At 73.7% G+C, this 55827-nt stretch carries 50 protein-coding genes (2 of these 50 running past the window's edge); 31 read left to right on the forward strand and 19 right to left on the reverse strand.

All coding sequences use genetic code 11. The annotated features are described in order from the left end of the window. The 5 genes from ABZ937_RS06735 to ABZ937_RS06755 all read right to left on the reverse strand — a co-directional run. Positions 1–541, reverse strand: the 5' portion of a protein-coding gene (locus tag ABZ937_RS06735) for a sigma-70 family RNA polymerase sigma factor (RefSeq protein ID WP_361686514.1). The gene continues 398 nt to the left of window position 1, outside the view; only the first 541 of its 939 coding nucleotides appear in the window; its start codon is at positions 539–541; its stop codon lies beyond the left edge, outside the window. A gap of 10 nt (positions 542–551) precedes the next feature. Further along, on the reverse strand, positions 552–1742 hold the full coding sequence (locus ABZ937_RS06740) for an FAD-dependent oxidoreductase (protein WP_361686517.1): 1191 nt from the start codon (positions 1740–1742) through the stop codon (positions 552–554). 122 nt (positions 1743–1864) lie between these two features. Then, complete coding sequence (locus ABZ937_RS06745) at positions 1865–2944, reverse strand: HAMP domain-containing sensor histidine kinase (RefSeq protein WP_361686520.1); 1080 nt, start codon at positions 2942–2944, stop codon at positions 1865–1867. Continuing rightward, on the reverse strand, positions 2937–3632 hold the full coding sequence (locus ABZ937_RS06750; protein WP_361686523.1) for a response regulator transcription factor: 696 nt from the start codon (positions 3630–3632) through the stop codon (positions 2937–2939). The genes ABZ937_RS06745 and ABZ937_RS06750 overlap by 8 nt, the downstream gene beginning before the upstream one ends. A 67-nt stretch (positions 3633–3699) precedes the next feature. Continuing rightward, the gene (locus ABZ937_RS06755) at positions 3700–4404 is read right to left on the reverse strand and encodes a VanZ family protein (RefSeq protein WP_361686526.1); all 705 of its coding nucleotides are present in this window, start codon (positions 4402–4404) and stop codon (positions 3700–3702) included. 239 nt (positions 4405–4643) lie between these two features. Here ABZ937_RS06755 and ABZ937_RS06760 point away from each other — a divergent pair, with 239 nt between their 5' ends. The 8 genes from ABZ937_RS06760 (at position 4644) to ABZ937_RS06795 (ending at position 16096) form a co-directional block, all read left to right on the forward strand. Further along, positions 4644–6290 carry a hypothetical protein gene (locus ABZ937_RS06760; RefSeq protein WP_361686529.1) on the forward strand — a complete coding sequence of 549 codons (1647 nt, stop codon included), beginning with the start codon at positions 4644–4646 and terminating at the stop codon, positions 6288–6290. Between the two features lie 4 nt (positions 6291–6294). After that, positions 6295–7176 carry a hypothetical protein gene (locus ABZ937_RS06765; protein ID WP_361686532.1) on the forward strand — a complete coding sequence of 294 codons (882 nt, stop codon included), beginning with the start codon at positions 6295–6297 and terminating at the stop codon, positions 7174–7176. Positions 7177–7184: 8 nt separating this feature from the next. Beyond that, the gene (locus ABZ937_RS06770) at positions 7185–10757 is read left to right on the forward strand and encodes a CHAT domain-containing protein (protein WP_361686535.1); all 3573 of its coding nucleotides are present in this window, start codon (positions 7185–7187) and stop codon (positions 10755–10757) included. Between the two features lie 8 nt (positions 10758–10765). Beyond that, positions 10766–12109: a hypothetical protein gene (locus ABZ937_RS06775; RefSeq protein WP_361686538.1), complete on the forward strand. Its 1344-nt coding sequence runs from the start codon at positions 10766–10768 to the stop codon at positions 12107–12109. 97 nt (positions 12110–12206) lie between these two features. Continuing rightward, positions 12207–12416 carry a ferredoxin gene (locus ABZ937_RS06780; RefSeq protein ID WP_361687039.1) on the forward strand — a complete coding sequence of 70 codons (210 nt, stop codon included), beginning with the start codon at positions 12207–12209 and terminating at the stop codon, positions 12414–12416. Further along, positions 12406–13779: an FAD-dependent oxidoreductase gene (locus tag ABZ937_RS06785; protein ID WP_361686541.1), complete on the forward strand. Its 1374-nt coding sequence runs from the start codon at positions 12406–12408 to the stop codon at positions 13777–13779. The genes ABZ937_RS06780 and ABZ937_RS06785 overlap by 11 nt, the downstream gene beginning before the upstream one ends. Before the next feature lie 30 nt (positions 13780–13809). After that, positions 13810–15054: a cytochrome P450 gene (locus tag ABZ937_RS06790; protein ID WP_361686544.1), complete on the forward strand. Its 1245-nt coding sequence runs from the start codon at positions 13810–13812 to the stop codon at positions 15052–15054. A gap of 52 nt (positions 15055–15106) precedes the next feature. Continuing rightward, the gene (locus ABZ937_RS06795; RefSeq protein ID WP_361686547.1) at positions 15107–16096 is read left to right on the forward strand and encodes an NAD-dependent epimerase/dehydratase family protein; all 990 of its coding nucleotides are present in this window, start codon (positions 15107–15109) and stop codon (positions 16094–16096) included. On the opposite strand, the gene ABZ937_RS06800 is transcribed toward ABZ937_RS06795, so the two are convergent. Together ABZ937_RS06800 and ABZ937_RS06805 are read right to left on the reverse strand one after the other, a co-directional pair. Next, on the reverse strand, positions 16097–17206 hold the full coding sequence (locus ABZ937_RS06800; protein WP_361686550.1) for a HAMP domain-containing sensor histidine kinase: 1110 nt from the start codon (positions 17204–17206) through the stop codon (positions 16097–16099). 1 nt (position 17207) lies between these two features. Beyond that, complete coding sequence (locus ABZ937_RS06805; RefSeq protein WP_361686552.1) at positions 17208–17969, reverse strand: response regulator transcription factor; 762 nt, start codon at positions 17967–17969, stop codon at positions 17208–17210. 115 nt (positions 17970–18084) lie between these two features. Here ABZ937_RS06805 and ABZ937_RS06810 point away from each other — a divergent pair, with 115 nt between their 5' ends. From ABZ937_RS06810 to ABZ937_RS06820, 3 genes are read left to right on the forward strand one after another with little or no spacing between them, the layout of a single operon-like run. After that, positions 18085–18798, forward strand: a complete 714-nt coding sequence (locus ABZ937_RS06810) for a glycosyltransferase family 2 protein (RefSeq protein ID WP_361686555.1) — start codon at positions 18085–18087, stop codon at positions 18796–18798. Beyond that, the gene (locus tag ABZ937_RS06815; protein WP_361686558.1) at positions 18795–19418 is read left to right on the forward strand and encodes a DUF2064 domain-containing protein; all 624 of its coding nucleotides are present in this window, start codon (positions 18795–18797) and stop codon (positions 19416–19418) included. Before ABZ937_RS06810 ends, ABZ937_RS06815 begins: the two co-directional genes overlap by 4 nt. Continuing rightward, a complete protein-coding gene (locus ABZ937_RS06820; RefSeq protein ID WP_361686561.1) occupies positions 19415–20173 on the forward strand; it encodes a class I SAM-dependent methyltransferase in 759 nt (252 codons plus the stop codon). Before ABZ937_RS06815 ends, ABZ937_RS06820 begins: the two co-directional genes overlap by 4 nt. Positions 20174–20480: 307 nt before the next feature. Here ABZ937_RS06820 and ABZ937_RS06825 read toward each other — a convergent pair whose 3' ends face one another. Continuing rightward, complete coding sequence (locus ABZ937_RS06825; RefSeq protein WP_361686564.1) at positions 20481–21746, reverse strand: molybdopterin-dependent oxidoreductase; 1266 nt, start codon at positions 21744–21746, stop codon at positions 20481–20483. A 113-nt stretch (positions 21747–21859) separates the two neighbouring features. Between ABZ937_RS06825 and ABZ937_RS06830 the strand changes: the two genes are divergently transcribed. Continuing rightward, a complete protein-coding gene (locus tag ABZ937_RS06830; RefSeq protein ID WP_361686567.1) occupies positions 21860–23194 on the forward strand; it encodes a hypothetical protein in 1335 nt (444 codons plus the stop codon). A gap of 109 nt (positions 23195–23303) precedes the next feature. Here the strand turns inward: ABZ937_RS06830 and ABZ937_RS06835 are convergent, their stop codons facing one another. Beyond that, positions 23304–24005: a chaplin gene (locus tag ABZ937_RS06835; protein WP_361686570.1), complete on the reverse strand. Its 702-nt coding sequence runs from the start codon at positions 24003–24005 to the stop codon at positions 23304–23306. Positions 24006–24233: 228 nt separating this feature from the next. Between ABZ937_RS06835 and ABZ937_RS06840 the strand changes: the two genes are divergently transcribed. The 3 genes from ABZ937_RS06840 (at position 24234) to ABZ937_RS06850 (ending at position 25598) form a co-directional block, all read left to right on the forward strand. Continuing rightward, positions 24234–24722, forward strand: coding sequence for a MarR family transcriptional regulator (locus ABZ937_RS06840; protein ID WP_361686573.1), 489 nt, complete (start codon positions 24234–24236; stop codon positions 24720–24722). Continuing rightward, positions 24719–25171, forward strand: coding sequence for a MarR family transcriptional regulator (locus ABZ937_RS06845; protein WP_361686576.1), 453 nt, complete (start codon positions 24719–24721; stop codon positions 25169–25171). Before ABZ937_RS06840 ends, ABZ937_RS06845 begins: the two co-directional genes overlap by 4 nt. 79 nt (positions 25172–25250) lie before the next feature. Further along, the gene (locus ABZ937_RS06850; protein ID WP_361687042.1) at positions 25251–25598 is read left to right on the forward strand and encodes a tetratricopeptide repeat protein; all 348 of its coding nucleotides are present in this window, start codon (positions 25251–25253) and stop codon (positions 25596–25598) included. Between the two features lie 72 nt (positions 25599–25670). Here ABZ937_RS06850 and ABZ937_RS06855 read toward each other — a convergent pair whose 3' ends face one another. The 3 genes from ABZ937_RS06855 to ABZ937_RS06865 are packed head-to-tail and all read right to left on the reverse strand — an operon-like array spanning position 25671 to position 28467. Further along, complete coding sequence (locus tag ABZ937_RS06855) at positions 25671–26606, reverse strand: M56 family metallopeptidase (protein WP_361686579.1); 936 nt, start codon at positions 26604–26606, stop codon at positions 25671–25673. A 6-nt stretch (positions 26607–26612) separates the two neighbouring features. Continuing rightward, positions 26613–27008, reverse strand: a complete 396-nt coding sequence (locus ABZ937_RS06860) for a BlaI/MecI/CopY family transcriptional regulator (protein WP_361686582.1) — start codon at positions 27006–27008, stop codon at positions 26613–26615. A 58-nt stretch (positions 27009–27066) separates the two neighbouring features. After that, positions 27067–28467 carry a PepSY domain-containing protein gene (locus tag ABZ937_RS06865; protein WP_361686585.1) on the reverse strand — a complete coding sequence of 467 codons (1401 nt, stop codon included), beginning with the start codon at positions 28465–28467 and terminating at the stop codon, positions 27067–27069. 153 nt (positions 28468–28620) lie between these two features. On the opposite strand from ABZ937_RS06865, the gene ABZ937_RS06870 reads away from it, so the two are divergent. Continuing rightward, positions 28621–29265 carry a peptide deformylase gene (locus tag ABZ937_RS06870; RefSeq protein ID WP_361686587.1) on the forward strand — a complete coding sequence of 215 codons (645 nt, stop codon included), beginning with the start codon at positions 28621–28623 and terminating at the stop codon, positions 29263–29265. Between the two features lie 8 nt (positions 29266–29273). On the opposite strand, the gene ABZ937_RS06875 is transcribed toward ABZ937_RS06870, so the two are convergent. Next, positions 29274–30704, reverse strand: a complete 1431-nt coding sequence (locus ABZ937_RS06875) for an NAD(P)/FAD-dependent oxidoreductase (protein ID WP_361686590.1) — start codon at positions 30702–30704, stop codon at positions 29274–29276. A 151-nt stretch (positions 30705–30855) separates the two neighbouring features. On the opposite strand from ABZ937_RS06875, the gene ABZ937_RS06880 reads away from it, so the two are divergent. Next, positions 30856–31233, forward strand: coding sequence for a thioredoxin family protein (locus ABZ937_RS06880; RefSeq protein ID WP_361686593.1), 378 nt, complete (start codon positions 30856–30858; stop codon positions 31231–31233). 28 nt (positions 31234–31261) lie between these two features. Here ABZ937_RS06880 and ABZ937_RS06885 read toward each other — a convergent pair whose 3' ends face one another. After that, positions 31262–32275 carry a LacI family DNA-binding transcriptional regulator gene (locus ABZ937_RS06885; protein WP_361686596.1) on the reverse strand — a complete coding sequence of 338 codons (1014 nt, stop codon included), beginning with the start codon at positions 32273–32275 and terminating at the stop codon, positions 31262–31264. 137 nt (positions 32276–32412) lie between these two features. On the opposite strand from ABZ937_RS06885, the gene ABZ937_RS06890 reads away from it, so the two are divergent. Then, positions 32413–33090: a TetR/AcrR family transcriptional regulator gene (locus ABZ937_RS06890; protein WP_361686599.1), complete on the forward strand. Its 678-nt coding sequence runs from the start codon at positions 32413–32415 to the stop codon at positions 33088–33090. After that, complete coding sequence (locus ABZ937_RS06895; RefSeq protein ID WP_361686602.1) at positions 33087–34229, forward strand: NAD(P)/FAD-dependent oxidoreductase; 1143 nt, start codon at positions 33087–33089, stop codon at positions 34227–34229. The genes ABZ937_RS06890 and ABZ937_RS06895 overlap by 4 nt, the downstream gene beginning before the upstream one ends. 25 nt (positions 34230–34254) lie before the next feature. Here ABZ937_RS06895 and ABZ937_RS06900 read toward each other — a convergent pair whose 3' ends face one another. Beyond that, positions 34255–34935 (reverse strand): helix-turn-helix domain-containing protein, encoded by a 681-nt coding sequence (locus tag ABZ937_RS06900; RefSeq protein WP_361686605.1) that lies wholly within the window; start codon positions 34933–34935, stop codon positions 34255–34257. A 98-nt stretch (positions 34936–35033) separates the two neighbouring features. Between ABZ937_RS06900 and ABZ937_RS06905 the strand changes: the two genes are divergently transcribed. Continuing rightward, positions 35034–35591, forward strand: a complete 558-nt coding sequence (locus ABZ937_RS06905; protein ID WP_361686608.1) for an NAD(P)H-dependent oxidoreductase — start codon at positions 35034–35036, stop codon at positions 35589–35591. A 53-nt stretch (positions 35592–35644) separates the two neighbouring features. Here the strand turns inward: ABZ937_RS06905 and ABZ937_RS06910 are convergent, their stop codons facing one another. After that, entirely contained in the window at positions 35645–36622 is a 978-nt protein-coding gene (locus ABZ937_RS06910) for a MarR family transcriptional regulator (protein ID WP_361686611.1), read from the reverse strand. Between the two features lie 56 nt (positions 36623–36678). On the opposite strand from ABZ937_RS06910, the gene ABZ937_RS06915 reads away from it, so the two are divergent. From ABZ937_RS06915 to ABZ937_RS06930, 4 genes are all read left to right on the forward strand, one after another. Next, a complete protein-coding gene (locus ABZ937_RS06915; protein ID WP_361686614.1) occupies positions 36679–37953 on the forward strand; it encodes an MFS transporter in 1275 nt (424 codons plus the stop codon). 104 nt (positions 37954–38057) lie between these two features. Further along, positions 38058–39023 (forward strand): alpha/beta hydrolase, encoded by a 966-nt coding sequence (locus ABZ937_RS06920; protein WP_361686617.1) that lies wholly within the window; start codon positions 38058–38060, stop codon positions 39021–39023. Positions 39024–39254: 231 nt separating this feature from the next. Then, a complete protein-coding gene (locus ABZ937_RS06925; protein ID WP_361686620.1) occupies positions 39255–39887 on the forward strand; it encodes a lasso peptide biosynthesis B2 protein in 633 nt (210 codons plus the stop codon). Positions 39888–39948: 61 nt separating this feature from the next. After that, positions 39949–41682, forward strand: a complete 1734-nt coding sequence (locus ABZ937_RS06930; protein WP_361686623.1) for an asparagine synthase-related protein — start codon at positions 39949–39951, stop codon at positions 41680–41682. On the opposite strand, the gene ABZ937_RS06935 is transcribed toward ABZ937_RS06930, so the two are convergent. Next, complete coding sequence (locus ABZ937_RS06935; protein WP_361686626.1) at positions 41660–43048, reverse strand: hypothetical protein; 1389 nt, start codon at positions 43046–43048, stop codon at positions 41660–41662. The genes ABZ937_RS06930 and ABZ937_RS06935 overlap by 23 nt on opposite strands. 122 nt (positions 43049–43170) lie before the next feature. Between ABZ937_RS06935 and ABZ937_RS06940 the strand changes: the two genes are divergently transcribed. From ABZ937_RS06940 to fxsT, 5 genes are all read left to right on the forward strand, one after another. Then, positions 43171–44595, forward strand: coding sequence for an amidase (locus tag ABZ937_RS06940; RefSeq protein WP_361686629.1), 1425 nt, complete (start codon positions 43171–43173; stop codon positions 44593–44595). A 108-nt stretch (positions 44596–44703) separates the two neighbouring features. Next, on the forward strand, positions 44704–45666 hold the full coding sequence (locus ABZ937_RS06945) for a trypsin-like peptidase domain-containing protein (RefSeq protein ID WP_361686632.1): 963 nt from the start codon (positions 44704–44706) through the stop codon (positions 45664–45666). Further along, positions 45663–47168 carry a hypothetical protein gene (locus tag ABZ937_RS06950; protein ID WP_361686635.1) on the forward strand — a complete coding sequence of 502 codons (1506 nt, stop codon included), beginning with the start codon at positions 45663–45665 and terminating at the stop codon, positions 47166–47168. Before ABZ937_RS06945 ends, ABZ937_RS06950 begins: the two co-directional genes overlap by 4 nt. Further along, positions 47165–48247, forward strand: coding sequence for a MoxR family ATPase (locus ABZ937_RS06955; protein ID WP_361686638.1), 1083 nt, complete (start codon positions 47165–47167; stop codon positions 48245–48247). The genes ABZ937_RS06950 and ABZ937_RS06955 overlap by 4 nt, the downstream gene beginning before the upstream one ends. After that, positions 48244–52485: an FxSxx-COOH system tetratricopeptide repeat protein gene (fxsT, locus tag ABZ937_RS06960; RefSeq protein WP_361686641.1), complete on the forward strand. Its 4242-nt coding sequence runs from the start codon at positions 48244–48246 to the stop codon at positions 52483–52485. Before ABZ937_RS06955 ends, fxsT begins: the two co-directional genes overlap by 4 nt. Before the next feature lie 84 nt (positions 52486–52569). Here fxsT and ABZ937_RS06965 read toward each other — a convergent pair whose 3' ends face one another. Then, entirely contained in the window at positions 52570–53799 is a 1230-nt protein-coding gene (locus tag ABZ937_RS06965; protein ID WP_361686644.1) for an FxsB family cyclophane-forming radical SAM/SPASM peptide maturase, read from the reverse strand. Beyond that, complete coding sequence (gene fxsA / locus ABZ937_RS06970) at positions 53796–54008, reverse strand: FxSxx-COOH cyclophane-containing RiPP peptide (protein WP_361686647.1); 213 nt, start codon at positions 54006–54008, stop codon at positions 53796–53798. Before fxsA ends, ABZ937_RS06965 begins: the two co-directional genes overlap by 4 nt. 182 nt (positions 54009–54190) lie before the next feature. Here fxsA and ABZ937_RS06975 point away from each other — a divergent pair, with 182 nt between their 5' ends. Together ABZ937_RS06975 and ABZ937_RS06980 are read left to right on the forward strand one after the other, a co-directional pair. Continuing rightward, positions 54191–54409: a hypothetical protein gene (locus tag ABZ937_RS06975; RefSeq protein ID WP_361686650.1), complete on the forward strand. Its 219-nt coding sequence runs from the start codon at positions 54191–54193 to the stop codon at positions 54407–54409. Positions 54410–54542: 133 nt separating this feature from the next. Then, positions 54543–55827, forward strand: partial view of an SPFH domain-containing protein gene (locus ABZ937_RS06980; protein ID WP_361686653.1) — the 5' portion only. It continues 203 nt past the right edge of the window; 1285 of the gene's 1488 nt are visible here — the first part of the coding sequence; it begins with the start codon at positions 54543–54545; the stop codon falls past the right edge of the window.

Here is a 55827-nt window from a genome sequence, read left to right on the forward strand (position 1 = left end):
CCTCGACGATGCGGCGCGCGGACGCGGGGTCCACCTCGTGGCCGCCGCGGCGCTCTGCGGCGACCCGGCGTCGCGCCCGGTGGACATGCTGCTGGCTCGCGGCCTCGGTGATGTCGAGGATCCCGGCGATCTCGGCGTGGGGGTACGAGAAGGCCTCGCGCAGGACGTAAGCGGCCCGCTCGACCGGCGAGAGGCGCTCCATGAGGGTCAGTACGGCCAAGGACACCGATTCGCGCTGCTCGAAGGTGTCGGCGGGGCCGAGCATCGGGTCGCCCTCGAGGAGCGGCTCGGGCAGCCAGTCCCCGACAGCGCGCTCGTGCCGCGCCTGCGCCGAGCGGAGCCGGTCGAGGCTGAGGTTGGTGACGACCTTGGTCAGCCACGCTTCCGGCACCTCGATGCGTTCCCGGTCCGCCGCCTGCCAGCGCAGGAACGTGTCCTGCACGGCGTCCTCGGCGTCGGCGGCCGAGCCGAGCAGACGGTACGCGAGCGAGGCCAGCCGGCCCCGGCTGGCCTCGAATCGATCGATGGCTGCGCTGTCCATGCGGAGGAGCCTATGCGGTGACCTTCACACCGGCCGGCTCGGGCTCGGTGACCAGGCGTCGCTTGTGCTTCGGCATGCCGAAGGTCGGGTGGGCGATGCTCCATCCTGACCCCTTGAGCACGCCCGACTTGAGGCGCGCGGCGGTCCGGCCGCCCAGGTACCAGGACTTCGACCGGACGTTCCCGTCCACCATCTGGAAGATCGCGTCCCGCCGCCCGAGGCTGATGTGGTTGCCGTAGTACTTCAGCCCGGTGGTCGGGACCTGTCGGCCCGTCAGCCGCGCGATGATCGCGGCGGTCGCCTGCATGGCGGTGAAGCCGGCCGAGGCGCAGGACATCGGCAGCGGCCGGCCGTTCTCGCCGATCGCGTAGGCGCAGTCACCGGCGGCGTAGACGTCCGGGTGCGAGACCGAGCGCATGGTGCGGTCGACGACGATCTGGCCGGTCTCGGCGACCTCCAGGCCGCTGGCGGCCGCGATGGGGTGTACGGCGAACCCGGCCGTCCACACGGTCACGTCGGCCGGGACGGACGTGCCGTCGGCGGCGATGGCCCGGGTCGGCTCGACGGCTTCGATGCCGGTGTGCTCGTGGACGGTGATGCCGAGCCGGTCGAAGGCCTGGCGGAGGTGGCGGCGGGCCTTCGGGGAGAGCCAGGCGCCCAGTTCACCGCGGGCGGCGAGCGCGACCGAGAGGTCGGGCCGGGACTCGGCGAACTCGGTGGCGGTCTCGATGCCGGTCAGCCCCTCACCTACGACCAGGACGGTGCCGCCCTCGCCCAGACCGGCCAGGCGCTCACGGAGACGCAGCGCCGAGGACCGGCCGGTCACATCGAAGGCGTACTCGGCCACGCCGGGCACACCATGGTCGGCCACGGAACTGCCGAGCGCGTAGAGAAGGGTGTCGTACATGACCTCGCCGTCGCCGTCCTCGCCGGTCACGGCGACCGTCCTGCGCTCGGGGTCGACGCCGGTGACGCGCGCCAGGCGCAGCCGCACCCCGGTGCCCGCGAACACGTCGGCGAGCTTGCGGAACGCGAGGTCCTGGCCGATCGCGAGCTGGTGGAGCCGCATCCGCTCGACGAAGTCGGGCCCGGCGTTGACGACGGTGATCTCGGTGTCGGCGGGGGACAGCCGGCGGGCCAGGTTTCCGGCGGCGAAGGCCCCGGCGTATCCGGCGCCGAGGACGACGATGCGGTGCTTCATGGCAAGGCTCCTGTCTCGTTCGCGTGCCCCCTGAACGAGACGGCGCCCCGATTGCTGACAGGAGCCGGGTGTGACGTGGGCCACCCACGTCAGGACGCGTGGGCCCCGCTCGGCGACGATGCCTACGGCGTGCCGGGAAGCCGGACCGTGACGAGGAGACCGCCGGCGGGGCGGGGGACGAGGGCGAGGGTCCCGTCGTGGGCGCGGACGATGCTGTGCACGATGGCAAGTCCGAGGCCGACGCCCGCGTGCTCGTCGGTGCGGACGCGTTCCGTTCCGCGCCGGAAGGGTTCGGTGAGGGTCGGTACCAGTTCCGGTGGCACTGGATGGCCCGTGTTCTCGACCCGCAGCACGCTCGCGTCGTGCTGCGCTTCGGTGTGGACCGTCACGGTGCCGCCGGCGGGGAGGTTGTGGACGATGGCGTTCTGGACGAGGTTCGTCACCATGCGCAGCAGAAGCTCCGCCGAGCCGCTGGTCCGTGTCGCCCCGCCGGTGACGTCGAGGGTGATCCCGCGCTGTTCGGCGAGGGGAAGCAGGGTTTCGGCGGCCTCTTCGGCGACGAGGGAGAGGTCGACGCTTTGACGGGTGAAGTTCCCGCGGTCGCTGCGGCTGAGCAGCAGGAGGGCCTCGGTGAGGTCGATCGCGCGCGTGTTGACCGCCTGCAGCCGTGCGAGGAGTTCGTCTCGGTCCCGTGTGGGGTCCTTGCGGGCGACGTCGAGCAGCGTCTGCGAGATGGCCAATGGTGTGCGCAGTTCGTGGGAGGCGTTCGCGGCGAACCTCTGCTGCTCGGCGACGTGGGACTCGAGTTGTTCGAGCATGGTGTCGAACGCGTCGGCGAGTTCACGGAATTCGTCCTGGCGGCCCTCCATGCGGATCCGGTGGGACAGCGATCCCTTCCCGGCCATCCGTGCCGCGGCCGTGACCCGCGTGAGCGGTGCGAGCATCCGTCCGGCGAGGAACCATCCCCCGGCGAGGCCGAACAGGAGCAGGAAGACCATCGCCAGGGCCGCGGCGGGGACGAAGGTGCGCACGAGGAGGTAGCGATTGGGCGCGATCCCCAGAAGGCCCTTGGGAGTGTCCGGTACGTAGCGCAGCACGAACGCCCACACCACCGTCAACAGGAGAGCGCCGGCGACGGCGAGGAACCCGGCGTAGCTGAGGGTGAGTTTCAGTCGGACGCTGAGCCCTGGGCGTCTACGCATGCGTACTGCCGGGACGGATGGCGTCGGGGCCGGTGTCGATGCGGTAGCCGACACCCGGCACCGTCGCGATGATCCACGGTTCGCCGAGCCGTTTGCGCAACGCGGAGACGGTGATGCGGACGGCGTTGGTGAAGGGGTCGGCGTTCTCGTCCCAGGCCCGCTCCAGCAGCTGTTCGGAGCTGACCACTCCGCCCTCGGCGGCGACGAGGACTTCGAGCACGGCGAACTGCTTTCGGGTGAGCGCGACATAGCGTCCCTCGCGGAAGACCTCCCGGCGGAAGGGGTCGAGGCGCAGGCCCGCGATCTCACGGACCGGGGGCCGGGCGTACGCGCGCCTGCGGTCGAGCGCCCTCAGCCGCAGGACGAGCTCCCGCAGGTCGAACGGTTTGGTGAGGTAGTCGTCGGCGCCGAGCCCGAACCCGGACGCCTTGTCGTCGATCCGGTCGGCGGCGGTGAGCATGAGGATCGGGATGCCGCTGCCGGAGGCGACAATGCGCCGGGCGACCTCGTCGCCGGAGGGGCCGGGGATGTCGCGGTCCAGGACCGCGAGGTCGTAGGAGTTGACGCCGAGCAGTTCCAGGGCGGAGTCGCCGTCGCCGGCGATGTCGGCGGCGATCGCCTCCAGCCGGAGACCGTCACGGACGGCTTCTGCCAGGTAGGGCTCGTCCTCCACGATCAGTACGCGCATGTCCGAAGCCTAGGCAGCCCGCCATATCGCCGACGTATGCGATGCCGTGTGCACACCGGACCGCGGCTCAGCCCGCCGGTATCGGCGCGGGGCGAGGCCGGTCCGCCGGCGCCTCCGCCGCAGTGCGCCACCAGCGGCGCGACGCCAGCCCGGCCAGCACCGCGCCGGCGGCGTTGACCAGTACGTCGTCCACGGAGGAGACCCGGTCGAGGCGCAGGACGTACTGTGCGGTTTCGACCAGGATCGAGCAGCCCGCCCCGAGCGCCAGGATCCGCGGCACGGACGCCAGCGCCGCGCACCGTATCGGGGCGAAGAACCCCAGCGCCGCGAAGACCAGCAGGTTGCCTACGATCCCGAGCGGCCCCATGGTGACCAGGTCCCGCAGCGGTACCAGGCTCACCCGTCCGGGGACGATGCCGGCCCCGGCGCCCGGCATCATGGTCAACCACAGGAAGGGCACCGTCCCGTGGACCATGCCCACTTCGGCCAGCGACATCCGCCACGCCGATGTGACGCCGGCGGCACGGCGACGGCGCGCCAGAGCCCACACCACCAGCGCGGCCGGCGGCAGCGCGACCAGCGTCATGAGCACCACGCCGTTGAACGTGTCGAAGCAGCCGTGCCACCGCCCGGCCATGCACATCGGAGCGGACATCATGAGCGGCCCCCGCACGACGAACACGGCGCTCGCCGTGCCGAGGGTCGCCAGGCCGAGGAGCACGATCCTGCGCGTGCGGCGGGGCGGTGCCGACAGGGATGCGTTGTGGTTCATGCCCCCATTGGAGACGGCGGGCCGTTGCGGTGGCGTATGCGATTTTCGATACGCCCGCGATACACGGAATCCCCGTGGAGAGAAGGAACGTATTTCCGGAGTTCCTCAATCCGCCTTCACCGTCACCTTCGCTCCTTTCACCGCCGGAAAATCCGGCACATCAGTGGCGGCCGGAACCCGCCCATGCCATCATTCGAGTCGTAGCCACCGTCTGCCATCGGTCTCGATCCTGAGGGGCTATGGACCGCGCGATTGTGATCATCGGAGTGCAACGGACCGGCGGGCTTCCCGTGTTGCCGGCGGTGGGGGGCGCGATCAAGGCACTGCGGGAATGGGCGACCGGGCAGGGTATCCCGCCCGAGCGTGTCGCGGAGATCTCCGATACGGAACTTCGGCCGGTCACCGCGGACGCCGTGTTCGAGGCCGTCGACGCATTCGCCCAGCTGCCCACGCTGGAACAGCTCGTCATCTACTTCTGCGGACACGGAATCGTCAACAACCGGAACGAATTCTGGCTTCTGTCGGCAGCACCGAACAACCCGAACGCGGCGGTCAATGTCGCCAAGAGCGCCGAACTGGCCTCCACCGGACGGATTCCCCACGTCGTCTTCATTTCCGACGCGTGCCGTACCGCTGCGACGACCATCAACGCGCAAGGGGTCACCGGTTCGGTGATCATGCCGAACACCGGTGTCATCGGCCCCGGCCGGGCCGTGGATCTCTTCTTCCCCTGCCTGCTCGGCGAGCCGGCCTACGAGGTGCAGGATCCCGTCGAGGCCGGCAAATACCACTCCCTCTACACCGAGGTCCTGGCGGCCGGACTCCGAGGCGACTACGCCGAGGCCGTCGAGCCCATGGCCGATGCCGAGGCCGTCGGCCTCGTGCGCCCCCGTCTGCTCGCCGACGCGCTGCCGAACCGGATCGCCGACCGCGCGGCCGCCCTCAAGGCCGGACTGACCGTCAACCAGCGGCCGGACGCGCGGATCACCTCGGACTCGCGGGTGGCGTGGCTGTCGCGGATCGTGCTCCGGCCGGACGCCGCCGGGCTTGAGGTCGGCGCCTTCCCGCCGTCCCCGCCCACCGATCTCAGCGGTGTCCGCCCGCCACGGACCCGGCTCCGGGGCCAGCAGGGCCGGCCCGGAAGGCCACCGGACGGGCAGCCCAACGCCGCGGCGGAGCAGGCCGCGAGCGCGGCAGCCAGTCGGCTGATCACCCATCGCCTCGCCGGTGGCCGTCCGCCGACCGGCCTCGTCGTGCGCGGCGCGCGGATCGCCGAGGCCCACGCGGAGCCCGGCATCGCCGTCGACGCCGGCGAGCACACGGTCGGCGTCGGTATCCCCGGCTCCAGAGGCTCGGCGCGGGTTCTGGTGCGGCTGGACTCCGGGAGCTGCACCGTCGTCCCCGTGCTGCCCGGCTACGCCGCGACCCTCACGGTCGAGGACGGCCAGCTCGTCGACATCTGGTACGCACGCCCGGGTCCTCCGGGCCCCGGTGCCGCCTCGGCCTGGCGGACGCGTGCGGAGGTCGCGGCGCGCTCGCGGTTCGGGCTCCCGGCACCCCCGGACATCGCTGCGGCCCGCGGCGACGATCCCGCGCTCGCCGTGTACCGGGCCTACGCACTGGCCGACGCCGGGCGACGCGCCGACATTCCCGCCGAACAGGACGCGCTGCTGGCGGCCGTCGGTGTCACGTTCTTCGACCTCGATCTGCTGGTGCCGGGCAGACCGGCCGACGCGACGCCCGGTCATCCCCTCATGGGCCGCGGCTGGGCGCTGCTCGACGCCACGGGCCCCGTCGCCGACGCCCCACGACCGCTGTCGTCGCACTGGACGCTGTTCCCGGACACCGCATTCACCTGGCTGCGTTCCGGCCTGGAAAGGAACTGAATCGATGCGCAAGCTGGTGCTGGTCCACGGCCGCTCACAGCAGCACAAGGACGCGAAGGGGCTGAAGCAGGAGTGGCTGGATTCCTTGCACGCCGGGCTGCGCGCCGCGGGCATCACCACCGAGATCGCCGACGCCGACGTCGCCTTCCCCTACTACGGTGACACGCTCGACCAGTTGTCCGACCATCCGCAGGGGCCGGCCGTGGACGTCGTTGTCGCGGGCGTGGGTGACGCGGACGAGGCCGAGAAGGAGTTCATCGGTTCTGTCGTGGCCGAGGCGGTGGACAGGAACGGGGTGAGCGAGGCGCAGATCCGTGCCGAGGCCGGGGCGGACGTGATCGAGCGCGGCCCCCTCAACTGGCCCTGGGTCCTCGCCGCACTCCGCGCGCTGGACCGGCTGCCCGGGATCGGCGGCGCGAGCATCGCGCTGACCACCCACGACGTGTACATGTATCTCCGCAACATCGGTGTGCAGCGCGTCATCGACCAGGGGCTGCGCAGTGCCGTACAGCCAGGTGAGGAGACCGTCGTCGTCTCCCACTCCTTGGGCACCGTGGTCGCGTACAACGTGCTGGCACGTGAGGCCGCGCAGGCGGGATGGCGGGTGCCGTCGTTCGTCACGCTGGGGTCGCCCCTGGGGGTTCGTGCCATCGTCGACCGGCTGGCGCCCATCACCCATCCGGAGCGTGTCGGGCCGTGGTTCAACGCCTTCGACGTCCGGGACACCGTCGCGCTGCGTCCTCTCGACGCCGTCCACTTTCCCGTGACACCGTCGGTCGAGAACTACGGCGGCGTCCACAATCCGACCCCCAACCGGCACGGCATCTCCGGCTACCTCGGCGATCCGACGGTGGCCCGCCGCATCCACAGCGCTCTGACCGCCTAGGACCGGCCGTGCCGAGCAGCCCCCGCGTCCGCCGGCTCGCGGCCGAACGCCGGCTCCTTGTGTTGCTGTCCCGGTTCGGGTCGCGGCGCCGCGAAGCGATCCGGCTGGCAAGCGCGGGTCTGCTCAGCCTCGCGCTGTACCAGGTCAGCGGCCGGCCCGACGACCTGCTGAAGGCAGCGGCCCTCTACGACGAGGCTCTCGGGCCGGCGCGGCGTCACGGGCCGCCGGGCGCCGCGGCGGCCTACGCGTCGAACCTCCTGGCGGCTGCGGTGCTGCTGCAGGACGAACACGGCGACGGGCGGCTGTTGGGTGCCGCGGTGGACGCGGCGGGGCCGGTGGCGGCGGCCGGCCCCCGGGAACCGGCCGACACGTGGCGCTCGTTGCTCGACAACTACGGCATCGCCTGCGACCGGTTGAGGACGTCCGCGGAGTCGGCGGCTCAGGGGCGGGAGGACACCGAAGTCGGCGCCTCGGCCCATGCCTTCACCGTTGCCACCGCGCGCTTCGAGCGTCTCCTCGACGCGTACCGGGCCGACGGTGACACCGAGGTCCTCGACCGGGCCGAGCAGCTGGTGGCGGCCGCGTTCGCCACGGACCGCTCGTCGCTGGTCCCCTACGAACAGCTCCTGATCGCCGCGCACAACGGCGCCGCCGTCCAACAGGAGGTGCACCGCCGTCAGGGCCGTGCCGTGGCCCTGCGGCGCGGGGTCGAGCTGCTCCGTCCCCTGCTCGCGCTGCCGCAGCCCCTCCCCCTGGGCCGCCCCTCGGAAGACCTGAACGTCCACGATGCCGTACGGGCAACGCTCGCCCACCTCGATCTGACGCTGTACGAGGCGGCGGGCGACCCCTCCGCCCTCGACGAGTCGGTCGCACTGCTCGACGCGCGGGTGGCGGACGACCATGCGCGCCTGCTCGTCCGGGAGCGCACCGACCTCGGCGCCGCACTGCGCACCCGCTACGAGCTGACGGGGAGCGCCGATGACCTCCGGCGCTCGGCGGACGTCATGACCGGCGTGCCGCTGGCCGACGTCGCGGCGGACCTCCGGGCCGGATTCGAGGTCAACCGGGCCACGACACTGGCGGCGATCGCACGGCGGGACAGAAGTGTCCCCGGGCTGGTCGCGGCGGCGGACGGGTACCGGCGTGCGCTGGAGGCCATCGGCGGCGCGGACGACACGCTGCGGGCGACGGCCGAGGGAAACCTCGGGACGGCGCTGTCCGACCTGTACCGGCTGACCGGGGACGACCGCGTCGCCGAGCACGCGACCACGGCGATGACCAACGCGGTCTCGCTGACGCCGAGGCACGGCGGGGCACTGCCGAAGTACCTGTCGAACCTCGGCAACCACCTGATCGACGTCGCCGAGGCGCGCGGCGACGGCGGGCTGCTCGCGGCCGGCGTCGACGCGTGCCGCCGGGCCACCGAGCTGGTCTCACCGGACAATCGGTTCCGGACCCGGTACCTCGACAATGCCCTGCACGCGCTGGCGGCGCTCTACAACCGGACGCGGGAGGACTGGATCGTCGCCTACGCGTTGCGCGGCGCTCGCGAGATCGTCTCCGCCACGACCGACCGGACCCACCCCGACCTGCCGGGACACCTCCTGTCGTACGCGACCTGGCTGGCGCACGCCGCCCGCGCCGCCGCCGACGCCGACCTGCACGACGAGGCGGTCCGGGCGGCGGAGGAAGCCGTCTCGCTGCGTCGGGAGCGCGGCGAGGATGCCGCCGATGCCCTCATGTCGCTGGGCCGCATACTGTCCGGTTGGCGGCAGACGTCCGCCGAGGGTGCCGAGCCGGACGCGGGGGCGCTCGCCGCGCTGCGGGCCGGGCTCGACGCCACTCCGGCCGACGACCGCCGCTACGCCGGGCGGGCCCGGGCTCTCGCCGCGCTGCTGGCCCGGGCGGGCGACTCCGGGCCGGACGAGGCCGAACGGCTGCTGCACACCGCACATCAGGCCCGCACCGCACCGCTCGCCGACCGGATCGAGGCGGCCCGGGACCTGGCTCGCCTGCTGGAGCGCACAGGTCGCTTCGCCGACGCGCTGGATGTGTACGAGAGCGCGCTGGATCTGCTGGAACTCATGGTCGGGCCGGCCATCGCGCGCCGTGACGGGCAGGCGATCCTGGCACGCCACGGGACCCTGGGCGCGGACGCGGCGGCCTGCGCGCTTCAGCTGGACGATCCCGTCCGTGCGCTGTCCTGCGCCGAGCACGGAAAGGCGGTGCTCCTGACGCAGACGCTGGCTCTGGCGTCGGATCTCAGCCTGCTGCGGCAGGCGGCACCGGAGCTGGCCGAGCGCTTCACCCACGTCGCGGACCGCATGCGCGTCGCGGGCGTGCTGGGCTCCGCCGCGGACGCCGATCCGGCGCCGACGACGTCCGTGCCCCTGGCCGGGAGCCAGGTGCGGCTGGCCGTCGACGACTTCCGGGCGGTCGTGACCGAGATCCGCGGGCTTCCGGACCTCGGTGACTTCCTTCGTGGGCCCCGTATCGGGGAACTGCTCACGGCGGGAGCGTACGGGCCCGTCGTGGTGGCGAACGTCACCGGCTCCCGTGCGGATCTGATCGTCGTCCGCGCGTCCGGGATCGCGCACGTCCCGCTGCCGGACGCCTCCTGGGCCGACCTCGGCCGGGTCACCATCGCGGTGTCCGAGGCACTCGACGCGGACGACGGCAGCGACGCGGCACTGCAGGTGCTCGAGGACCGGGTCGCCGACTGCTCACAGTGGCTGTGGCGAGCGGTGTGCGCACCGCTGATCGACGCGCTCGGCCTGTCTCCGGGTACGGACGGCCGGTCACCGGACCTGCGCATCTGGTGGTGTGTCTCGGAGTTCCTGGCGTACCTGCCCGTGCACGCGGCGGCGCCGGACCCGTCCGGTGCCTCGATGCTGGACTACGCCGTCTCGTCGTTCGTCCCCAGCGTCGGTGCCCTGCTCGCGGGCCGGCGACGAGCCGGGCGCGCGGCGGGCGAGGTGCGCAGCGTCCTCGGGGTCGCTATGCGGACCACTCCCGGGTTCGACGAACTGACCGCCGCGGATGCGGAGATCGACGCCATCGCGCACCTGTGGCCGCATCGGACCGTGCTTCTCCATGGTGCGGAGGCGACCTCGGCCGCCGTCACCACCGCGCTGCGCTCGCATCACCTCGCGCACTTCGCCTGTCACGCGGCGATGTCCCATGACGACCCGTTCTCGGCCCGGCTCGTGCTGTCCGACGACGCGACGTCTCCTCTGACGATCTGGCGTCTGGTCGATTCGGGCGCGGCGGGTGCCGGTGAGCTGGCCTACCTGTCCGCCTGCCGGACCGCGCGCCCCAGCATCGCGCTGCCGGCGGAGTCCCTGCACATCGCCTCCGCCTTCTACGCCGCGGGCTTCAACCAGGTCATCGGCAATCTGTGGCCCGTCGAGGACGAGGTCAGCCTGCGGGGATCCCGGACCGTGTACGCACGGCTCACCGAGTCCGCCGACGCCGACAGCCTGCCTGGCGCGGAGGCGGTGAACGCGTGGGGCCGCGCCCAGCGCGGACGGGACCCGCACACGATCACACGGTACGCGTCCATGATCCACACCGGCATGTGAGGGGGCCCATGAACCAGCAGGGCGACGACGACGGACTGCCCGATCTCCTCGCGGCCCTGGACGGGCTGCGCCGCTCCGACACCGGGAAGGGCGCCGGAGCACCACCGGCGCCTGTGCGTTCGCCCCTCGGCGGTGGCGCCACAGCCCTCGACTTCACGAGCACGCTGCTGGCGACTCTCGTCGCCGAGCCCACCGGTTCGCCCACGGTACGGAGCTGGGTCGACGAGCTGGCGCCGGCCGGTGGGGACGGCGACCGTGTGACGGTGGCCGCGCGCTCCCTCCTTGAGGCGTTCCCGGAACCGGACGACCTCCTCACGACCCTCGTCGACACCCTGCTGGCGGCCGACGAGAGCGAGACACTCGCGGCCCTGCTGAGGCACACCAGCGGCACCGCCGGTCTGCACCTGCCGCATCGGACGACGCTGACGGCCCTGTTGGACGCCAGGCTGCTGCCGCTGTGCGAGCTGGCGGTGACGGCACCGGAGGGTTCGTTGCCCGCCGCCCTCACGACGGCGCTCGTCGTCGCGCCGTCGTACGCCCAGGCGATGAGAGCCATGTCGGTGCTCGACGCGGCGGGCGAGGAGCTGCTCGAACTGACCCTGGTCGTCAACTCCTGCGCGGTCACGGCCTTGGAGCGGCTCGCGGCGGCGATTCCGGAGACGGTGGAGTTCCGGGCCGGGCTCGCCGCCGAACGTGCCCGGTACGCGAGCAACCTGGCCGCTGCCGGCCGGCACAGCGAGGCGGTGAGCGAGGCCCGCCGCGCCCTCGCCGTCGTCGAGGAACTGGCGTCGGACGCCCCGGAGGAGTATCTGCCCGACCTCGTCGAAGTGCTCGCCGTCCTCGTGCACGCCCTGCTGCTGCGCGACCGGTCCGCCGAGGCGCGCGAGGTGATCGACCGCGTTGCCGCGACTGCGCACGACATGCTCGCCGAACCGGCGGAGTTCGCGTCCATCGAGGTGTGCAACGCGCTGAGCCGGCTGGCGACGCTGGCCCATGACAACGGCTGCGAGCCGGCGGCATGCCGGATCGGACTCCTCGGCCTGGACTTCCTGATGCGGCTGGAGGACCCCGTACCCGAGCAGTTGGATGCCTTCTGCCGGTCGGCGATGGTGCTGGCGGACTGGCTGCCGGCCCAAGGAGCCGTGGCCGACGCGGTGTCCGTCCTGGAGCGTGCGGCGGTGGTCGCCGAGGAGCTGGCCGGCCACGACCGCGCGTTCGCGGCGACCGAGAGCGAGGTGTTGAGGCGGCTCGTGGCGGCGCTGGCACAGGCCGGGCGCATCGCCGAGGCGGCCACCGTCGCCCGCCGCGCCCAGCGCCTGCCGGGCGCGCCGGACGCGGACGGCCGGGGCTAGCTGGAGGTGCTCTCCTCCGATTGCCTCGCGTGGCGGGCCTCCGGATCGCTGTCCATGATGGAACGGGGAGCGCCGAGACGAGGAGGGCGCCGTGGCCATGCGGATCGTCGTGGATCTCACACGCTGCCAGGGCTATGCGCAGTGCGTGTTCCTCGCGCCGGACGTGTTCCAACTGCACGGGCAGGAGGGGCTGCTGTACGTCCCGGCCGTGCCCGACGACCAGGTGCCGCGTGTCCACCAGGCCGCGGCGGCCTGTCCGGTGCAGGCCATCCTCGTCGGCGAGGAGGTGCCCGCCGGTGGCGGGTGAGCTGCGGGACGGCCGGATCGTCGTCGTCGGCGCGTCACTCGCCGGGTTGCGGGCCGCGGAGACGCTGCGCGACGAGGGCTTCACCGGTTCGCTGACCGTGGTGGGGGACGAGCCGTACCCGCCCTACGACCGGCCGCCGCTGTCCAAGCAGGTGCTGCTCGGCGATGTGCCGGCGGACACCACGGGGCTGCCGATGCGCCGGGACCCGGACGCCGACTGGCGGCTGGGAGTGGCCGCCACCGGCCTGGACCTGCTGGGCCGGCGGGTGCTGCTGGCCGACGGCGAGTCCCTGCCGTACGACCGGGTGCTGATCGCCACCGGGACGCGGGCGCGGCCCTGGCCCGTACCGGAGGAAGCCGCCCTGGACGGGGTGTTCAGCCTGCGCACCCGCGACGACGCCGCGGGACTGGCCGAGCGGCTGGCCGCCGGGCCGGGCCGGGTGCTGGTGATCGGCGCCGGGTTCACCGGCTCGGAGATCGCCTCGGCCTGCCGTGAGCGAGGGCTGGACGTCACGGTCGCCGAGCTCGGCCCCGCGCCGCTGGTGGGCGCGCTCGGCGGGACGCTGTCGCAGCTCGCGGCCCTCATGCAGCGCGAGCACGGAGTGGACCTGCGCTGCGGGGTGACGGTCACCGCGCTGCTCGGGGACGGGAACGGCCGGTTCGCCGGTGCGGAGCTGTCCGACGGCACCCGGGTCGAGGCGGACCTGTGTGTCGTGGCGCTGGGAGCGGTCCGCAACGTCGAGTGGCTGGCGGAGTCCGGGCTGGCGGCGGGTCCGCGCGGGATCGCCTGCGACGCGGGGTGCCGGGCCTTCAACATGTACGGCATCGTCACCGACGACGTCTTCGTGGCCGGTGACGTCTCCCGGTTCCCGCACCCGCTGTTCGGGTACCAGATGCTCTCCCTGGAGCACTGGGGCAACGCGGTCGCCCAGGCCGGGGTGGCGGCCCACAACATGGTCAGTCCCGGCCCCTTGCAGCGCCCGCACCTGACCGTTCCGACGTTCTGGTCGACCCAGTTCGGGCGCAACATCAAGTCGGTGGGGGTGCCCACCTACTCCGACCGTGTCGTCATCGCCCAGGGTTCGCTGGAGGCGGGCCGGCTGGCGATGGCCTACGGCTACCGGGGGCGGGTCACCGCCGCGGTCACCGTCGACATGGCCAAGTCGCTCGACTACTACCGGCAGCTGATCGAGACGGCGGCTCCCTTCCCGCCCCCGCCGGGCGCGGCGGACCGTGCGATCGCGGCCGACGTGCCGATTCCGTCGGACGTGCCGGACCCGAAGGGACTCTCCCACGAGCCCGTGGTGGCGCTCACCGGTCACCTGCCCGACCGCCGGCTGATGGTGGTGCGGCCGACCGGCTGACCCACGTCCGCCCGACCACGAGGAGCCGTCATGGCCTCCGACTCCGGCACCCTGCTGGCACGGATCACCGACTACGCGAACCGCCCCGACCCCTACCCGCTGTACGCGGAACTCCGCGAGGCCGGTCCGGTGGTGCCGCAGGAGGACGGCAGCTGTCTGGTCGGCGCCTACCATCAGATCGCCGCTCTGCTGCACGACCCGCGGATGAGCGCCGACGAGCGCTCCGTCCGCACCTGGTCGCCGTCCGAACAGCCCAGGGAGCCGTCGTTCCTGCGCCTCGACGACCCCGAGCACCACAGGCTGCGCACCCTGGCCATGCGGCCGTTCGGTCCGCCGCACAGCCCCCGCCGGGTCGATTCCCTGCGCGGGGAGATCGCCCGGATCACCGAGGAACTGCTGGCGGCGCTTCCGGCGGACCGGCCGGTCGACATCGTCGACGATTTCGCCTATCCGCTGCCCGTCACGGTGATCTGCCGCCTGCTCGGTGTGCCACGCGAGGACGAGCCGCTGTTCCGGGCCTGGTCGGACACCCTGGTCGCGGCGGCGGACGTACGGCCGGGTGCGGACACCGCCGAGGCGGGCCGGGCGGGCGAGCAGGCCGGCCGCGAGATGCGGGAGTACCTGCTGGATCTCGCCGAGCAGCGCCGCGGGCGCCCGGCCGACGACATGCTCTCCGCCTTCGTCAACGAGCCGGACCCGTCGCTGCGGCTGGCTCCCGCGGAACTCGGGGTGACCGCCACGCTGCTGTTCATCGCGGGGCACGAGACCACGGTGAACCTGATCACCAACGGGGTGCTGACCCTGCTGCGCCGGCCCGAGCAGGTGGAACGGCTGCGCGGCGAGCCCGGCCTGCTGCCGCGAGCGGTGGAGGAGCTGCTGCGCTACGAGCCGCCGGTCCACATGCGCGAGCGGGCACCCCTCGTCGACTTCGAGGTGGCGGGCACCACGATCCCCAAGGGCACCTCGGTCTTCCTGGTGCTGGCCTCGGGCAACCGCGACCCCAGGGCGTTCCGCGACCCGGACCGGTTCGACCCCGCCCGCCCGGACAACGAGCACCTCGGCTTCGGCAGCGGCATCCACCTCTGCTACGGCGCGCCGCTCGCCCGGATCGAAGCCGAGACCGCGCTGGGGGCCCTGCTCCCCCGCCTGACGGCGGCACGCCTGGTCGAGGACCCGCCGCCGTACCGGCGCAACGCCATGCTGCGCGGCCCCCGCCACCTGCCCGTCCGGCTCGGCGGCCGCCCGGATCGCGTGTCCGGTCTTACGGACTCGTGACGTACGGGCGCGGCCCCGTGGTCCGGGGCCGGGGCGGGCCTAGCGTGGGCGTATGCGGGTACTGGTCACCGGCGGTGCCGGGTTCATCGGCTCTCATGTCGTCGACGCGCTGAGGGCGCGCGGGCACGAGGCGATCGTGTTCGACGTACGGACGGATCCCGGCGCGGACGTGCGCGATCCCACGGCGGTCGCGCGGGCTGTGGCCGGCGTGGACGCCGTCTGCCACCAGGCCGCGATGGTCGGGCTCGGGACCGGGTTCGGCGACGCGGCGGAGTACGTCTCACGGAACGACCTCGGCACCGCCGTGCTGCTCGCCGCCATGGCCGAGGCGGGCGTACGGCGCCTCGTGCTGGCCGGGTCGATGGTCGTGTACGGGGAGGGTCGGTACGCGTGCCCGCGCGACGGCGTCGTACGGCCCGGGCCGCGGGCGGTCGCCGATCTGGACGCGGGCCGGTTCGAGCCGAGGTGCCCGGTGTGCGGCGCCGAACTCGCCGCCGGGCTGGTCGGCGAGGACGCGCCGGCCGATCCGCGCAACGTGTACGCCACGACCAAGCTGGCGCAGGAGCATCTGGCCGCCGCCTGGGCCCGCTCGACGGGCGGGTCCGCCGTGTCGCTGCGCTACCACAACGTGTACGGGCCCCGGATGCCGCGCGACACCCCCTACGCCGGTGTCGCCTCGTTCTTCCGGTCCGCGCTCGCCCGGGGTGAGGCGCCCCGCGTGTTCGAGGACGGGCGGCAGCGCCGGGACTTCGTGCACGTGCGGGACGTCGCCGCCGCCAATGCCGTGGCGCTGGAGGCACGGTCCGCGCCGGGGGTGCTCACGGCGTACAACACCGGCAGCGGTGAGCCGCACACCGTCGGCGAGATGGCCCGGGCGCTGGCCGACGCGCACGGCGGGCCCGCGCCCGTCGTCACCGGTGAGTACCGGCTGGGGGACGTACGGCACATCACGGCCGACTCCTCACGGCTGCGGGCCGAGCTGGGCTGGAAGCCGGAGGTCGGGTTCGCGGAGGGGATGCGGGAGTTCGCGTCCTGCGAGTGATCAGGGGGCTGCCGGCAGCGTGACCTCGAAGCGGCAGCCGCCGGGGATGTTGCGTACGGCGGCCCGCCCCTGGTGGGCCTCGACGATGCCGCGCACGATGGCGAGGCCGAGGCCCGCGCCGGCCGGCGGCGTCCGGGCGTGGGTGCCGCGCCAGCCGGTGTCGAAGACGCGGGGCAGGTCCTCTTCGGGGATGCCGCCGCAGCCGTCCGTCACGGAGAGGACCACGCCGTCGGGCGAGCGCTCGGCGGCGACGGCGACCGTGCCGTCGGCGGGCGTCCGGCGGATCGCGTTGACCAGCAGATTGCCCAGGACGCGGCTCATCTCCTTGGCGTCGACCTCGACCGGTACCGGCTCCACCCGGTCGCCGACCAGCCGTACGCCGTGGGCGCGGGCGAGCGGGTCGGCGCCCGCGAGCGCGTCGCCGACGAGGTCGTACAGCGACATCCGGCTCGGGGTCAGTGCCAGCGTCCCCGCGTGGATGCGGGAGAGTTCGAAGAGGTCGCCGACCATGTCGTTGAGGCGCTCCACCTCGGTGCGGATCTGCTTGAGGTAGCGGTCGGGGTCGCCGGCGACGCCGTCCTCCAGGGCCTCCGCCATGGCGCGCAGACCGGCGAGCGGGGTGCGCAGATCGTGGGAGATCCAGGCGACGAGTTCCCGGCGCGAGGTCTCCAGCAGGCGTTCCCGCTCCCGGGACTCGGCGAGCCTGGCGCTGGTGGCCGCCAACTCACGGCTGACCTGGGCCAGTTCGGCGGTGGCCGGGGCCTCGGGGGCGGCGAAGTCGCCGGCCTCGCCGAACGAGCGTGCCGCCATGGCGAGTTCGTGACTGCGGGCGACGACCCAGCGGCCCAGTATCAGCGCGGTCACCAGGGAGACCACGGCGGCCATCGCGACGACCGTCGTCACCACCGTCAGGTCGTGCGGGGACAGGAACATCGCCCAGGCGACCGCCAGGGTGCCCGCGAGCACACCGCCCACACCGACCGCCGCGACCACGGCGAGGGACACGGTGAGCGAGCGGCGCCGCAGCAGCCGTAGCGCGGCGGCTCCCGCCAGGCCCGTGGCGGCGGCCCCGGCGAAGGCGTACAGGGCGATGAGCAGGGTGTCGCGCATGTCAGCCCTCCTCCCCCCGGCCGCTCGCGTCGAAGCGGTAGCCGACGCCCCACACGGTCTGGATCAGGCGCGGCCGGGCCGGGTCGTCCTCGACCTTGCCGCGCAGCCGGCGGACGTGGACCGTCACGGTGGAGAGGTCGCCGAAGTCCCAACCCCACACCTCGCGCATCAGGTCCTCCCGGCTGTACGCCCGCCCCGGGTGCCGCAGGAAGAAGGCGAGGAGGTCGAACTCGCGGAGGGTGAGGGCGAGTGCGGTGCCGTTCTTGGCGGCCCGTCGGGCGGTGGGGTCGACAGTGAGACCGGCCGCGGCCAGCGGGCGGGTGTCGGCGGCGGGCCGGGTGCGGCGGAGCACCGACTGCACGCGCAGGACCAGTTCGCGGGGGCTGAACGGCTTGGTCACATAGTCGTCGGCGCCGACCTCCAGGCCCAGGATGCGGTCGTCCTCGTCGCCGCGGGCGGTGAGCATGACCACGGGGACGGCGGCCCGTGCGCGCAGCCGTCGGCAGACCTCCAGGCCGTCCATGCCGGGCAGCATCAGGTCGAGCACCACCAGGTCCGGCCAGTGGGCGGCGGCGCGGGTGAGGGCGGTGGGGCCGTCGTCCGCCCGGTCGACGACGTAGCCGGCGCGGCCGAGGTATCCGGCGACGACCTCGGCCACGGTCGCGTCGTCGTCGACGACCAGGACGCGGGCGGCACCGGAGGCGGACGGAGGAGCGGGGAGCGCGCTGTCGGGCGCGGTCAGGGGGACGTGCGGCTGCTGCATGCCCCCAGCCTCGCACCGGGCCCTCGCGGCTGTCGCACCCGAGGCCGGGCGCCGCCCCCGACGTCCGCGTTTCGTAAGCAGCGGCGGTCCGAAATGTCCGCTTGCCGTTCGTAGGGTGAACGGCGTGACCCCCTCGACACCTTCAGTGCCCGCGGACGTGGATGTGGTGCTGCCCTGTCTGGACGAGGCCGAGGCCCTCCCCTGGGTGCTCGCCCGGATCCCGGCGGGCTGGCGCGCCCTCGTGGTCGACAACGGCTCCACCGACGGCTCGGCCGACATCGCCCGCTCCCTCGGCGCGACCGTCGTCCATGAACCGCGCCGCGGCTTCGGCGCCGCCTGCCACGCCGGGCTGACCGCCGCCACCGCCGACGTCGTCTGCTTCTGCGACTGCGACGCCTCCCTCGACCCCGCCCTGCTCGTGCCGTTCGTGCGCGAAGTCCTCGACGGCGAGTCCGACTTGGTCCTCGGCCGGCGGCGGGCGCGGGGCCGGGGCGCCTGGCCCGCGCACGCCCGGGCCGGCAACGTCGCGCTCGCGCGGCTGCTGCGGCGCCGTACCGGGCTGCGCCTGCACGACATCGGCCCGCTGCGCGCCGCCCGCCGGGAGCCGCTGCTCGCGCTCGGGCTGAGCGACCGGCGCAGCGGCTATCCGCTCCAGATGGTGGTCCGCGCGGCCGACGCGGGCTGGCGGATCGCCGAGCACGACGTGCCGTACCTGCCGCGCACCGGCGTCTCCAAGGTGACGGGCACCTGGCGCGGCACCTGGCAGACGGTGCGGGACATGAGCCGTGTGCTGGCCGAGCCCCCGGCCGGCGGGAGGGCCGTACGGTGACCACGCTGCTCGTCATCGCCAAGGAACCGCTGCCCGGGCGGGTCAAGACGCGGCTCACGCCGCCGTTCACGCCCGCCGAGGCGGCGTCGCTCGCCGAGGCGGCGCTCGCCGACACCCTGCGGGCCGTGGCGGCCACGCCCGCCACCCGGCGCGTCCTCGTGCTCGACGGAACCCCCGGCCCCTGGCTGCCGCCCGGCTTCGACGTCGTACCGCAGTGCGCGGGCGGTCTCGATCTGCGGCTGGCCGACGCGTTCGCGCGGTGCGACGGCCCCGCCCTGCTCATCGGCATGGACACCCCGCAGGTGACCCCGGAGCTGCTCACCGCGGACTTCGCCGGGTACGACGCGTGCTTCGGTCCGGCGGAGGACGGCGGCTTCTGGGCGCTGGGGCTGGCCGAGCCCGATCCGGCCCTGCTGCGGGGCGTGCCCATGTCCACCCCCGATACGGGCGCCGTCCAGCGGCGGCGGCTGGTGGCCGCCGGGCTGCGGGTGCGCGACCTGCCCCGGCTGCGGGACGTGGACACCGCGGCCGACGCGGCGGCGGTCGCCGCACGGGCGCCGCACGGTCGGTTCGCCGCCCGGCTGGCCGTGTGCACCGCGCACATCGGGATCCCGCGATGAGCACCTCGCCGGCCGTCGCCTGGGCCGGGGCCGACCCCTACGCCGCCGCCCTGCGCACCGGGCGCGGCCCGCTGTTCCTGCGGCGCACCGACGGATGGCTGCTGCCCCTGGAGGTCGAGCGGTGGTGCGCGCGGGCCGACCCGGTCGACCAGGCGGTGCTGGACCGGTGCGAGGGCGCGGTGCTCGACGTCGGCTGCGGACCCGGGCGGCTGGTGGCCGAACTCGCCGTCCGGGGACGTACCGTCCTCGGGATCGACGTCAGCGAGGCCGCCGTCGACCACACCGTGCGGCTCGGCGGCCAGGCCCTGCGCCGCTCGGTGTTCGAGCCGCTGCCCGGCGAGGGACGCTGGGGCACCGTCCTGCTCATGGACGGCAACATCGGCATCGGCGGTGATCCGCGCGCCCTGCTGGACCGGGTGGCCCGGCTGCTGCGCCCCGGCGGCCTGCTGATCGCGGAGACCGCCGCGGTGGACGTCGACGAACTGGCCGAGGTGCAGGTCGTCGACGGCACCGACGGGGGGACGAGCAGCGGCGGCGCCTTCCCGTGGGCGCGGCTCGGTACCCCGGCACTGCTGCGGTACGCGGGGCGGGCGCGCTGGCGGACCGTCGGTCAATGGACGGCCGGCGGGCGACGCTTCGTCGCCCTGCGCACCCGCAGCGCCAGAAGCAGCGCCGAGCCGCCGAACAGCAGGGCGCTGATCAGCAGCCAGCGGGCCGGGAAGCCGTCCGGGGACAGGCCGGTGGCGGACCGGTAGCGCCGGTCCACCATCCCGCTGATCAGCGGGAACCACACGAGCAGGAGCAGCGCGGAGAGGGCGGCGGGAACCCGGACGTACATCACCCACGCCCGGTGTCCGCCCAGCGCTCGTGCGACCGCCCGGTCGGCCAGCGCGTACAGCGGCAGCAGCACCAGGTCGTGCAGCAGGGCCGCCCCCACCACCCACAGCGCCACCCCGGCCCAGTCGCCGGCCAGCAGCCGGACCCCGGCATAGACGGCGAGCGCGAACGAGCAGGCCAGCAGCAGGATCTGGAACGGGTTGCCGAGCGGCGGGCGCGGGCGCATCACAGGTCTCCGAAGGTCAGCCGGGCCACCCACTTGGTGTTGAGCACACCGGGCGCGGCGGGCACGATGACCCGCGCCGGGTAGCCGTGGTCGGGGGACAGGTCCTCGCCGTTGACGTGCAGGGCGAGCAGGGAGCGCGGGTCGGCGACCTGGTTGGCGCGCAGGGCGGCGCGGCGGAAGGCGCCGTGCCGCTGGAGCGACTCCACGAACACGTCCGGCGGGTCGCCGTCGTGGCCGACGAGCGCCGCGAGGTCGCGCAGCCGCACCCCGCGCCACCACTGGTCCGCCGTCGACCAGCCCTCGACGCAGGCGATGGGCAGCGCCGAGCTGTGCTGCGGCATGCGGAGCAGTTGGGCGCGGCTGAGGCGGACCGTCCCGGAGGGCCCGGTGACGACGAGCCGCCACGCCTCCTCGTCGGTCTCCTGGGCGTCGATCCCGGCGTACGCGGCCGTCTTGTTGATCTGGAAGCCGTTCGGCCCGTCGCCCGGGTCGGCTCCGCCGTGCGGCGCGAGGAGGGCGGTGCGGCGCAGCGCGCCCCCGACGCTCTGCCCCACGGTCGTGACGAGCAGCAGCAGCGAGGCGCCCCCGACGAACCCCAGGGCCCCGCGCCGGGAGACGGTCGGCGGATCGGGCCGGGGCGACACCAGCGACTCTTCCGCCGGCCGGGCGGTCACCGCCTCCCCCTGTTTCCGCCCGCGCCGGCGGACGGCCCGCAGGGCGGTCGGCGCCTTCAGTGCCGCGTGCGCCACGAACGCGGCGAAGAACACCCAGGCGCCGTAGAAGTGCAGCGGGTAGAAGGAGCCCGGGAAGACGTAGTCCAGCTGGACGTTGAGGACACCGGTCGTGAACTCGAACAGCCCGCCGCCGACCAGCAGCAACAGGGAGATCCGCTCCAGGGCGTGGGCGAGCGAGCGGGCCGGGGGCAGGGCGAACAGCCTCGGCACCACCGACCACAGCTTGGCCAGCAGGACCGGGATCAGGGTGATGCCGAGGGTGACGTGCAGGCCCTGGGTGAGCCGGTACAGCCAGTACGGGTGCGTCGGCCAGGCGAAGAGGTAGAAGCCCAGGATCCCCTTGTCCGGGGTCTGGTCGTTCACGGGTGAGAGGCCCGGGTTGTAGGCGGCGTACGACACCAGGCCCGTCACGAACAGCACCGTGATGCCGACGAGCAGCACGAGGCCGAGCACCGAGGTGAACCAGGGGCCGCGCAGCGGGCTGCGCCAGAAGCCGGGCGAGGAGGGAAGCCGTGGGTCGTCGTCTCGCATGATCCGACGGTAGGCCGGGAGCACCCCCGGAAAGGGGCCGCAACCCATGACGAAAGTCTGACGTCAGGCCGCTGATCCGTGGTTCCGCCCGGTCGCCGCCCTAGCGTTCCGCTGTGACCCGCCGTAGTCGATATGCCGATCTCTGTGCCGTCTCGGCCGCCGCCCTGCTCGTCCTCGTCGCCGTGTTCGTCGGCCGGCACATCCAGGACGCCTACCGCACCCTGTTCGTGCACTGGCCGCCGCTGTTCGCCGACTGGGACCCGCACGTGGGCCCGGGCACCCCTGCCGCCGCACTCGTCGCCGTCGCCGTGGTGGCGTACGGGCCGGCCGTCGCCGCACGACTGCCCTGGCGCGGGCTGCTCGTCGCGGCCTGGGGCGCCTGTCTGGCCTGGACGTGGTCGCTGGCGCTGGTCGACGGCTGGCAGCGGGGCGTGGCCGGCCGGCTCACCACCCGCAACGAGTACCTCACGGTCATCGGCCGCTTCCACGACATCCCGGCCGCCCTGCGCGACTTCACCCACCACATCGTGAGCGGCTCCCCCGCCCCCTTTCCCGCCCACATCGCCGGTCACCCGCCGGCGGCCACCCTCACCTTCGTCCTGCTGGACCGGATCGGTCTGCGCGGCGGCGGCTGGGCGGGCGCCTGGTGCGTCACCGTCGGGGCGACCGCCTGTGTGGCGGTGCTGGTGGCGGTGCGGGCGCTGGCCGACGAGGGCCTGGCCCGGCGGGCGGCGCCGTTCCTGGCGCTGGCCCCGGCCGCCGTGTGGGTGGGTGCCTCGGCCGACGGGTACTTCGCGGCGGTGGCCGCCTGGTCGGTGGCGCTGCTGGCTCTCGCGGTCACCGGGCGGTCCGTGGCCTGGGCGGCGGGCAGCGGACTGCTGTTCGGCCTGACCTGCTATCTCTCGTACGGCCTCACCCTCTTCGCGCTGATCGGGGCTGCGGTGCTGGTGATCGGGCGGCGCCGGGTCCGCGAGCGACCGGTCCTGCTCGTCCTGCTCCTGGCCGGTACGGCGGTCGTCCCGGTGGCGTTCACGCTCGCCGGGTTCGACTGGTGGGAGGGGTACCGGCTGCTGGTCACGCGCTACTACCAGGGCGTCGGCGGCACCCGCCCCTACGGCTACTGGGTGTGGGCCAACCTGGCCTGCACGGTGCTGGTCACCGGCCCGGCCACGGCGGCGGGGCTGCGGCGGGCCGGCGCGGTGGCGGCCCGCCGCCGCACGGCCCCCTCGGCCGAGGCCCGGCTCGCGCTCGTCGTGGCGGCGGCCCTGCTCGCCCTGCTGGCGGCCGATCTGTCCGGGATGAGCAAGGCGGAGACGGAGCGCATCTGGCTGCCGTTCGCGATGTGGCTGCTCCCCGTCTGCGCGCTCCTGCCGCGGCCCCGCGGCTGGCTGGCCGCGCAGGCGGTGCTCGCGCTCCTGCTGAACCATCTGCTGTTCACCGGGTGGTGAGCCGCGCGGTCACGGCCCGCGGAGGCCGCGGACCGTGACCGCGTCGGGAACGGGCGCGCTCCCGGCCGGAGAAGGGCACCCCTCGGGGCATCGGCCGGGGCGGCCGGGATCATCCCTGCCGGCCGGCCGTCCCCGACCGGGCGCGCCGGTACAGCACCGCTCCGCCCGCCAGCAGCGCCAGGCTCGCGCCGGCCGCCGCCCAGGTGCCGTCCGCACCGGTCTGCGCGAGCGTGCCGACCGGCTGGTGCCGTACGACGACCGGGTCCGGCTTCGGCGTCGAGCGGACGGTGCTCGGGTGGTGGGCCCGGACCGGCGGCTTGGTGTGCACCGGCGGCACGACCCGCGTGGGCGGTTGCGTCGCGGGCTCGTCGGGGTGCTCGTCCGAGGTGTTCACGGACGTGTTGCCGAAGACGGGGTTGCCGATGCCCACCACGTTCACGGAGTTGCCGCTGACGTTGACGGGCAGATCGACCGGCAGCTGGATGCCGTTGCCGGAGATGAGACCCGGCGAGCCCTGCGTGCTCCCCTTCGCGGTGGCCCCGCCCGTCGTCGTGGCCCCCGCCTTCGTGTCCTTCCCGTTCTTCTTGGTGGCCTTGCCGACATTGGCGCAGCTGTTGCCGTGGGCCGGGTTGAGCAGCCCGACCACGTTCACGGTGTTCCCGCACACGTTCACCGGGAGGTGCACCGGCAACTGGATGCCATTGCCGGAGATCAGCCCGGGCGAGCCGCCCGTGGAACCGTCAGCGGCGGAGTCGGCGTACACCGGTCCCGCCACAGCCATCGCACCGGAGACGGCGGCGAAGGCGATCACACTGTTTCGGGTAGCCCGTTTCATCGGTTCCCTGTCCTTCCAGATACGGTCACGGGCATTCGCCCGCGTCCGGTGAAACGCCGCTCAAACCGTGCAAGTTATGGCTTTTCAGCCTTTTGACCGGTAACAGAGACACATGTGCGCCGGTCAGGCCCCTTCACCTGCGGCGCCGTCGATCCGGCGGCCCGATAGTAGCCATGTACATAGTATCCATGTACAGTATTTGGCATGAGCAAGGTTTCCGAAGGAGCCACGCCCGGCTTCCTGGTGTGGCGGCTGTCGATGAAGTGGCGCGTCGCGGTGGACCGTGCGGTGGCGCCGCTCGGACTGACCCATGCGCAGTACTCGTTGGTGGCGTCGTTGCACGGCATGCAGCGCGCCGGGCTGCGCCCCAGCCAGCGCCGGCTCGCCGACCACACCGGCCTGGAGGCGCTGTACGTCTCCAAGCTGGCCCGCGGCCTGGAGTCGGCCGGCCTCCTCGAACGCACCCGGGACCCGGACGACCCGCGCGCGGTCCAGCTCGCGCTCACCGAGCAGGGCCGCGAGACCACCCGGAAGGCGATCGACGTCGTCCAGGGGCTGCTGCGCCAGCTGCTGGGCCCGCTCGGCGGACCCGACAGCCCGCGCGCCCGGGAGTTCACCCGGGACCTGGCGACCCTGCTCGAAGCACCGCTTGACCCATTCGGCACCACCGATCACAAGACGGAGCAGTCATGACCACCACCGCACCCCGTGTCGACAGCCGCGTCATCGGGCTCGCCCACTACGCCGCCCGCTCCGTGCTGGAGCAGGCGGTCCTCGCCCCGCGCGGCATCTCGTTCCTGCAGTCCATCGCCCTCCGGCTCACGGCGGTCGCGGACGGGCCGGTCGAGCGGGCCGCCCTGATCGACGGTGTCACCGGCACGGTGAAGGTCGACGAGAGCGACGCGCACCGCGCGATCGACGACCTGACGGCCGCGGGCCTGATCGCCCTCGCGGAGCCGTCGGGCGTGCGCATCACGGACAGCGGGCGCGAGCTGTACGCCACCACCTCCGCCGAGGTCGCGGAGATCGGCGAGCGGGTGTACGCCGGCATCTCCGAGGCGGACCGGATAGTGGCGGGCCGCGTGCTCACCCTGGTCACCGAGCGCGCGAACGCCGAACTGGCCGCGCTCCGGCAGCGGTAGAGCACCCCGACAGGTAGTGGAATATTGAACAACCGCGTTCCGTTGTGGCCGTCGAAGGAGGTCACGAGTGGAGACGCAAGTGGAGACCACGTACTACGACCACGGCACCGCCGCCGAGCGCTGGGAGCGCGCGCAGCTGTTCTTCGACGCGAAGGACTACGCGGGCGCGGCGCGGGTGCTGGCCGGACTGGTCGAGGAGGTGCCGGAGCAGACCGGACCCCGGCTGCTGCTGGCCCGTGCCTACTACCACTCGGCCCAGCTGCGCCGCGCCGAAGCCGAGCTGCGGACCATCGTGGAGCGGGATCCGGTGGAGCACTACGCCCGGCTGATGCTGGGCCGCACGCTCCAGCGGCAGGCCCGGCACGAGGAGGCGGAACGGCATCTGCGGATCGCCTCGGCGCTCGCGGGTGACTTCCCCGAGGAGTGAGGCGGTTCCTCGGGAGTGAGTTCGTACGTCCTGGGCCCGGTCCCCGTCGGGGGCCGGGCCCTCGGCGTCAGGTCACAGGGGTGTCGCCGCGTGCAGGATCCGGAACAGGGTGACGGCCGAGTTCGCCGACGACATCGCGGACACCAGCGCCCCGGCGGCGGCGCCCCAGGCGGCCAGGCCGACCGGGGTGAACGCCGACGGCCAGGTACGGGCCACGGGCGCGGGGGCCAGCAGCGCGGCCACCCGGCGCGGCACCGGACCGGTCGCCGCCAACGCGGCCGGCGTCGGCACCGGGGTGCCCGGGGAGAGCAGGGCGGCCTTGCCGATGGCGCGGGCGACCGTGCGCCGGTCACCGACCGCGCGGGCCGCCTCCTCGTCCGCCCACCGCTCGGCCGTGTAGACGACGGCGGTGCGCAGCGGGCGCAGGAACGGGTTGGCGCGGGCGGCCAGGTGCGCGGCGAGCAGATGGCGGTGGTGACGGGCGGTCAGATGGGCGCGCTCATGGGCGAACAGGGCGCGCCGCTCGGCGGGGGCGAGCCCGGCCAGCAGCCCCGTGGTGACGACGATCCGGCCGCGGCCCCGGCCGCCGGGGAGGGCGTACGCGTACGGCGTGCTGTCGGGCAGGACCGCCACCGTGGGCCCCGGCACCCCGGCCAGGGCCCGGCGGGCGCGGCGGGTGACCCGGCGGTGCCGCCCCAGGGTGCGGGCGCACGCGGCGGCCACCACGGCGAGCGCGGGGAGGGCGGCCCGGCCGGCCACCTCGTCGTACGGGACGGCGGCCCGCACCTGAGGGTCGGACCAGCCGTCCGGCAGCGGATTGCCGGGCAGTTGCGCGGTCCCGACCACCATGAGCAGGGCCAGGCACAGCGTGCTGCACACGGCCATGACGACGGCGACCGCGGTCAGCAGCCGGGTGGCGGTGCGAGGGTGCAGCCGGGTCTCGGCGAGCCGGGCGACCGGCCACGCGGTGAGCGGCAGCACCAGCGGCAGGAAGACGAAGACGCCCATGAGCGATCAGCCTTCCGTACCGCCGGCGTCCGTGCCCGGGTTGTCGAGCAGGGCCCGCAGCACCTGTTCGTCGCCCGGCGGCAGCGCGGTGACGAAGCTGGCCAGGACCGCCTCGCGGTCCCGCTCCCCGTCCAGCAGGCGGCGCATGCGCAGGGCGGCCAGCCGGGCCACGTCGGCCGTCGGCGTCCACAGGAAGGAGCGGCCGTGCCGTTCGCGGGCGACGACGTCCTTGGCGAGCAGCCGGGTCAGGATGGTGACGACGGTGGTGTAGGCGAGGTCGCCGCCGAGGCGCTCCTGCACCCAGGCCGCGGTGACCGGCCCGTCCGCCTCGCGCAGCGCGCCGAGGACCTGGCCCTCCAGTTCGCCCTGGCCGCGCCGGGCCCGCCCGCCGTCCCGCGCCATCTCCCCGTCTCCTTCTGCTCGCCCGCCCGTCGCCTCGGCGTCGGCGTGTCGACCCACGCTACTTCACGCCGCCGGCGCCCCCGTAGCTACGGCGACCGCGCCGGTGCGCGATCTCGCCGAGGAGGATGTCGACGGCGAGGAAGGCGGCCAGCGGGATGCCGAGCAGCGGAACGAACCAGCCGAGCACGGCGACGGCGGCGAGGGCCGGTACCAGGAGGTACGGCGGCACCTCGGCCCAGGCGCCGCGCGGGATCGGCCGGCCGAAGGCGGAGCCCCGGCCGCGCTGCCACCACATGCGGTAGCCCCACACGATGAGCAGGACCAGGGCGAGCGCGAGCAGCGCGAGGGCGATCTGGTTGACGAGGCCGAAGAGGGAGCCGGTGTGCAGGTCGATGCCCCAGCGGGTGAGTTTGGCGAGGACCGGGTAGTCCGCGAAGCGCAGCTCGTCGGTGACCTGGCCGGTGGCCGGGTCGACGGCGACGGAGTCCTGCTTCTCGGGCCAGCTGCGCTGGATCTGCTTGACGACGTAGGCGCTGTCCGCGTCCGCCGGCGGGACGATCTCCACCGGGTCGCCCAGGCCCTCGGCCCGGGCCGCCGCGAGCACCTTGTCCAGGCCCGTACCGTGCTCGGCGGTGCCGCCGGTGCCCGCCGCCGTACCGTGGCCGGCGTGGTCGCCGCCGGCCGCGGCCGCCGAGACGGACGGGGTGGCCTGGCCGAGCGAGGTGCGCAGCTCGTCGATGTTGGCGCCGGCGTACGTCGACCAGGTCAGACCGGTCGCGGACAGGAACAGGAAGCCGGCGGCGGTCCAGACGCCGACGGTGCCGTGCAGGCCGAGGGTGCGGCGCCGGCCGCTGGTGCCGCGGACCTTGCGCAGGGCGCGGCGCCGGGAGAACCACAGCACCAGGCCGCCGCCCGCGATCACCCACAGCCAGCTGGCGGCCAGTTCGCTGTAGAGCCGGCCGGTCTCGCCCAGGTGCAGATCGCGGTGGAGTTCGTCGATCCAGGTGCGCAGGGGCAGCGCGCCGGTCGCGCCGTACTGTTCGAGCGCCCCGCGCACCGTGCCGGTGTACGGGTCGACGAACACGGCCAGGGTGTGCCCGGGATCGACGCCCTGGACGCCGGAGAGCAGCACCCTGGTGGTGGCGCCGGCCTCGGGCGAGGGGCGTACGGCGGCGACGGTGCCTTCGGGGTGGGCCTTGCGGGCGGCGGCCACCTGGGCGGAGACCGGCAGCTCGCGCTCCCCGACCGGGACGGTCAGCTCATGGTCGTACACGAGCTTCTCGGCCTGGAAGGAGCCCGCGTACAGCAGGCCGGTGACGGCGGCGATCAGCAGGAACGGCGCGACGAGCAGGCCGGCGTAGAAGTGCAGGCGCAGCACGAGGGGGCGCAGGGGTGCCCAGCGGCCGCGGGCGGCGGGGCGGGACGCCTCGGCCGGGGTGGTCGAGGGAGCGGTGGTCATCGGCGTGCTTCTCCGGGGACTCGGTGCCGAGGGCGGACGCCTGGCACGGAAGCGAGGGCGGTCCAGGAGTCGGACCGCGAGTCGGTTGAGTTCCCCGGGGTGTTGGTGACGTGCGCCACAGGGGGCGGCCCAGGGGCGTGGCATGCTGACGCGATGGCACCTCCCCGTGATGAGACACCGCTCGCCGAGCGCGTCGAGGAACTCCTCGCCGCCGGCGGCCCCTTGCCCATCGTCGCGGCCGGCCGGCCCGTGCTGCGGCGCGGCACCGAGCCGTACGACGGCCAGCTCGGCCCCGCGCTGCTGGCCCGGTTCGTCGAGGCCCTGCGCGACACCATGCACGCGGCCCCCGGTGTGGGCCTGGCCGCGCCGCAGGTGGGCGTTCCGTTGCGGATCGCGGTCATCGAGGACCCGGCGCCGGTGCCGGAGGAGGTCGCGGTGGCCCGGGGCCGGGTCCCGCAGCCGTTCCGGGTGCTGGTCAACCCGGTGTACGAGCCGGTCGGGACCGCCCGGGCGGCGTTCTTCGAGGGCTGCCTGAGCGTGCCGGGCTGGCAGGCGGTGGTGGCCCGGCACGCCGAGGTGCGGCTGCGCGGCGAGGACGAGCACGGCCGGGCGCTGGACGAGGTGTTCACCGGCTGGCCGGCCCGGATCGTCCAGCACGAGACGGACCATCTCGACGGCACGTTGTACCTGGACCGCGCGGAGCTGCGCTCCCTGTCGACCAACGAGGCGGTGGCGGCCCTGTGGGCCCAGCCGGCGCCGGAGGCGGCGGCCGAGGCCCTGGGCTTCGAACTTCCGTAGTCCGCGGGTCAGTTGTCCCGGTACGCCTCCAGCAGCCGCAGCCACACCTCGCTCAGCGTCGGGTACGACGGGACGGCGTGCCACAGCCGGCCGACCGGGACGCGGCCCGCGACCGCGATGGTGGCCGAGTGGATGAGTTCGCCGACGCCGGGGCCGACGAAGGTGACCCCGCGCAGGATCTCCTCCTCCAGGTCCACGACCATGCGGGCGCGGCCCTTGTAGCCGTCGCCGTACAGGCCCGCGCCCGCGACGGAGGAGAACGCGACGTCGACGGCGCGGACGCGGTGGCCGGCCTGCTCGGCCTCGGCGAGGGAGAGGCCGACCGCGGCGGCCTCGGGGTCGGTGAAGACGACCTGAGGTACGGCGTCGTGGTCGGCGGTGGCCACGTGCGCGCCCCACGGCTCGTCCAGGAGGGGGCCGCCGGCCGCGCGGGCGGCGATGGCGGCACCGGCGACGCGGGCCTGGTACTTGCCCTGGTGGGTGAGGAGGGCCCGGTGGTTGACGTCGCCGACCGCGTACAGCCAGTCGGTGCCGGTGACCCGGAGGGTGTCGTCGACGTCCAGCCAGGAGCCGGGTTCCAGGCCGACGGTCTCCAGGCCGAGGTCGTCGGTGTGCGGGACGCGTCCGGTGGCGAAGAGGATCTCGTCGGCCTCGATCCGGTCGCCGTCGGCGGTGACGGCCACGACCGTGCCGTTCTCGCGGGCGACGGACTCCACGGAGGTGCCGGTGCGGATGTCGACGCCGGCCTCGGTGAGGGCCTCGGCGACCAGTTCCCCGGCGAACGGCTCCATGCGGTTCAGCAGGCCCTTGCCGCGGATCAGCATCGTGACCCGCGAGCCGAGGGCCTGCCAGGCGGTGGCCATCTCGGTGGCGACGACACCGCCGCCGACGACGATCAGCCGGCCGGGTGCCGCCTTGGCGCTGGTCGCCTCGCGGCTGGTCCAGGGCTCGACCTCAGCGAGTCCCGGCAGGTCGGGCAGCTGGGCGCGGGTGCCGGTGGACACCGCGACGGCGTGCCGGGCGGTGAGGGTGGTGACCGTGCCGTCGGGGGCGGTGACGGTGACCGTGCGCGGGCCGGCGAGTCGGCCCTGGCCCCGGTAGAAGTCGGCGCCGGTGCCCTCCAGCCAGGCGACCTGGCCGTCGTCCTTCCAGTGGGACGTGTAGTCGTCCCGGCGGGCCAGCACGGCCGGGGTGTCGAGCGGACCCTGGACCGCCTGGGCGACGCCGGGCAGGCGGCGGGCGTCGGCCTGCGCGATGACCGGCCTGAGCAGGGCCTTGCTGGGCATGCAGGCCCAGTACGAGCACTCGCCGCCGAGGAGTTCGCTCTCCACGACCGCGGTGGCGAGGCCGGCCGCGCGGGTGCGGTCGGCGACGTTCTCCCCCACCGGGCCGCCCCCGATCACCACGACGTCGTACGCGATGGATTCCGTTTCCGTCATGGGGTCAGTCTGGTGGGTGGTGTGCGCCACGGCCACATGGGTACGCGCGCGGAACACGGCCGTGCACGGGTGGAACACAGCTGGAATAGGCGGCCCGGCCCCCGTGTTTCCGCCCTCGGCACACCCCACACCAGGAAGAGGGAATCACGCCATGAGCAGCACCGTGGAGCTGACCAAGGAGAACTTCGACCAGATGGTCAGCGAGAACGAGTTCGTTCTCATCGACTTCTGGGCGGAGTGGTGCCCTCCGTGCCGCCAGTTCGCGCCCGTCTACGAGAAGGCCGCGGCGGCGAATCCCGATCTGGTGTTCGGCAAGGTGGACACCGAGGCGCAGCCGGAACTGGCCGCGGCCTTCGAGATCCAGTCGATCCCCACGCTGATGATCATCCGCGACCAGGTGGCGGTCTTCGCCCAGCCGGGCGCCCTGCCCGCGCCGGTCTTCGCCGACCTCATCGAGCAGGCCCGGGGGCTCGACATGGACGAGGTCCGCAAGAGCGTCGCCGAACAGCAGGGCCAGGCGCAGCAGTAACCGTGCGGGGCCGCGGTGTGCGGCCGGGTCAGCTGGACTCGCGCCGGACCACCGAGGCCCCCAGCACGGTGTGCACCTCGGGCTCGCCGCCGGGGTCGCGCACCGCCCGGTCGACCAGTTCGGCGAGGTCGCGGCCCGAGGGCAGGTCGATGCGGACCGTGCTGAGCCGGGGCCGCAGCAGCCGGCCGAGCATCAGGTCGTCGGCGCCGATCACGGCGACGTCCTCGGGGACGCGCACGCCCTCGTCCTGCAGGGCGCGCATCAGCAGCATCGCGTACTCGTCGTTGTAGGCGAACACCGCGTCCAGGCCCGACTCGGGCCAGCGGGCGGCCAGTTCGGCGGCGGACTCCTCGGTGTGGGCGAGCGGCAGCTCCGTCACGCCGGCGTCCGTGCCGCGCAGCGCCTCGCGGACGCCGGCGAGCCGGGGCCGCGAGAAGGCCTCAAGACCTGACTCCTCGGGCATGACGACACCGATCCGGCGCCGGCCGCGGGCGTACAGGTGCGCGCCCGCGCAGTGGCCGACGGTGTCGTGGTCCATCAGCAGGGCGTGCGCTCCCTCGACCCGGCCGGGCCCGAGCGTGACGACGGCCCGGGCGCCGGAGCGCTTGAGGACGGCGACGCCCCGCGGGCCGAGGTCCGCGCCCGGCACCAGGACGGCGACGGGCCGCAACTCGGCCCAGGCGCGGGCCGCTTCGTCGCCCTGGAGACCGACGCTGCCGTACTGGACGACGGTGTAGTCGAGACGGCCGAGCGCCCCCTGCAGTTCGTTGAGGAACCTGCTGTAGAGCGGGCCCACCGGGATGGCCGGGGCGGGCATCAGGACCATGCGGCTGTGTCCGGCGCGCAGGCTGCGGGCGGCGGCGTGGGGGACGTACCCGAGTTCCCGGGCGGCCTCGTGCACGCGCCGGCGGGTCGCTTCGCTGATCCGTACGGCGCTGGTGTTGTTGAGGACGTAGGAGACGGTCGCGCGCGAGACGCCGGCGAGGCGGGCCACATCGGCACTCGTGGGCGTGTTCGGTATCTGCACCATCACAGACCGCATCTTGGCAGAGGGCCCGGGGCGGGGAACGGGCGGGGCGAGGTGGTTCGGCGTTCGACAAGCTCGGCGTCCGCACATCTGTCGACGAACATGTTCGTGTCGAACTTGTTCGCAACGAACATGTTCGTTACCGTGAGGGCATGACCGCTGCCCCCCGCTCCCGCCGGGAGCGCCCCGCCAAGCCCGCTCTCACCCGGGAGGGAATCGTCACCGCCGCCGTCGCGATCCTGCGCGCGGAGGGGCTCCGCAAGGTGACGATGCGCCGGCTCGCCCAGGAGCTCGACACCGGCCCCGCCTCGCTCTACGTGTACGTCCGCAACACCGACGAGCTGCACGCGGCCGTCCTGGACGAGCTGCTCGGCACGGTCGGTCCCGCTCCGGCTCAGGGCAGCTGGCGGGAGCGGCTGGAGCGGGTGCTCACCGCCTACACCGCGATGCTCCTGGAGTACCCGTCCCTGGCCCACTCGGCGCTGACCGCCCGGCCGAGCGGCCCCCACTATCTGCGGCTGATCGAGACCCTGCTGGAGCTGCTCGAAGCGGGCGGGGTGCCGCGCGCCCAGGCGGCGTGGGGCGTGGACCTGCTGCTGCAGCACGCCACCGCGACCGCCGCCGAGCACGCCGGGGAGGAGTCCCCGGGCGAGTGGCAGGCGGCCCGGGCCCTGCGCGAGGCGCCCGCCAGCACCCACCCGCACATCGCCGCGGGCGCGGACGCGCTGCTGTCCGGCACCCCCGAGGCCCGCCTGTCGTGGGCCTTCCAGACCCTGATCAACGGCATCGAGCGGACCGCCGTACCGACCGAAGGCCAGGAGGCCCCATGACCACCGCTGCCCTCCCCCACCACCCCGTCGCCGTCGTCGGCGCGGGGCTCGGCGGGCTCGCCCTCGCCCGCGTCCTGCACGTGCACGGCGTCGAGGCCGCGCTGTTCGACCTGGACGCGTCACCCGCCGCCCGGACACAGGGCGGCATGCTCGACATCCACGACGACTCCGGGCAGGAGGCGCTGCGGGCCGCCGGCCTGCACGAGGCGTTCCTGTCCCGCGTCCACACCGGCGGCCAGGCGGTACGGGTGCTCGACCGGGACGGCACCGTCCGGTTCGCCGCACCCGACGACGGCACCGGCGGGCGCCCCGAGATAGACCGGGGCGAGCTGCGCGACCTGCTGCTCGACTCCCTGCCCGCGGGCACGGTCCGCTGGGGCGCCAAGGTCACCGGCGCGCACCCGCTGGACGGCGGCCGGCACCGGGTGACGCTCGCGGACGGCACCGAGTTCACCACCGATGTGCTGGTCGGCGCGGACGGCGCCTGGTCGCGGGTGCGCCCGCTGGTCTCCGCCGCCCGGCCCGCGTACACGGGTGTGTCGTTCGTGGAGGCGGACCTGACGGCCGCGGACCTCGGGCATCCGGTGAGCGCGGAGATGGTCGGCGGCGGCATGCTCTTCGCGCTCGGCCCGGGCCGGGGCTTCCTCGCGCACCGCGAGCCCGGCGGCAGCCTGCATGTGTACGCCGCCGTGGTCGCGCCGGAGGACTGGCTGGACGGCATCGACTTCGGCGACACCGAGGCGGCGAAGGCGGCCGTGCTGAAGGAGTTCGACGACTGGGACGAGCGCCTGCGGGCGCTGGTAGCGGACGCGGACGGGCCGCTGGTGCCCCGCCGGATCCACGCCCTGCCGCCCGGCCATCGCTGGGACCGCGTTCCCGGGGTCACCCTGCTCGGGGACGCCGCTCATCTGATGTCGCCGTTCGCGGGCGAGGGCGCCAACCTGGCCCTGCTCGACGGCGCCGAACTGGGCCTCGCGCTGGCCGCGCACCCCGGGGACACGGAGGCCGCGCTGGCCGCCTACGAGGCCCGGATGTTCCCGCGCGCGGAGGCGTCCGCGGCGGACTCCGCCCGCAGCCAGGACCTGCTGTTCCGCGCGGACGCCCCGCGGGGACTGGTGGAGATGTTCACCGGGCGCTGACGCGACCGCCGCGTGCGGGTCCGTCTCAGCGGGGCGGCTGCGCGCCGGTCACCCGGGCGACCAGGTCGAGCCAGCCGGCCTCCAGCCGCTCCATGGGCATCCCGCACTGCCGGGTCAGGTGATGGATCAGCGCGGGGTCCAGGGAGGACAGCAGGGTGTGGGCCAGGAGGTCGCAGTCGGCGCCGGGCACGAGCTGCCGGAGCAGCATCGTGACGTGCGTGCGCAGCGACCCGGTCGCGGGGTGGGAGAACCGGCGGGCCGACTCCGGCTGCGCGGCGAGCTGCAGATCCAGCTGCTCGGCCGAGCGGTACAGCACCGCCACGCCGAACGCCCGCAGCCGCTCCAGGGGCGGCGCGCCGGGGCCCAGCGGCGGGGGCCCGCTCAGGAAGTCGGCCTGCAGCTGCCTGGCCGAGTGGTCGAGCAGGGCCATCAGCAGCCCGGTGCGGTCGCCGAAGCGGCGGAAGACGGTGCCCTTGCCGACGTTGGCCGCCGCGGCGACCGCCTCCATCGTGACCCCGGCGACCCCGTGCTCCGCGATCAGCCGGGCGGCGGCCTCCAGCAGGCGGGCGCGGTTGCGGGCCGCGTCGGCCCGCAGGCACGGCTCGTCGGAAGTCGGGCCGACCTCCAGCATCCGGGGCTCGTCGAAGGGCTCCTGAGGCTTCGGGAAGGGCGGCAGGGCGCTGGACATGAAGACAGCGTAAAGCATCGGGAAGAAAACTGGACCACGGTCCGTTTAGAGTGATACAAAGCTAAACGGACCCCGGTCCGGATCATGCCAGTGAGTTTCGCCCCCTTGGAGTTCCCATGTCTGTTCGCATCCTCGCGCTCGTCGGCAGCCTCCGCGCCGGTTCGCACAACCGCCAGCTCGCCGAGGCAGCCGTGAAGTTCGCTCCGGAGGGCGCCGAGGTCGTGCTCTTCGAGGGCCTGGCCGACATCCCGTTCTACAACGAGGACATCGACGTGGAGGGCAACGTCCCGGCCGCCGCCGCCAAGCTGCGCGAAGCCGCCCAGGCCGCCGACGCCTTCCTGCTCTTCTCCCCCGAGTACAACGGCACCATCCCGGCCGTCCTGAAGAACGCCATCGACTGGCTGTCCCGCCCGTACGGCGCCGGCGCCTTCGGCGGCAAGCCCGTCGCCGTGATCGGCACCGCCTTCGGCCAGTACGGCGGCGTGTGGGCCCAGGACGACACCCGCAAGGCCGTGGGCATCGCCGGCGGCAAGGTGATCGAGGACATCAAGCTCTCCATCCCCGGCTCCGTGACCCGCTTCGCCGAGACCCACCCGGCCGACGACGCCGAGGTCGCCGCCCAGCTGACCGAGGTCGTGGCCCGCCTGCACGGCAACGTGGGCGTGGCCGCCTGACCCGAGGGGTCCCCGAAAGGGCCGGAGCCGCCACGGCTCCGGCCCTTCCCCGTTCAGCCCCCGGTCAGCCGGTCCGCCAGCGGGCTGCGCCGGTACAGCACGCGCCGTCCGTCCCGGGCGCGGGTCACCAGCCCGGTCGCGTGCAGCACCCGCAGATGCTGGGAGACGGCACTCGGGGTGACGCCGAGGCGGCGGGCGAGTTCGACGGTGGGCAGGGGTTCGGCGAGCAGCCCGAGCAGCGTGGTCCGGGGCGCGCCGAGCAGCGCGGTGACGGCGGAGGCGTCGGGCGCGGGTTCCGGTTCCCACAGGGTCGCCGCGCCCCGGCCCGGATAGGCGAGCATCGGCGGGGCCGCCGCGCTGATCGGCGGCGCCGGCTTGTGCGCGAACACCGACGGCACGAGCCGCAGCCCCCGCCCGGCACCCGCCACCTCGTGCCGGCCGATCATCCGGGCGATCGTCAGCACACCGCCTCGCCAGCGCAGGTTCGGGTGCAGACCGGAGAGCAGGGCACCGGCGCCGCCGGTGGCCAACTGCCCCGCACGGTGCCGGATGTCGGCCTCCAGGACCAGCCGGGCGCGGGGCCAGTACGGCAGCAGGGCGGCCTCCCAGTACCGGCGCAGCACCGCGCAGAGGACGTCGACGAGCTCACGGACGGGGCCGTCCCCGGCGCCGTCCGCCTGCCGCAGGGGCGCGGGCAGCGGCCGGGGCGCGTGCGCGGCGCGCAGATCGTGTCGTACGACCTCCACGGGCGTGGCCCGTACGACGGCCAGCTCCTCCTCGAATGCCGGGGCGTGGACGGCGGGCCGGGGCGTGAGGAAGTCCGGCAGCGCGAGGGCCGGCCCGACCAGGGACGACAGCACAGGCCGGTCGTCGGGGGCGAGGGCAGCGAGCACGGTCCGGCGCCAGTCACGGTGCAGGGGGTGCAGGGCGGGGGCGCGCAGGACGCGCAGGCTCTCCATCAGCTCGCCGAGCGGGGAGATCGCGAACCGGGTGTCGGCGAGGTCGTCCACCCCGAGCAGGAAGCTGATCATGTAGCTCCCGGCTGAATCCTTGGACAGCGGGCGGCGCGCGCCGTGGACTTCGGCACATGACGGATCACCACACCGGGCAGCGTACCGCGCGCCCGCCCGTGCCCTCATGGCTCGTCCCGCTGCTGGCGCTGGCCTGCGGGGTCGGCGTCGGCAACGTCTATTTCCCGCAGGCCGTCGCACCGCTCGCCGCGGCCGGCCTCGGCGTCTCCCCCGACGCGGCGGCCGGCGTGATCACCGCCACCCAGTTCGGCTACGCGGCGGGCATCTTCCTGCTCGTGCCGCTCGGCGACCGGCTGCCGTCCCGCCCGCTGCTGGTCACCCTGCTCGGCCTGACCGGCCTCGGCCTGTGCGCCGCAGCCGCCGCGCCCGCGCTGCCACCGCTGCTCGCGGCGAGCGCCCTGACCGGGGCGGCGACGGTGATCGCCCCGCTGGCCGGTCCGCTGGCGGCCGGGCTGGTCTCCGAGGAGCGGCGGGGCGTCGTCGGCGGCACCCTGCTCAGCGGTGCTCTCGCGGGCATGCTGCTGTCCCGGACGGCCGCCGGTGCCCTCGGCGAGCGGCTGGGCTGGCGGGCGCCCTACGTCCTCGCGGCCCTGCTCACCCTGGCCGTCGCGCTGCTCCTCGCCCGTGTGCTCCCGGACACCCGCCCGTCGTCGCGGCAGCGGTACCCGCGGCTGCTGGCCGAACCTCTCCGCCTGCTGCGCACGGAACCGGCGCTGCGCCGCTCCTGCTGGTACCAGGCGACGGTGTTCGCCGGCTTCTCCGCCGCGTGGACCGGGCTCGCGCTGCTGCTGACGGGGCCGGAGTACGGGCTGGGCACGGACGCGGTCGGGTTGCTGGCCCTGGTCAACGCGGTCACCATGGTCGTCACCCCGTTCGCGGGCCGGCAGGTGGACCGGCGGGGAGCCGACCGGGTGAACCTGGCCTGCTTCCTCCTGGTCGCCGGTTCCGCCCCGGTCCTCGCGCTGGGCGGGCTCGGCGGCACCACCGGCCTGGTCTCGCTCGTGGCGGGCACGCTGCTGCTGGACGTCGGCATGCAGTCCGGCATGGTCGCCAACCAGGTCCGGGTCTACGCCGTCGGCCCGGGCCGACACAGCCGCCTCAACACCGCGTACATGACCTGCGCCTACCTGGGCGGCAGCGCCGGCTCCTGGCTCGGCACCCGCGCCTACGCCTGGTGCGGCTGGAGCGGGGTGTGCGGGCTGGTCGTCCTGCTGACCACGCTGGGGCCCGTACGGCAGCCGGCACGGCACGTGACGGCCAGGCGCTCCCGGCCGGCGTCCGCCCGTGCGGCAGTGTCGGCCAGGGGTGGCACCGCAGGCGGGACGGGGTAGTCGGGTCGTACCGGTACGGCCGTCCGACACCGGCGCATCACCGATGGATGCCACGCCGGTCCACCGGTGCGTGCCCTGCCGGACGACTCGCGGAAGGAGAAGCCATGCCCTGGGACCCGCCGCCGCTCGATCGGGAACTCGCCGCGGCGCTGAGACAGTTCCAGGACGCGAGCGGGCCGGGCTTCACTCTTGCCGATCTGCCCGCAGCCCGGCAGAACGCGACCGTCGAGTTGCCCGACCTCACCCTGGACGGCACCTTCGAGACCGAGGACCGTACGGTTCCCGGCCCCGAGGGCGCGCCCGGCGTCTCCCTCCTCGTGTGCCGTCCGGCGTCCGCGCCCACCACGGCCGCCCTGCCGGTGATCTACCACGTGCACGGCGGCGGCCTGGTCGCCGGCACCAACCGGGCCGGTCTGGCCGAACCCCTCGCCTGGGCGTGCGAACTGGGCGCGGTCGTGGTGTCGGTGGAGTACCGGCTCGCGCCGGAGCACCCGTACCCGGCGCCGACCGAGGACGTGTACGCCGGGCTGCTGTGGACCGCGGAGCACGCCCGGGAGATCGGCGGCGACCCGGACCGGATCGTCGCCGCGGGCGCCAGCGCCGGCGGCGGCCTGGCCGCGGCGCTCGCCCTCCTCCTGCGGGATCGCGAGGGACCGCCGCTCATCGGCCAGCTCCTGATGTACCCGATGCTGGACGACCGCAACGACACCGTCTCCGCGCACCAGATGGCGGGTGTCGACACCTGGGACCGCACCGCCAACGAGACCGGCTGGACAGCACTGCTCGGCGACCGCCGGGGCGGCCCCGACGTCTCCCCCTACGCCGCTCCCGCCCGCGCGACCGACCTGTCCGGCCTGCCTCCGGCCTTCCTCGACGTCGGCTCCGCCGAGACGTTCCGCGACGAGGTCGTGGACTTCGCCTCCCGCATCTGGCGATGCGGCGGCGTGGCCGAACTCCACGTCTGGCCCGGCGGCTTCCACGGCTTCGACGGCCTCGCTCCCGAGGCGGCCCTGTCCCGGACGGCCCGTGCGTCCCATCTGAACTGGCTGAGGCGGCTGTTGCGCCGATGAGACCCGCCTCCGGCTTGCGGAGAGTTCGGGGCAAAGTAGCCTGATATGGACTATTCCTACCCAATCATGGAGGTAGGCGATGTTTCTCCGACTGCTACGGCGTCGTCGCAGGCCGCGGAGGCTTCTCCTTCTCGGCAACGGCCGCCTGATCCGCGGCTTCAGCGGCGGCATGTACGACGGGCACGGGCACCAGTCCTGACACCGCCCACCGGTCGTACGGGAGGAGGTGCGGTGGCAGACGACACCGAGGCCCTGGTGGCGGTGGAGCGGTTCCTGTCGCCGTACTGCCGTGTCATCCAGATGTCCGGCGGCGTTCTGATCGCGGACTGGAGACGGACCCGCTTTCTCGGCATGCCAACGGCAGAGGTCCGGAAGTTCGCCGACGGAAGCGACGGAAGTGCCGAGGAACGCGCGGAGCTCGTCACCGCTCTCGTCCGTGCCGGGTGCGCGCCGGCCCGACGGAGGGAGTATGCCGACGCCGAGGTCGGACGCTGGCTCCGCGGAGTGCACCTGCTGATCCGGACCGTGGGATTCGGACGCGTCCTTCGGTTCCTCTCCTTGGCGGCCCCGGACTACGCCCGCGCCGAGCCCCCCGGGACCGAGACTGTGGCGCGGCTCAAGCGGGCCGTGCAAGCACACGGCCGCACCAGCTGGTTCGTCAACGACGACTGCAAGGCCGAGGCCGTGACGGCTTTCGTCCTGCTGCGGCGGGCCGGCCTGCAGGCCGCACTGCACGTCGGTGTGCGCGAGCACCCGTTCGCCCTGCACGCCTGGACGTCGGCGGCGGGGCTGTGCATCCCTGACGCCGACCCGCGCGGGCACGCGTTCACGCCGATCCTCTCCATCGACCGCGGCGGGCGCTGACGTGGAAGCGGTCCGCCTCGAGTGGGCCGGGGGTGCGCCGCAACTCCGGGCGGCCGAGGACATGACGAGCAAGGGACTGGTGACGACGGTCTCCTCCCGGGCCGGCACCGCGGCGGTCGTCGGCTGGGTCGGCTCGTTCCGTGACCGCGTGGCGGGTGCGCACCGCCTCCTCGACTCCTTCGCCCGACGAGGAGTCCAACCACGTCTGCCGAGTGGCGATTACGCGGCTGTCCTCGTGTACCGCGACCGCGTTCTGCTGATGCGGGACGAGTTGGCGCGTATCCCCCTGTTCTTCAGGGAGTCCGATGGCCGGGTGAGCGCGGTGAGCACCTCGGCACGTCGCCTCGGCCTCGGCCACGGCGCGGAGCTGGAGCGACGCTACTTCTGCCGCTACCTGACCGGGAACATGGCGCAACCGCACACGGACCTCACCCCGTTCACCGGGGTGCGCCGGGTCCTGGGTGGGGAAGTGGTGGAACTGTCCCTCACCGGGCAGCTGCGCGGTCGCGTTCCGCGACCCGTCTCCGATCCTCGCGAGCCGTTGCCGCCGGCGGCGGGCGGGGCTCACCCCGGCGCGGCGGCGAAGGACCTGCGCCGCGTGCTCGAGAACGCTGTCGCCCGCCGTTCGGGCACGATGACGGCATGCCACGTCTCCGGCGGCATGGACTCCACCAGCGTCGCGCTGCTCGCCGCGCGGACCCCGGCCGGAGAAGACAGCCGGCCCGGTGATCTCGTCCTGCTCTCCGGGTGCTTCGGCAGCGGAGAGCTGGCGGCGGAGCGCCCCTACCTGGACGCGGCGCTGGCGGAGATCCGCCGTCACGCACCGGCGGCCCGCGCGGTGATCGTGGATGCCGGCGACGTGGCCGACTTCGACGACTTCCGGCACCATGCCGGAGATTCGGACGAGCCGCATGCGCACGCCTTTCGCGCCCCGTTCTGGAGCAGGCTCCATGCCGCTGCGGCGGAGCTGGGCTGTGACACTCTCATGACAGGGTGCGGGGCCGATCCGATCGCGGACGCCAACCCGTTCCACCTGCACCGGCTGGCCCGCACGGGACGGCTCCGGGAGCTGACGCGGCAGGCACGCGCCTGGGCCGAGGGCAGTGAGCGGGGCGTGCGGGACATCGTCCACGCCTACGTCATGCAGCCGACCCTCCCTCTGGCGGCCGAACGGCTCGGCACGCTCGCCCACCGCGGAGCGGTGCTCGGCGGCCTCGGCGCTTTCGGGCGTCCCCCGTGGCTGCGGTCCGCATTCGCGCGGGCGCACGGCTACCGGGAGGCCAGCATCGCGGAGGCCCGGTTCGTCTTCGGACGCGCGCCGGAACGGTCGCTCTACGACGCGGCCAACTACCTTGAGGCTCCCGACCTGCTGTCCTGGCATCGCGCACGGGAGGACGGGTACTTCCTCTCGCACCCCTTCCTCGACCGGGAGGTCGTCACCCTGATGCGCCGCCTTCCCGCCGAGGCGACATTCGATCCGGGACGTCCGAAGGCGGTTCTGCGGGAGGCGATGGCGGATCTGCTTCCGTCCGGCATCCGCGACCGAGCGGTCAAGATCCCCTTCGACGAGCTGTACGCCCGTGGCTTGCGGCTGCACGGCGACGAACTCATCGACCTGTGCCGCTCCGCGAGGCATCCGCTCGTCGAGGAGATGTTCGACGTCGAGACGCTGTGCCGGGCCGTGCGGGAGGCTCGGCTCGGCATGGGGGACTCGTACTCCTGGGATCGCGTGAACAGCTCACTCGCCCTGGTGATGTGGCTGGAGGGGCTGGTCAGCGCCGGCTCAGGCTCTTGATCTCGCCCAGCGTCTGTTCGACCGGGCCCGTCAAGATATCGAGCAGACCATAGCGGTTCTGCACCTCACGGATCTCCTCTTCGGAGAATTCGCGACCTTCCTCACCCTTTCGCGCGATGACCACCGACACTTCTGCACCGTGGGAACCAAAGCGCCAATAGGTGCTGACGCGTCGTTGGTCCCTCGTATAGCGATCGATCGCGTTGTTCTCTTTCATACTGGCCATTTTGACGATAGTGTCGATCCCTTTCGATTCCTTGACCCAGCGAGGCATATTGACGCCCCGCCAAGAGTACATGGGTTGACCGAAACTTCCCATGACAAGCCGATCTTTGCGTGCCAGACTCAGGGAGGAATAGAACGTCAGCTTCTCGTACGGCGTGCCGATGGGAAGCTTGACAACGATTCTCGTGAGCGACTCGTCGTTTTCCTGGACCCAGTTTCCGGCGGGAATCCACGGCTGCGCCGCCACCAGCTCGCCGGACTGGTAGACCTCCCTGCGGGTAAGTGGGTGCTTCTCCCGGTATTTGGCCCATTCTTCGGCGTCCTTCCGCCACCTCGGCTGGGACAGGTCCGTCGGATTCAGCCGCACCTTCTCTCCCATGGCATGGAACTCGGCACCCAGCACATAGAAGCTCACATCGCTGTGGTTCACGAGCTTGATGTCGACCGGCACGGAGAACGCCTTGCCGTCCTCGTCCTCGCTGAGCACCGGCTTGCCCACGGACAGCTGCACGAGTGGTGCGGCCCCTCGCCGATACGGCTGATAGAGGTACTGGTAGCTGAAATTGGCGACCGCCACAATGGTGGTGACAATCAGTGCCACAGCCACCCGCTTCGGAGTGGGGATCTGGTCCAGTCTCCGCCACACCGAGATGACCGCCCAGAGCGAACCCAGCACGAGCAGGCCGAAAAATACCGGATAGCCGACCTTCTCGCCGTCCTTCCATGTCTGGAACAGGAGCAAGCCGTTCGTCAACAACGCCACGCCGGTACTGATCAGCGCGACCACTCCGAAGTTGGAAATCGGCCCTCGCGCCCAACAGTCCAGAACCGCGACCATACCCACGATCATGGTGAGGGCCACCAGCACGAGGGCCGCTCCGGTGACGCAACTCGGGAAAGTCAGAGCTTCACTGAGGTCCTCGAGGCCCCACCTACCCGCCGGCAACGCCGTCAGGAGCAGGACCAGCACAACCCCGACCATTTCCGCCAGCGAGCATTTGGATTTCGTCAGGCCCCGGCGCACCATCACGTGCGAGCCGCAGGGGGCCCCCGCATCCGGCCCTGGGGAAGTCGTCACATGATCACATCCTGGCGTCACATCGGAGTCCGGGTCCGAGCACCATGCTCCGACGTGATCCACGCGATCACTATCCGCGTTCCTCCGGTCGGCCCACCCGGCCTGCGCGAAGGCTGTATCGACGGGCCCCTCTGACGTTACCGTTCAGTAGAAGTGGTGCTCGGAGACTCCGGAGGTAGCCCGCAATGACGCCCGACCGTGCCGCCGGCCTCGCGGAGACCCGGCGCGCCCTCGCCGACGGTGACGTGACCTCCCGTGCGCTGGTGGAGCAGGCCCTGGCCCGGATCGAGGCCACGCAGCCGACGCTGAACGCCTTCCGGATCGTGCGCGCCGAGGCCGCGCTCGCCGAAGCCGAGGCCGCCGACCGGGAGTTGGCCGCCGGTGTGCGGCGCCCGCTGCTCGGGGTGCCGGTGGCCGTCAAGGACGACATGGACGTGGCGGGCGAGCCGACCGCGTTCGGCTGCCGGGGTGACTTTCCGCCGGTGGCCGCGGACGGGGAGGCGGTACGGCGGCTGCGCGCGGCCGGCGCGGTGATCGTCGGCAAGACCAACACCTGTGAGCTGGGGCAGTGGCCGTTCACGGAGGGCCCCGCATTCGGCGAGACCCGCAACCCCTGGGACACCGGGCACACCCCGGGCGGCTCCTCCGGTGGTTCGGCCGCCGCCGTCGCCGCCGGGCTCGTCCCGGCCGCGCTCGGCTCCGACGGCGCCGGCTCGGTGCGCATCCCCGCCTCCTGGACCCATCTGATCGGCATCAAGCCGCAGCGGGGGCGCATCTCCACCTGGCCGCGCGGCGAGGCGTTCCACGGCATCACGGTCAACGGCACCCTCGCCCGTACGGTCGCCGACGCGGCCCTGCTGCTGGACTCGGCGAGCGGCAACCACGACCGGGACCCGCACCGGCCGCCCGCGCTGACCGTCGCGGACGCGGTGGGCCGCGACCCGGGCCGGCTGCGCATCGCCCTGTCCCTGAAGCCGCCGTTCACCGCCGTACCCGCCCGGCTGCACCCGGAGATCCGCGCCCGGGTCACCGAACTCGCCGAGATGCTGGCGGAGCTGGGGCACGTCGTCGAGGAGGCCGATCCGCCGTACGGGCAGATCGGGCTGACCTTCGTGCCCCGGGCCACCGCCGGGATCGCCGAGCATGTCCGCGAGGCCCCCGACCCGGCGCTGCTCGACCGGCGCACCCGGGACGCGGCCCGGCTCGGCCGGCTGCTCGGCGGGGCCCCGCTCCGGGTGGCCCGGCGCGCCGAGGCGGTGCTGCACCGGCGGATCGGCGCGTTCTTCGAGTCGTACGACGTGATCCTCGCGCCGACGACGGCCGCGCCCCCGCCCCGGATCGGCGCCCTGTACAAGCTCGGCGGGCTGGCCACGGACCGGGCGATGATCGCCGCCTGCCCGTACGCCTGGCCGTGGAACGTGCTCGGCTGGCCCGGGGTGAACGTGCCCGCCGGGTTCGCCGGGCCCGGGCTCCCGGTGGGCGCGCAGCTGCTCGGCCCGGCCAACAGCGAGCCGCTCCTGGTGTCACTGGCCGCGCAGCTGGAGGCGGAGCTGCGCTGGCACGAGCGGTGGCCGCCGGAGCGCCGGACGGAACCGACGAAGGCCGGCTGAGACGCCGGCACCGCTCGGAGGGGTGCCGCCGCCCGATCCCCGCCATCCGCTGTCCGCCGCGGCGGTTCTCTGCCAACATCATGCGAGACGGAGCGAACGGGGCACGGGGTGGCACGGTCGATCGAGGACTCTTGGCGCGTACGTATTCTGACCGCGGACGGCACACCGGCGGGTTCGGGTGTCCTGGTCGAGCGGGAGCGGGTGCTGACATGTGCTCATGTCGTACAGGACGTCCTGGGACCGGGCGCGGAGGAGGATCTCCCGCGAAGACGGCTGGCCGTCGACTATCCGGGATCGTTGTCCGACGGCGTGTCGTACGCCTCCGTGCTGCCCCAGGGCTGGGCCCCGCCCGACGGTGAGCGCGCGGACGTCGCCGTGCTCCGGCTCGACCCGCCGCCGCCCGGGGACTGCGGGCCGGCCCGGCTCCGCCCGTGCGGGCCGGTCCGAGGCCGTGACGTGCGGATCTTCGGCCAGGGAGCGGACGGCACGCCCGGTCTGTGGGTCGCGGCCCGGCTGAGCGGAGCCGGTGGGCTGAGCCCCGACTGGATCCAGCTGGACAGCGCCGGTGCGACGCACGCCCGAGTGCGGGGCGGCTACAGCGGAGCGGGGGTGGTCGACGTGGGAGGCGACGTCATCGGCATCGTCGTCGCCGGGCTGCGCCGGACCGGATCGGACACGGCGTGGATGATCCCGGTCGAGGCCGCCGTACGGTACTGCCCCCTGCTCACCGACGCCGTCAGCCTGTCCGAGGACGGTTCGGCCTCACCGCTGTGGCCCCGCGAGGCCCTGCGGGAACTGGTCACGGCCCTGGTGCGGATCCCCAGCATGCGCGACCCGCAGCGCCGGGACAGCGTGCTGCGCGACACGGGCGACGACATCGCCGACCTGGCCGAGCGGTCACCGGTGCTGCTGGAGGACGTGCGGGGAATCACCGAGTTGTGTCTGCAGTACGCGGACGGCATCGACCGGCTTGCCGCCGCACTGCGCTGGTACGAGCGGGGGTCACTGCCGATGCGGGACTTCGACCGGACGCTGGGCCGGCTGCGCGGCGCGCCGGGATCGAGGCCGTGACCGACGTCGGCGCACCGCGCACCGATCTCTTCTGGGAGCTGGCGGGGTGCCTGGCACGCATCCCCGGCCTCAGCCGTCACCTCCCGCTGCGCCGGGCGGCCGACGCGTTCGCCGAACGCTTCGGCCCGCTGGACGTCGAGCACTCGGGAATCCTCCGGGAGGACCTCTACGCGATCCTGCGCTCGTGCGACGCCTATCCGACGGGCCTCCGCTTCTATCTCGACACCCTGGGCAGCGGTCGCACGGGCACCCTCGCCTGGACGGCCGTGGAGCAGATGTACCTGCGGCTCCACCCGCAGCGGCTGCTCACGCCCGGCGAGTACGACGAGTTGAACGACCTGTTGTCGTGCCGGTCCCCTCGGGTACCGGTCGAACCCATCGCGCTGCGCTTCCTGCCGTTCCTGCCGCCGCGCGGTCTCGGGGACCCGGCGCACAAGGATCCGGTGGTCCTCCTGCTCGACGCGCTGGAGGACGCGCTGCTGATCCCGGACGAGCCGCATCCCCTGCTCTGCTTCGTCGAGGCCGTGGCGGTCCGGCAGTCTCCTTGCCTGGAGCGGAAGTTGCGGGCGTGGGGCGACCGGGTGGCGTCCCGGATCGGCTGCCCACCGCACCTGCTGCGCCGGATCCGGGCACGCGAGGCGGCCCGCGCCGGGCGGCCCTTCGAGCCGGCCCGGCTCCTGGTGGAGATCGTGGCGCGCACCGCCACCCCCGACGAGTACCACGTACGCGGCTGGCTGCTGGCCCCGGGTCAGGGGCCGGACACGTTGCTGGCGGACTGCCGGGTGACGTCCCGGCCCGCGCTGGAGGAGGCGGTGGCGGGGCTGCACCAGGTGGTGGTGGACCGGCTCGGCGAGCTGAGCGCCGGGCTCCAGGTCGAGTTCCTGCTGCCCCGGGTGCTGCTCTGGCTCGACGTGGACCAGTTCATGATCGGGCCGTCCGGCTCGGTGAGCCGCCCCATCGGTGCCGATCACACCGTGCTCGTGCGCAGCCGCGACCGGTTCCGCAACCGGCACTGGTGGCCCGCGCTGCACCGGCGGCTGGCGTGGCTGGAGGCACATCCGGACGGGGCCTTCGACGCGCCCGCCGTACGATGCGTCGAAGCGGGCGTCACCTCGGAGCCCTCCGACGTCCTGCGCCAACTGCGCAACAGCGACACGCCGTTCTGCTTCGTGCTGATGGAACCGCCGCCCTACGACGGCGACCTGGCGGCGGACCCCGTGTACGTCCTGCTCGAAGTCGGCATTCCCGCCATCGTCGCGCTGCGCCGCAGCGGCCATCACGCCGACGCGCTCCCGGCGTTGCGGACGAATCTCGCCGGTTCGCTGGGCACGCTGCCCGACCGGGTACGGCTGCTGCGGGGCGGCGCCGCGGCGGACGGCGGGGCGGGTCTCGTACCGCTGGACCTGCATCGCCACATCACCCTAGTGTGGGACAGCCTGGACGGACTGGAGGGAGCGGATGCCGTGCTCGGGCATCCGCGGACCGGGGGTGGTCGCCGATGAGCGGGGACGAGACGGACCTGTGTGACGCGGCGGCGTTATCCCCGGCCCCGTCCTGGTGGGTCTTCCAGGACAGCGGGGCGCACCGCTCGCCCTCCGACGACACCCTGCCCGAGCTGCCGCCCGCTCCGCCGTGGCGGCGCTTCAGGCCGACGGCCGACTGCGAGCCGCTGGACACCCCCGTGCCGGCCGACTCCTGGGAGGTCGACCGCAAACTGGGGGCGCGCCGGGCCGGGACCCTGGATCACGCGGTCATCGACGTGATCAATGCCGCCGTCCAGCTCCGCCGGCCCCTGCTGGTCACCGGGCAGCCCGGGACCGGCAAGTCCAGCCTCGCCTACCAGATCGCCGCCGAGCTTGGCCTGGGCCGGGTGCTGTGGTGGCCGGTCGTGAGCCGCACGACACTGCGCGACGGGCTGTACGACTACGACGCGATCGGCCGGGTCCAGGACGCGCCGTCGGGCCCGGGAGCGGACGGCGCGCACCGCCCGCTGCCGGATGTCAGCCGCTACCTCACCCTCGGGCCGCTCGGCACGGCCCTGCTGCCGTGGAAGCGACCGCGGGTGCTGCTGATCGACGAACTCGACAAGAGCGACATCGACCTGCCGAACGACCTGCTGCACATCTTCGAGGAAGGCGAGTTCCGGATCAGGGAACTGGAGCGGCTGGGGCAGTCCCGGCGTGCGGTGAGCGTCGGCACCGCCGATCACGGCGCGCCGGCGGTGGTGCGGGACGGCAGGGTGAGGTGCGTCGAGTTCCCGCTGGTGGTGATCACGAGCAACGGCGAGCGGGCGTTCTCGCCCGCCTTCCGCCGCAGGTGCCTGGAGGTCGAGCTGGCCGCGCCGGACGAGCGGCGCCTCGCGGCGATGATCGAATCGCATTTCGGCACCGGTCTGGACGAGCGGACGCTGGAGTTGGTGCGCTCCTTCCTGGAGGAACGCGGCGATGGTTCCCTCGCCGCGGACCAGTTGCTGAACACGGTGCACATGCTGACGAACGGCGCCGCCGACGCCGACGAGGCGTCCTGGGCGCGGCTGCGGTCGTCGCTGTGGCGCGATCTGGCGTCGGACAGCGCACCGTGACCGACGCCCCGAAGGCCTCGCCGCCGACCGCCCGCGAGTGGGCGGAGGCGCTGTGGCTGGTGAACCGCATCGTCGCGGCCGACGCCGACCGGCCGGACGACGCGGACTCCGAGGGCCGGAGGGCGGCCGGCCAGTCGATTGCCGAAGACCCGCGGGCGGAGAGCGACGAGGAGTTCCCCGGCGCGGCACTCACCTCCCAGGACGCGCGTCCGCCCGGGCGTTCTGGGCACACCGGGCGGCCGAGCGGCGCGCCGGAGGCCGTTACCCCCGCCGCCTCGGCGCTCTTCGACATCGAGATGCGCCCCGGTGTGCTGCGCGACCCCCTGCGTCTGGCCCGGACGCTGCGGCCCTTCAATCGCCGGGTCCGCTCGCGGCACCGCCGCACCCTGGACGAGGAGACCACCGCGAGCAGGTCGGCGGAACTGGGCCGGTGGAGTCCGGTCCTCACGGACGTGCCGGACCGGTGGTTCGATGTGGCGCTGATCGTCGAGCAGAGTCCGTCGATGGCCGTGTGGTGGGGGGTCGCGGGTGAACTCGTCGAACTCCTGCGCCGGCAGGGTGCCTTCGCCGATGTGCGGATCTGGCAGCTGGACACGCGCGGCCGGAAGGCCGCTGCGCTCCGGCCGGAGCGGGGCGGCCCGGCACGTGCCCCGGGTGAGCTGTTCCATCCGCAGGGACGGCGGTTGATCCTGTTGATGAGCGACTGCGTGGGCGACGCCTGGGCAAGCGGAACCGTCCCCGGGATGCTGCACCTGTGGGCGCGTCAGGCACCGGTCGCCGTGCTGCAGCCGCTGCCCAGCCGGCTGTGGGACCTGTGCGAGGCGGTGCCCCGCGACGTCCGGGTGCTCACCGCCGCCGCGGGCCGGCCCAACGCGCTGCTCCGGGTGCGCCGCGACAGGCGGTGGGTGCGCGGCGGTCCGTCGGTCGTGCCCGTGCTGGAACTGGAGCCCGCCTGGTTCGCGGGCTGGGCCCGGCTGGTCACCGCCGGCGCCGGCACGCCGGTCGATGTCGCCGCGCTCCTCGTGGACCAGGAAGGGCTGGCCCCGGAGTGTCTTCCCCCGCTTCCTCCGTGGGAGCGGCACGCCCCGGCCTCCGCCGAACAGACGGTGCTGCGCTTTCTGCGGCACGCTTCGCCCCAGGCACGGCGGCTCGCGGCGCTGCTGGCGATGGTGCCGCTGCGGCCGGAGGTCGTGAAGGCGGTGCAGCACCTGCACGGATGGGAGGCCGGGCCGCTGCCGTTCGCCGAGATCCTGCTCGGCGGACTGCTCGCGACCCGCCCCGGCCAGGAGGGTGCCGAGCCGGTCTACACCTTCTTGGACGGCGTGCGCGAACGGCTGCTGAGGGGGCTCGGCCGCACGGAGGTCCTGCGCATGCTCCAGGAGGTGTCGTCAGTCGCGGCGCGGGTCATCGGGGCTCGGCCGGACCTGCTCGGCACCCTGCTGGCCGCCCCCACCACGGTGGACGCCGACGATCTGGGCGCTGCCGACCAGGAACTGCTCGCGGCGGCGGCACCCGTGCTCGCGGCCCTCGGACCACCCTACGGAAGCGTGCTCGACGGCACGAGCGCCCGTGCGTCCCCGGGTCCGCTCCCGGGTGCGGGGGAACGCGGGGTTGCGCCGTCGGCCGGCGGGCCGGCGCGGGCCGCACGCGCCGGGGCCGCCTCCCCGGTGCCGCTTCCGCCCGTCGTGCGCGAGCCGCCCGCTCCCCCCGGCAGCGTCCCGTCCGCCCTGCCCGGCGTACCGGCCGGGCTGCCGCGCTCCATGCCGCTGCCGCAGCCGTCCGGGTTCACCGGCCGCCAGGCGGAACTGGCCGAGCTGGAGCGGCTGTTCGGCCCCGCGCCAGGCGAGGACGTCTCGCCGTGCGCCGCGCTGTACGGCACGGGCGGGGTCGGCAAGACCCGGCTCGCCGTCGAATACGCAGTACGTCACCGCACCGTGTACCAACGGATCTGGTGGGTCGACGCGCAGCAGCCGACGGTGATCCGTCAGCAGCTCTCCTTCCTCGCGGCAGAGTTCGGGGACGCCGCCGAAGGCCCTGGTGATCCGGTGGACCGCGTCCTGACGGCGATGGCCGCGGGACAGCCCTTCGGGCGGTGGCTGCTGGTCATGGACAACGCCGGCCCGGCCGACGACATCCTGCCGTACGTCCCGTCGATGTCCGGCGTGCCGGAGGGTGCCGGGCATGTGCTCGTCACCTCGCGCGACTCAAGCTGGGCCGACCACATGGCCGCACTGCCCATCGAGGCGTTCGACAGGGGGACGAGCGTCGGATTCCTCCGTCGGCGCATGCCATGGACCACCCCCGAGGAGACCGAACGGCTCGCCGAGGCCCTGGGTGACCTCCCGCTGGCCCTGGAGCACGCCGTCGCGGCCCAGGCGGAGTGCGGTATCGGCACGGACGTCTACCTGGACCTCCTCGAACATCAGCGCGACCAGTTGCGCGCCGAGCCCGTCGCGCCCGAGGTCCGGCCCGTCGCCGCCGTCTGGCGCACCTCGGTGGACCTGTTGCGCGAGCGCAGCCCGCAGGCACTGGAACTCCTGCGCCTGCTGGCCTTCTTCGGGCCGGGCCCGGTCGCGCGGTCGTTCCTGCACTCCGCGCGGGGGCTGCCCCTGCCGGACGCCCTGGCTCCGGTGGCCCGCGACGAGGCGGTCCGTGCCGAGGCGGTCGAGGCCATCAGCCGGTTCTCGCTGCTGGCCGTCAATCCCGCGGCGGACACCCTCCAGGTGCCCCGGCTGCTGGCCCGCGTGCTGCGGGACGAACTGCCGGACGACGAGGGCAGCGGGCTGCGTCATCTGGTCCACCGGATCCTGGCCGCGCACGACCCCGGCGATTCCCAGCGTCCGAACCACTGGCGCAACTACGCGGACATCCTGCCCCACCTCGAACCCACCGGGCTGGCGCACTGCGAGGACGAGACCGTGCGCGCGACGGTGCTGCAGGTCCTCGGCTATGTGATCGCGCACGGCGACTTTCCCGGGGCGGTCCAGCTGGGGCGGGAGATCGTCGACTCGTGGACGCGGGCACTCGGCCCGGACCACCTCCAGACCCTGTGGGCGCGTCGTCAGCAGGCCAGCGCGCACTGGCAGCTCTCCGAGTTCGAGGAGTCCCGGCGGATCAACGAGGACGTGCTGCGCCGGCTGCGCGCCACCGTGGGCGACGATCACAAGTACACCCTGACGATGGCCGGTGCGACCGCCGCCGACCTGCGCGCGGCCGGGCGCTTCGCGGAGGCTCTCGTGCTCGACGAGGACGCCTACCACCGCAGCGTACGGCTGTACGGCACCGCGGACCCGTACGTCCTGACCATCGGCCACAACTATGCGGTGTGTCTGCGCGTCAACGGTCTGTACGCCGAGGCCCTGGAGGTGAACGAGCGGGTCCACGAAGGCCGTCTCTCCGTCCTCGGGCCGACGGCCCGCTCGACCCTCTTCTCCCTCAACAACGTGGCGCGCGACCTGCTCGACTGCGGGCGCTACGGCGAGGCCCTGGATCTGCAGTCCAGCACGCTGGAGCGCTACCGCGAGCAGTACGGGGACCAGCACCCGCACACCCTGCGGGCCCTCAGGAACATGGCGGTGACCTGCCGGAAGGCGGGAGAGCTGGACCGGGGTCTCACCCTGGCGCAGGAGGCGCTGGAGCTGAGCCGGGGCTACCTGGGCCGAGAGCACATCGACACGCTGGCCACGCTGATGAGCCTCGCCAGCGGGCTGCGGCAGACCGGCCGGGCGGAGGCGGCACTCGCGCACAGCGCGGAGGCATTGCGGGGCTACCGAGCCGTCCTGGGCCGCGGGCACCCGCTCACGGGCGTCGCCGGGGTCAACCACGGGGCTGCGCTGCGTGCCGCGAGGCGGTACGACGAGGCTCACGGCGTCGACCGGGAGGCGGTGGCCACGCTGGCCGGGACACTGCCCGGCAGCCATCCGTGGCTGCTCCTGGCCCAGGTCGATCTCGCCACGGACCTGTCCCTCGGCGGCGACCCGGCGGCGGCCCTGGCACTGGGCGAGGAGTGCGCGCGCCGGCTGGCGGCCCGCTACGGCGACCGTCACCCCATGACACTCGCGGCTCTCACCAACGTGGCTCTGGACACCGGCGCGGCCGGCGCCGCCGAGGCGGGCGCCGAGCTGCTGGAGTCGGTGCGACGCCGCTATCTGGGCACGCTCGGCCCCGGGCATCCGGACAGCCGCGGCGCCGCGGCCGGCACCCGCGCGGAATGCGACATCGACCCGGGTTCGATCTAGGTGCCAGGGCCACCAGCCCGACGGCGTCGCTGAAGGAGGCGCTGCTCCACCCCCGGTCGGGCGCCGCGGTCCCCCGGTGCGGGGTCAAGGGTGTTCCCCGGCCGCGAGCGCCAGATCGGCGCGCACCGCCCTCGCCACGTGCCGGATCAGTGCCATGAGGTCCGGGCAGTAGACGGAGGGATGGAGGTAGCCGCTGTCCGCGCGGTAGCGGTGCGGATAGTGGCCGCCTCCGCACACGGCACCGACGGGGCAGGCGCGGCACTGCTCCGCCAGCCCCGCGGTCCCCAGCCGGCGTGCCACCACCCCGGGGTGGTGGAGCAGGGCGTCGAACGTGTGCCGGTACACGTCGAATCCGCTGCGGTCGGCTCCTTCGTGCGCCGACTTCAGCTGGTCGGAGAGGGTGAGCGCGCCGTCGGTGTCGACCACCGCGAGTTGCGAGGGGGCGGCGCCGATGGTCTCGGTGCGGGTGACGCCGCCGAGCAGCAGGTCCAGGATCGACTCGAAGAACGCGATCCGGACCGGTGGCCCCGGCGACCGGTACCAGCGGTCGAAGACCGGGATCAGCCAGTCCGCGTACGGCGTGTGCGCCGGGTCGTCGGTGCGGCCCGGGGGGCGGTGGGTCCAGTTGCCGAGCGGCAGGAGGAGGCGGATCGCGGGCGGGTCGTAGCTCAGCAGGTGCTCGTACGTGGTGAGCGGGTCGGAGTCGACGTCGATCACGGCGAGGATGCCGGCCCAGACGCGGCGGTGCTCGGGGCGCGACAGCCGGCGCAGGGCGGCCGCGACGCCCGTGTGGCTGCCGCGGCCGGCGTGGTCCCGTCGGACGCGGTCGTGGACGGCAGCGGGACCGTCCAGGCTGACCGCGAGGCCGATGTCCTCCTCGTGGCACAGGCGCAGCGTCTCGTCGTCGACGAGAACGCCGTTGGTCTGGATGAGTACTTCGGCGTCGGTGGTGTCGGGCAGCCGGGCCCGCAGGGTGCGGGTGAGGTCCCGCAGGAACGGGATGCCGGCGAGCAGTGGTTCGCCTCCGTGCAGGAGGACGCGGACGGAGCCCAGCCCGTGGCGCTCGGCGTGCTCGGCCACCCGACGGCAGACCTGCAGGGCCGTGTCCCGCGACATGGTGCGAGGTTGGGTCCGCCAGAGCTGGTCGCCGGCTTCGTAGACGTAGCAGTAGCGGCAGGCAAGGTTGCAGCGGCTGTGCACCTTCAGGACGAACTCGCGGAAGGGCAGCGCGCGTTGCCGTTCGGCGCGGAGAGCCGGGACGTCGAGGAGGTCGTCGGGCCACCGGGGCCGCCGGGAGCCGGCCGGCCGGCTCATGAGGCGGGGGTGCGGGCCCGGCGCGGTCCCTCGCACAGGTCGCCCCCCGAGTCGTAGGCGGCCACCGGAGCCTCCTCGCCGGCCACATGGCGGAGTACGCGGCGCAGGGCCTCGGACAACGCGGAGTCGGCGCCCTCCAGGATCCGTTCCAGGGGCAGCCCCGTGAGATCCGGCATGTCTGCCGTCGACTCGCCGCCCCTGCTGGGCATCGGCCTCATCCCCTGACGCTTCGGTCCGGCCAGTGATTCCTGGTCGGTTCCGAGGATATCCAGCCGGGCGTGGCCGGTCAGCGTGCGGACGGGTCCGGTGGTCCGGCTCCCGGGGCCGTCCTCGCGGCGGTTGTTCCTGACGCAACGGTGCAGGTCATGCGGGCGAACCCTACGCTGTTCCCATGGACGACGCGTCGATGGTCGGGCGGATGGGGCGGGTGACGGGGACGGTCGGGCCCGGTCTGGTCGGCGAGGTGATCGTGCGGGTGCGCGGCGGCGCGGAGCACTTCCTCGCCCACCCGGCCGACGGCACCGCGCGGCTCGCGACCGGGACGGTGGTGATGGTGGTGGAGTACCTGCCGCCGAGGACGGTGTACGTCACGGCGGCGTACGACAGTTGAGCCCGCTCCGCCCCAGGTGAGAGCGGCGCGCGTCAAGATTGCAACAAGGATTCGTCAGCGTCTTCACCCGGGCCGCCGGCAGGCGCACACTCCCTTCGTTCGGTGCCGAACGGGCACCATGCAAAGGGGGCGTATGCCGATGGTTGTCGGCGTCGTTGCGGGGGCGGTCGTCGTTGCCGTCCTCGTTCTGATCGGCTTGTTCAAGATGATGTGGCGGGTCGCCGAGCCGAACGAGGCGCTCATCATCTCCGGGTCCAAGCACCGCACCGAGGGGCTTGAGGAGGGCATGGGTTTCCGCATCGTCACCGGGCGCGGCACGCTGGTGCTGCCCGGTGTGCAGGCGGTGCGCAAGCTCTCGCTGGACCTGAACGAGACCGAGCTGCAGGTGGACTGCGTGACCCACCAGGGCATTCCGCTGAAGGTGCGGGGCGTGGTCATCTTCAAGGTGGGCGACGACTTCGTGTCGATCGCGAACGCGGCCCGCCGGTTCCTGGACCAGCAGAGGCTGATGGCGGAGCGGGTGCACAACGTCTTCGCCGGTCATCTGCGGTCCATCGTGGGCGGGTTGACGGTCGAGGACATGATCCGCGACCGGGAGAAGCTGACCGGGCAGACCCGGGCGGCCTGCGGTACGGAGATGGAGAAGCTCGGTCTGATCGTGGACTCGCTGCAGATCCACGAGATCGAGGACCCGACCGGGTACATCCAGAACCTGGCGATGCCGCACGCCGCGGCCGTGCAGCGGGACGCGCGGATCGCGCAGGCGGAGGCGAACCGGCTCGCCACCGAGGCCGAGCAGCAGTCGCTCGCGCGGATGGCGGAGGCCACCCGGGACAGCGAGATCCTCCAGGCCGGCTACCAGGCCGAGCGGGACAAGGCGGCGGCGAAGGCCCAGCAGGCCGGGCCGCTCGCCGCGGCCGGCGCCCGGCAGGAGGTCGTCGTACAGGAGACGCGGGTCGCCGAGCTGGAGGCGCACCGGCGGGAGCAGCAGCTCCAGGCGGATGTCCGCAAGCCGGCGGACGCCCGGGCGTACGAGACGCGGACGCTGGCCGAGGCCGAGCGCGACGCACGGATCTCGGCGGCCGAGGCCCGGGCGAAGGAGACCGAGCTGGCGGCGGCGGCCGAGGCGACCCGGGTGAAGACCGCCGCGGGCGCCGAGGCCGAGGCGACCAAGACCCGCGGTGCGGCGACCGCCGCCGCCACCCGGGCCACCGGAGAGGCCGAGGCGGCCGCCGCGCAGGCGAGGGGCCTGGCGGAGGCCGAGGCGACCCGGGCGCAGGGTCTGGCGGAGGCGGAGGCCATCAAGGCCCGGGCCGCGGCCCTCGCGGAGAACCAGGAGGCGGTCGTCGCCCAGCAGCTCGCGGAGAAGTGGCCGGAGATCGTGCAGGCCGGCGCGTCCGCGTTCGGGAACGTCGACA

The organism is Streptomyces sp. NPDC046727 (assembly GCF_040645635.1).
Taxonomy (GTDB): domain Bacteria; phylum Actinomycetota; class Actinomycetes; order Streptomycetales; family Streptomycetaceae; genus Streptomyces.

What these genes read in the sequence shown, in the direction of transcription:
- ABZ937_RS06740 (WP_361686517.1), bottom strand. Translation starts at nt 1,742, where the DNA reads ATGAAGCACCGCATCGTCGTCCTCGGCGCCGGATACGCCGGGGCCTTC.
- ABZ937_RS06745 (WP_361686520.1), bottom strand. Translation starts at nt 2,944, where the DNA reads ATGCGTAGACGCCCAGGGCTCAGCGTCCGACTGAAACTCACCCTCAGC.
- ABZ937_RS06750 (WP_361686523.1), bottom strand. Translation starts at nt 3,632, where the DNA reads ATGCGCGTACTGATCGTGGAGGACGAGCCCTACCTGGCAGAAGCCGTC.
- ABZ937_RS06755 (WP_361686526.1), bottom strand. Translation starts at nt 4,404, where the DNA reads ATGAACCACAACGCATCCCTGTCGGCACCGCCCCGCCGCACGCGCAGG.
- ABZ937_RS06760 (WP_361686529.1), top strand. Translation starts at nt 4,644, where the DNA reads ATGGACCGCGCGATTGTGATCATCGGAGTGCAACGGACCGGCGGGCTT.
- ABZ937_RS06765 (WP_361686532.1), top strand. Translation starts at nt 6,295, where the DNA reads ATGCGCAAGCTGGTGCTGGTCCACGGCCGCTCACAGCAGCACAAGGAC.
- ABZ937_RS06775 (WP_361686538.1), top strand. Translation starts at nt 10,766, where the DNA reads ATGAACCAGCAGGGCGACGACGACGGACTGCCCGATCTCCTCGCGGCC.
- ABZ937_RS06780 (WP_361687039.1), top strand. Translation starts at nt 12,207, where the DNA reads ATGCGGATCGTCGTGGATCTCACACGCTGCCAGGGCTATGCGCAGTGC.
- ABZ937_RS06790 (WP_361686544.1), top strand. Translation starts at nt 13,810, where the DNA reads ATGGCCTCCGACTCCGGCACCCTGCTGGCACGGATCACCGACTACGCG.
- ABZ937_RS06795 (WP_361686547.1), top strand. Translation starts at nt 15,107, where the DNA reads ATGCGGGTACTGGTCACCGGCGGTGCCGGGTTCATCGGCTCTCATGTC.
- ABZ937_RS06800 (WP_361686550.1), bottom strand. Translation starts at nt 17,206, where the DNA reads ATGCGCGACACCCTGCTCATCGCCCTGTACGCCTTCGCCGGGGCCGCC.
- ABZ937_RS06805 (WP_361686552.1), bottom strand. Translation starts at nt 17,969, where the DNA reads ATGCAGCAGCCGCACGTCCCCCTGACCGCGCCCGACAGCGCGCTCCCC.
- ABZ937_RS06820 (WP_361686561.1), top strand. Translation starts at nt 19,415, where the DNA reads ATGAGCACCTCGCCGGCCGTCGCCTGGGCCGGGGCCGACCCCTACGCC.
- ABZ937_RS06825 (WP_361686564.1), bottom strand. Translation starts at nt 21,746, where the DNA reads ATGCGAGACGACGACCCACGGCTTCCCTCCTCGCCCGGCTTCTGGCGC.
- ABZ937_RS06840 (WP_361686573.1), top strand. Translation starts at nt 24,234, where the DNA reads ATGAGCAAGGTTTCCGAAGGAGCCACGCCCGGCTTCCTGGTGTGGCGG.
- ABZ937_RS06845 (WP_361686576.1), top strand. Translation starts at nt 24,719, where the DNA reads ATGACCACCACCGCACCCCGTGTCGACAGCCGCGTCATCGGGCTCGCC.
- ABZ937_RS06855 (WP_361686579.1), bottom strand. Translation starts at nt 26,606, where the DNA reads ATGGGCGTCTTCGTCTTCCTGCCGCTGGTGCTGCCGCTCACCGCGTGG.
- ABZ937_RS06860 (WP_361686582.1), bottom strand. Translation starts at nt 27,008, where the DNA reads ATGGCGCGGGACGGCGGGCGGGCCCGGCGCGGCCAGGGCGAACTGGAG.
- ABZ937_RS06865 (WP_361686585.1), bottom strand. Translation starts at nt 28,467, where the DNA reads ATGACCACCGCTCCCTCGACCACCCCGGCCGAGGCGTCCCGCCCCGCC.
- ABZ937_RS06870 (WP_361686587.1), top strand. Translation starts at nt 28,621, where the DNA reads ATGGCACCTCCCCGTGATGAGACACCGCTCGCCGAGCGCGTCGAGGAA.
- ABZ937_RS06875 (WP_361686590.1), bottom strand. Translation starts at nt 30,704, where the DNA reads ATGACGGAAACGGAATCCATCGCGTACGACGTCGTGGTGATCGGGGGC.
- ABZ937_RS06880 (WP_361686593.1), top strand. Translation starts at nt 30,856, where the DNA reads ATGAGCAGCACCGTGGAGCTGACCAAGGAGAACTTCGACCAGATGGTC.
- ABZ937_RS06885 (WP_361686596.1), bottom strand. Translation starts at nt 32,275, where the DNA reads ATGCGGTCTGTGATGGTGCAGATACCGAACACGCCCACGAGTGCCGAT.
- ABZ937_RS06890 (WP_361686599.1), top strand. Translation starts at nt 32,413, where the DNA reads ATGACCGCTGCCCCCCGCTCCCGCCGGGAGCGCCCCGCCAAGCCCGCT.
- ABZ937_RS06895 (WP_361686602.1), top strand. Translation starts at nt 33,087, where the DNA reads ATGACCACCGCTGCCCTCCCCCACCACCCCGTCGCCGTCGTCGGCGCG.
- ABZ937_RS06900 (WP_361686605.1), bottom strand. Translation starts at nt 34,935, where the DNA reads ATGCTTTACGCTGTCTTCATGTCCAGCGCCCTGCCGCCCTTCCCGAAG.
- ABZ937_RS06905 (WP_361686608.1), top strand. Translation starts at nt 35,034, where the DNA reads ATGTCTGTTCGCATCCTCGCGCTCGTCGGCAGCCTCCGCGCCGGTTCG.
- ABZ937_RS06910 (WP_361686611.1), bottom strand. Translation starts at nt 36,622, where the DNA reads ATGATCAGCTTCCTGCTCGGGGTGGACGACCTCGCCGACACCCGGTTC.
- ABZ937_RS06915 (WP_361686614.1), top strand. Translation starts at nt 36,679, where the DNA reads ATGACGGATCACCACACCGGGCAGCGTACCGCGCGCCCGCCCGTGCCC.
- ABZ937_RS06920 (WP_361686617.1), top strand. Translation starts at nt 38,058, where the DNA reads ATGCCCTGGGACCCGCCGCCGCTCGATCGGGAACTCGCCGCGGCGCTG.
- ABZ937_RS06930 (WP_361686623.1), top strand. Translation starts at nt 39,949, where the DNA reads ATGACGAGCAAGGGACTGGTGACGACGGTCTCCTCCCGGGCCGGCACC.
- ABZ937_RS06940 (WP_361686629.1), top strand. Translation starts at nt 43,171, where the DNA reads ATGACGCCCGACCGTGCCGCCGGCCTCGCGGAGACCCGGCGCGCCCTC.
- ABZ937_RS06955 (WP_361686638.1), top strand. Translation starts at nt 47,165, where the DNA reads ATGAGCGGGGACGAGACGGACCTGTGTGACGCGGCGGCGTTATCCCCG.
- ABZ937_RS06965 (WP_361686644.1), bottom strand. Translation starts at nt 53,799, where the DNA reads ATGAGCCGGCCGGCCGGCTCCCGGCGGCCCCGGTGGCCCGACGACCTC.
- fxsA (WP_361686647.1), bottom strand. Translation starts at nt 54,008, where the DNA reads ATGCCCAGCAGGGGCGGCGAGTCGACGGCAGACATGCCGGATCTCACG.
- ABZ937_RS06975 (WP_361686650.1), top strand. Translation starts at nt 54,191, where the DNA reads ATGGACGACGCGTCGATGGTCGGGCGGATGGGGCGGGTGACGGGGACG.